A 40,955-nucleotide genomic window follows, 5' to 3' on the forward strand; every position below is an offset into this window, starting at 1 on the left:
TGCGTTTCCGACTCTATCAGACCGTTTCCCGATCCGATTTCCTCGGTGCTTTCCAGGTTCCCGCTTTCGCGTTTCCCTTTCCGGCGACTCCGACTCTATCAGATCCTTTCGGGCCTGACTCCCAGTCAGAAGGGGCTGTCCTCCCGGCCGTTGGGCCGTTCCGACGTCTCAAACCTTAGCGGATCCCTTCGGCAGTTCCTAATCGAGCTACCGGGTCCGAATCGAATTGAATTCGGGCACGCCGAAATCAATCCCATTGGGAGATCGTTCTGATGGTTTGAGGGTGCCGCTCATGCGGCGGAGGTGCTGTCGCAGAACCGTTACGGCTCTGTGGCAACCCGAAGAACTCTACGGATCCGGGAGGGGGCTGTCAAGCACCCTCTGTCAAGATCTTTTACGGCGGCCTCAGTCCAGGTCGGTGAGGCGTCCCCCCGCGTCCGGCTGGGCGTGTTCCACCCTGCGCAGGAGGCGGGTGAGGACGTCCCCCAGTCTAGTGCGCTCGTCCGGGGACAGGTCCTGGAGGAGGTCCTCCTCGAAGACCGTCGCGAGGCGCATCGCCTCGAGCCACTTCTCGCGGCCCTCCGCGGTCAGCTCCACGATCACCCGGACGCGGTTGGACTCGTCGCGCTCCCGGGTCACCAGACCCTCGGCCACCATGCGGTCGATCCGGTGGGTCATCGCGGCCGGTGTCAGCCCCAGGCGCTTGGCGAGATCGCTCGGGCCCAGACGGTAGGGGGCGCCGGAGAGGACGAGGGCCTTGAGGACCTCCCACTCGGCGTTGCTGATGCCGAGGGCGGAGGTCTGGCGGCCGTAGGCGACGTGCATGCGGCGGTTCAGGCGGGAGAGGGCCGAGACGATCTTTTCGACCTGGGGGTCGAGGTCCCGGAACTCGCGCTGATAGGCGGCGATCTGCTCATCGAGTGTCGGCTCGCCGAGGGTGCCGGGGGTGTCGCCCATGGGCGAAGTATGGCACGGGCGTGCTTGGCGTTGAAGTTCTTCTAGGTGTACTGTTTAGCTTCGAAGTTTAGGTTCGAAGTCTTCACACTTAACTACTGAGAGAGGTGAACGTGACCAGGGCGATGGGCGCAGCGATGCGCCGGATCCACGTGGGTAACGCACTCAGCGCGTTCGGGCTCGGCTTCACCGTCCCCTACCTGTACGTCTATGTGGCGCAGGTGCGGGGGCTGGGGGCCATGACGGCGGGGCTCGTGCTCGCTGTCTTCGCTGTGGCCGCGCTGATCGTGCTGCCGTTCGCCGGGCGGGCCATCGTCCGGCGCGGTCCCCGGCCGGTCCTGCTCGCCGCCCTGGTCACTGCCGCCGTGGGGGCGCTGAGCCTGGGGCTGGCCGGCAGCAGCACCGCCGTGCTGTTGTCGGCGGCCGCGCTCGGGGCCGGGCAGGCCGTGATGCAGCCGGCGCTCGCGACGATGATCGTGGACTGCTCCACGGCGGACACGCGCTCGCGCGCCTTTGCCATGCAGTTCTTCCTGCAGAACCTGGGGCTCGGTGTCGGCGGGCTCATCGGCGGCCATCTCGTTGACTCTACGCGCGTCGACTCCTTCACCCTGCTGTTCTCGATCGAGGCCGCGGTGTTCGTGCTGCTCGCGGTCGTGATGGCCACCGTGCGGATGCCGCACTCTCCGCGCATCGAGGACGCGCCCGCACAGTCCGCGAAGGGCAGCTGGAAGCAGCTGCTCGGCAACCGGGCCATGGTGCAGCTGTCCGTGCTGGGCTTTGTGCTGTTCTTCGCCTGCTACGGGCAGTTCGAGTCGGGGCTGAGCGCGTACGGGGTCGAGGCCGCGGGCATCTCGACGTCCGCGCTGGGGACGGCGCTGGCCGCCAACACCCTGATGATCGTCGTCGCGCAGTTCGCCGTGCTGAGGTTCGTCGAGCGCCGGCGCCGGTCCCGGGTGATCGCCGGTGTCGGGCTGATCTGGGCCGTGGCGTGGGTCCTGGCGGGGTACGCCGGGCTCGGGCACGGCAGCCAGGAGATGGCGACGGCCGCGTTCGTGTCGACGTACGCCTTGTTCGGGCTGGGTGAGGCGATGCTGTCGCCGACCGTCGCACCGCTGGTCGCCGATCTCGCGCCGACGGGGATGGCGGGGCAGTACAACTCCGCCTTCGCCCTGGTGAAGCAGCTCGCGCTGGCCGTCGGGCCGGCCGTGGGCGGGCCGCTGGGGGCCTCGCTGCCCGCGCCGTACATCGTGACGTTCCTGCTGTTCTCGCTGGGGATCACCTTCCTCGCGCTGCGGCTGGGGCGGCAGCTCACCGCCGTACAGGACCAGCCGTGGCTCGGGAAGAGCCGGGTGGTCGCCCGGGGTGGGGCTGCTGCGGAGCCGGTGGTCGCGGAGGCCTGAGCGGGGTCAGGTCGAGCCCTTGGGGAGGACGAACTCGCACCAGACCGCCTTGCCTCCGCCCGGTGTACGCCGTGAGCCCCAGTTCGAGGCGATCGTCGCGACGATGGCGATGCCCCGGCCCGACTCGTCGCCGGGTTCCGCCCGGCGGCGGCGCGGGAGGTGGTCGTCGCCGTCGGTGACCTCGATGATCAGGCGGCGGTCGGTACGGCGCAGGCGCAGGCGCATGGGTGGTGTGCCGTGCTGGAGGGAGTTGGCGACCAGTTCGCTCGCTGCCAGGACCCCGAGGTCGTGGAGTTCGGTCGGGAAGCGCCAGCTCGTCAGGACGCCGGAGGCGAAGGCACGCGCGCGTGGGGCGGCTTCGATGCCGCCGAGGAGTTCGAGGGCCGCGTTGCGGAAGAGGTCGCTGTCCGGGCCCGTGCGGGCCGGGTGCTGGAGGACCAGGACGGCGACGTCGTCGTCGTGGTCCGCCGTCACGCCCGCCGAGCGGACCAGGCGGTCGCAGACGACCTGGGGGGTGCCCGTGGCGCCGGCCAGGGCGCGCTCCAGGGCCGCGATGCCCTCGTCGAGGTCCTCGTTCCTGCGTTCGACCAGGCCGTCCGTGTAGAGGACGGCCGTGGAGCCGGGGCCCAGGGGGATCGAGCCCGACGCGTGCATCCAGCCGCCCGTGCCGAGGGGCGGGCCGGTCGGTTCGTCGGCGCGCAGGACGACTCCGCTCTCGTCGCGGACGAGGATCGGGAGGTGGCCGGCGGAGGCGTACACCAGCCGGCCCTCGTTCGGGTCGTGGATGGCGTAGACGCAGGTCGCGATCTGGTTGGCGTCGATCTCCGTGGCGAGGCCGTCGAGGAGCTGCAGGACCTCGTGCGGGGGGAGGTCGAGGCGGGCGTACGCGCGGACCGCGGTACGGAGCTGGCCCATGACGGCCGCGGCTCGTACGCCACGGCCCATCACGTCGCCGATGACCAGGGCCGTGCGGCCGCCGCCCAGGGTGATGACGTCGTACCAGTCGCCGCCGACCGCCGCCTCGGTGCCGCCGGGCTGGTAGGTGGCGGCGATGCGCAGGTCGTCGGGTTCTTCGAGTTCCTGCGGCAGCAGTGAGCGCTGGAGGGTGACGGCTGTCTCGCGCTGGCGGCGTTCGCTGGCGCGGAGGCGTTCGGCGGCCTCTGCGTGGTCGGTGACGTCGGTGGCGAAGACCAGTACGCCCGCGTTCTCGCCTTCCGTCACCGGGGTGCAGGTGAAGGTGTAGGAGCGGCCGTCGGGGGCCTTGCGGGACTTGAGGGTTCGGGGCTTGCGGCTGCGCAGGACCTGGTCGAGGAGCGGGAGCAGGCCCAGTTCGTCGAGTTCGGGGAGGGATTCGCGGGTGGGCTCGCCGAGCGGCCGTACACCGAAGGCCGTCACATAGGCGTCGTTGATGTAGGCGACGCGGTGGTCGGGGCCGTGGACGAGGGCGACCAGGGCGGGGACCCGGTCGAGGACCTCGCGGACGGGGAGTTCGTCGACGCCCGGTACGGGTGCGTGCTCGTCGGTGAGTTGTTCGGCGCGGGCCGCGGGCACGGCGTTCGGGGGCTCGGCCTGCCCGTCGGGGGCGGCCGTGTGATCGGTCCGCGCTGCGGCGCGGCGCTGCGTTCCGGGGAGCCGGGCGCTCCAGCGCGTGAAGTTCACGAATCCTTGCCTCGTGTCGTCGTCTTCGGCCGGCTCCGGACCCGTCCGGAGGGCTGGGGGGTGACACCCCCGGGATGCAGCACGGTGGAGAGAGCCTCTTGGGGTCGAAGGGCGGGCATCTGCTCGCCCTGGGGCGGGGATCAGTCTGGCAGTGTGGCCTACCGGGGCGACATCCGTGAGACGCCCACCCGGTCGGTGGAGTTCCTCGGTCCGGTCAGGACGACCCCTTCGGGTCGTTCATCGGGTCGGTAGGAGGCTTTCCACCGGCCGCGAGTTCGAACTCCGCTCGGGGATGTTCGAGCGAACCCAGTGAGACGATCTCCCGCTTGAAGAGGCCCGAAAGGGTCCATTCCGCCAGGACCCGGGCCTTGCGATTGAAGGTGGGCACCCTGCTGAGGTGATAGACGCGGTGCATGAACCAGGCAGGGTAGCCCTTCAGCTTGCGCCCGTAGACGTGGGCGACGCCCTTGTGGAGGCCCAGGGAGGCGACCGAGCCGACGTACCTGTGGGAGTACGTCTCAAGGGGTTCGTCGCGCAGGGAGTGCGCGATGTTGTCGCCGAGGAGCTTGGCCTGGCGGACCGCGTGCTGGGCGTTGGGTGCGGTCTCCGTGCCGGGTTCGGCGGCGGTGACGTCGGGGACGGCGGCCGCGTCTCCCGCGGCCCACGCGTGCGTGACGCCCTCGATCGTCAGCTGGGGGGTGCATTTCAGCCGGCCGCGTTCGGTGCGGGGCAGGTCGGTGGCGGCGAGCAGCGGGCTGGGCTTCACGCCGGCCGTCCAGACGACGGTGCGGGTCGGGAAGCGGGCGCCGTCGCTGAGCACGGCGACGCGGTCGGCGCAGGACTCCAGGCGGGTGTGCAGGCGTACGTCGATGTTGCGGCGGCGCAGTTCGGTGACCGTGTAGCGGCCCATCTCCTCGCCGACCTCGGGCAGGATGCGGTCCGAGGCCTCCACGAGGATCCACTTCATGTCCTCGGGCCGGATGTTGTGGTAGTAGCGGGCGGCGTAGCGGGCCATGTCCTCGAGTTCGCCGAGCGCCTCGACCCCGGCGAAGCCGCCGCCGACGAAGACGAAGGTGAGGGCCGCGTCGCGGATCGCGGGGTCGCGGGTGGAGGAGGCGATGTCCATCTGCTCGATGACGTGGTTGCGCAGGCCGATGGCCTCCTCGACCGACTTGAAACCGATGCCGTGGTCGGCGAGGCCGGGGACGGGCAGCGTGCGCGAGATCGAGCCGGGCGCGAGGACGAGTTCGTCGTACGTCATGTGCTCGGGGCCCGCGCCCTCCTCCTCCGTGGCGAGGGTGGTGAGCGTGGCCGTGCGTTTGGCGTGATCGATGGACCGGACCTCGCCGACGACGACATGGCACTGATCGAGGACTCGGCGCAGCGGTACGACGACATGCCGGGGGGAAATGGCACCGGCGGCCGCTTCGGGAAGGAATGGCTGATAGGTCATGTACGGGTCTGGAGTGACGACGGTGATCTCGGCCTCGCCCCGCCTGAGTTCCCGTTTCAGCTTCTGCTGGAGGCGCAGGGCCGTGTACATCCCGACGTAGCCACCGCCGACAACGAGAATGCGCGCACGTTCCTTCACCATCCCATGACGCACCCGGCGCTTGAGTTTGTCCACAGCCCCGACAATTTGTGTGACGCGGGGCCGGGGACGCCCAGGGTTGGCCGAATTGCCCGAGTACCCGGAAGGAGTGCAGGTCAGCGGGTGTGCGCCGGATGGCCTTGGGGGGCGCAATAGGGACGTATACGACCCGTACTCCGATCGGGGGGCGCTCCGTGCGGAACCTGCCCCTTCTGAATTGACTCCCTCTCAACTATGTTCGTGTCTCGACGGGGTGTAGGGGGATGCGCTCATCGTTCGCCGGGTCCGCGACGGGCGGGCCGGTGAGCCGCGCTTGTTCCCGCGCCCTGGCAACCAATGAATGGCGGGGAGAGTCTCCGGGGGGAGACGTCATTACCGGGGGAACGCTTATGCATGTTCAGGACTCTCATTGGTCGTCCGCGTCTGCACTGACATCGGGCGGCATCGTGAGCGCGGCGACGGGCAACGGACGCGGGGACACCTCGCGCACGACGCCGCTGCGCGTGGACGCACAGCGCAATCTGGAACACGTACTGCGCGCGGCGCGCGAGGTCTTCGGCGAGCTGGGGTACGGCGCGCCGATGGAGGACGTGGCGCGGCGGGCGCGGGTGGGTGTGGGGACCGTGTACCGGCGGTTCCCGAGCAAGGACGTCCTGGTGCGGCGGATAGCCGAGGAGGAGACCTCCCGGCTGACCGACCAGGCCCGGGCGGCGCTCGGCCAGGAGGACGAGCCGTGGTCGGCGCTCTCGCGCTTCCTGCGGACCTCGGTGGCCTCGGGCGCCGGGCGGCTGCTGCCGCCGCAGGTGCTGCGGGTCTCGGTCGCCGACGAGGGGTCCGACGGCACGGTCTTCGACGAGGCCCGGGTGCCGCAGCAGCGGACCCAGCCGGGTTCCGGGGAGCTGCGGCTCGTTCCCGAAGAGGCCCCGAGGGTCCCGGCGGAGGACGACACGGGTGCGGCGGCGCTGCTCGAGGTCGTGGGCCGGCTCGTGGAGCGGGCGCGCGCGGCGGGTGAGCTGCGGCCCGACGTGTCGGTCTCGGACGTACTGCTGGTCATCGCGACGGCGGCACCCTCGCTGCCGGACGCGGCCCAGCAGGCGGCCGCTTCGGCACGGCTGCTCGACATCCTGCTGGAGGGGCTGCGGTCGCGGCCGGCCTGAGGGGGCGGCCGGTCGGCGGGACGGGGCCGTGTCAGCGTCTCCAGCGGCCCGTAACTCGAACGGTCCGTCACTCGAAGAGGTGACGGGGGGCGTGGGCACTGCGCGGCCCGCGCGCCCGGCGTGAGCTGGAAATAAGCGGGATATTTCCGGCATACCACTCAACTGCCGCTCAACTTCCGCCTGTCGGGCGTCAATTGAGCCTTCCCCGAATGAGTGACGGCTAGTACTACGGCACGACAAGTCCCCACGGACGGGTGGATGGTCCGCTCGGATGGGTCCTGAACAAAAGCCAATATGGCACTCTGACCCGGTGTTCGGGACTGGTTGGGCAGGCGTCGGGGGCTTTCCGCGATGAGCGTTGACGGGCGGGACGAGCCACTGGGTGACGGTGACCCGGAGGCCGGTGGTTCGCCGCAGGTGCCGAGTCAGGGCGGGCCGGGCGGACGGGCGGGTGTCCCGCGCGGCGGCGGCCGCCCGGAGACCGTCATCCCGCCGCAGGGCGGCGAGCCGGTCGAGCCCGTGGAGGGCAGTGTCCCGGCGCAGCGCGACCGGCGGGAGGACGGTGTGCTGCCGCCGCCCAGGGACCAGCCGCCCGCCGACGCCGATCTGATCGGCCGGATGCGCTCGGGCGACGACACCGCGTACGAGGAGCTGTACCGGCGCCACGCGGACGCGGTGCGCCGCTACGCCCGCACCTGCTGCCGGGACGCCCACACCGCGGACGACCTCACCGCCGAGGTCTTCGCCCGCATGCTCCAGGCGGTGCGCGGCGGACACGGCCCCGAGCACGCCGTACGCGCGTATCTGCTCACCACCGTCCGGCGCGTGGCCGCGAACTGGACGAAGTCCGCGAAGCGGGAGCAACTGGTCGACGACTTCGCGGTGTTCGCGGCGCAGGCCGCGCGCTCCTCGGAGGTCTCCGACGACGACACCCTGGATCTCGGCGCCGATGTGCGCGCGATGCACGAGGCCGAGCAGTCCATGGCCATGCAGGCCTTCCGCTCGCTGCCCGAGCGCTGGCAGGCCGTGCTGTGGCACACCGAGGTCGAGGACGAGTCGCCGAGCGAGGTCGCCACGCTCTTCGGTCTTGACGCCAACGGCACGCGGGTGCTCGCCAGCCGCGCCCGCGAGGGCCTCAAGCAGGCCTACCTCCAGGCCCACGTCAGCGCCAGCCTCGCCGGCGACGAGGAGTGCGCCCGCTACGCCGACCGGCTCGGCGCCTACGCCCGCGGCGGACTGCGTACGCGCGCCGAGCGAGGGCTGCGCAAGCACCTGGAGGAGTGCGCCAAGTGCCGGCTGGCCGCGGGCCAGATCAAGGAAGTCGCCAGCGGCATCCCGGGCGTCGTGCCGGTCGCGGTCATCGGCTGGTTCGGTGCCGCCGGGTACGCCAAGGTGGCCGCGCTCATCGCGGGCGGTACCGGAGTCGGTGCGGCGGGCGCCGCGGGTGCGGCCGCGGCGGCGAGCGGCGGCTCGTCCGGCGGGGCGGGCGTCGGTGGTGCGGCGGCCTCCGAGGGGCTGGGTGCGCCCGCGAAGATCGGCATCGCCGCCGGTGTCCTCGCCGCGGCGGGTGTGGCAGTGGCCCTCGCGATGTCCGGGAGCGGCACCCCGGTCAGGAAGCCGGACGCGAAGCCACCCGCCTCCGCGCCGGCCGTCCGGCCCGGGTCGCCCGAGCCGGCGCCACCGAAGAAGAAGCCCGAGCCGAAGCCGCCGGTGATCGTGCGCGCGGCGGCTCCCACGAAGGCTCCGACCCCGGCTCCCCGGCCCAAGGCCACCCCGAGCCCCACCCTCACCCCCACCCACAAGCCGAAACCGACACCGAAGCCCACGCCGACGCCGACACCCACCCCGACTCCGCCGGTTCCGGCCGTCTACCAGTGGAGCGGACTGTCGTACGACCTCACCGGCGACGGCACCAAGCCCGAGATGCGGATCGGCCAGAGCAGCTGGGTGTGGCAGCGGTACGGCATGACGGTCGCCGGCAAGCAGTACCCGCAGGGCGTGACCGTGCACGGCGAGTCCTCCGTCACCGTCGACCTCAACCGCACCTGCTCCGCCTACGACGCCCTGGTCGGCGTCGACGACATGACCCTCGGGCTCGGCAAGGTCTACTTCTCCGTCTACGCCGACGGCGTCCGGCTGTGGCAGTCCGGGCTGATCCAGGCCGGCTACCCGACCGTCCCGGTCCATGTGAACCTCGCCGGGCACCGGACCGTACGGCTGGTCGTCCAGCCGCAGAGCAGCTTCGACACCCTGACGCTCGCGGACTGGGCCGAGTCGAAGTTCACCTGCTCGTAGCGGTGTACGGCTGCGGTTTCGGCTACGGGAGCTGCTCGGCAGGGTGCTTGTGCAGGGCCTCGCCGAGTTCCGCGAGGACGTCGTCGGCGGTGAGGGCGGCGCCCCGGGCGCGCTCCGCCTCGTACTCCTCGGCGCACAGCGCGGCGCGGGCTGCGGTCTCGGCCCGCTCGGCCTCGGCGCGCTCCGGCATGGGGCGCGGTTGGCCGCGCCGCAGCCGCTCGGCGGCGGCGAACAGGCCGACCGCGCGCGAATGGTCTCCCAGATCGGAGAGCAGGACGGCCGCGCCGTCCACGAGAGTCGCCGTGACCACGTCGGCGCAGCGCCGCTCCACCGCCTCGCGGACGGTGTCGGCCAGCTTCGGCAGTCCCTGCGCCGGGCCCGATTCGGCGACCGTCACCAGGGCTTCGATCGCGTTCAGCATCACCGTGAACTGGGGCGGGGGTGTGCCCCGCCCGATCTCCGCGCGAGCCGCCTCGTGCAGCGCGCGGGCACCGGCGGTGTCCTTCTCGTCCAGCGCGAGCTGGGCGCGCATCAGCAGCACGAACGCCCTGGAATCCGGTACGCCGTAGCGGTCGGCGGCGGCCGTCGCCTCGTCCAGCCCGCCGGCCGCGGCCGCACGGTCGCCGTCCCGGTAGGCGATCTCGGCAAGCCGGGCCAGCAGGAACGGTGTCTCGGCGTACGCGCCCACCTCGTAGGCGAGCCGCAGTGCCTCCTCGTACTCGCCCCGGGCCTCCTCCAGGCGGCTCCGGGCCATCGCCGCCTCGCCGGCGGCGCTGCACACCTGGGCCCGCATCCAGCGGTCGCCGACGCGCCGGCTCAGCGCCCTGAGCTCCGCGAGGTCCTCGTCCACGCCCTCCATGCCGCCGGGTGAGTCGACGGCCATGTGCGTACGGAACATCAGGGCGACGCCGACCGCCCAGTCGTCGCCGTGGGCACGGCAGTTGGCGACGGAGACGTCAAGGGCGGCACGGACGTCCTGCGGGTTGTCCAGGATGAAGGTGGTGAACGGCCAGACGAGGCCCGGCATACGGGCCGCCTGCGGACCGCCCCGCTCGAAGAACTTCCGCAGCCGGTCGGCGTATTGACGCAGCCGGTCGTCCAGCAGCGCGTCCATCGGCCGGGTGTCCGACTGCATGAAGAGGTGCAGCATCCGGACGTTCATCCGGAGGGTGTGGTGGGGGTGGTGCGCTTCGGCGTCGGGGGCGGAGAGGTAGGCGTCTATGGGATCTATTGGGTCTATTGGGTCTATTGGGTTTACGGGATCTGTGGGGCTCATGGGGGCTTGCGGGGCCGGGGCGGAGGTCGGCGAGGGGGTGGTGGTGTCCAGGGCGACGCCCAGACGGAGGATCTGGTCGAGCCAGGACTCGGCCTCGTGGCGGTAGTTGCGCAGCCACCAGAACCAGCCCATGGACAGGGCGAGGGCGGCGGCCTCCGGCTCGGCGCCCGCGGTGAGGGCACGGCGGAGGGCGGCACGGATGTTGTCCAGCTCGGTCTCCAGGCGGGAGATCCATGGGAGTTGGCCTGCGGAGCGCAGGAGGGGGTCCGCCTCCTCCACGAGCGCGCGCACCCACGCGCTGTGCCGGCGCTCGGCCGCGGCGCGCAGTTCGGGGACCTCGGCGGCGCGCTCGGCGGCGTACTCGTGGATGGTCTCCAGCATGCGGTAGCGCATGCCGCCGGAGCCGGTCTCGTCGTACGAGGTCTCCGCCGGGGTGGCCACGATGAGGGACTTGTCGACGAGCGCCCCGACGAGATCGGTCGCGGGGGCGGTGCACACGGCCTCCGCCGCCGCGAGGTCCCAGCCGCCGGCGAACACGGAGACCTCGCACAGCACCCTGCGCTCCCGCTCGTCCAGCAGTTCCCAGGACCAGTCGACGACCGCGCGGAGGGTCTGCTGGCGGGGCAGGACCGTACGGCTTCCGGAGGTGAGGAGGCGGAAGCGGTCGTCGAGGCGGTCGGCGATCTGGCGGGGCGTGAGCAGCCGGAGCCGGGCCGCGGCCAGTTCGATGGCGAGCGGCAGGCCGTCCAGGCGGCGGCAGATCTCCTCCACCGCCTCGCGGTCGCGGAGCACGGCGGCCGCGTCGGGACGGACGGCGGAGGCGCGCTCCTCGAAGAGACGGTGCGCCTGGTCGAGGACGAGGGGTTCGACGGGGCGCACGGACTCGCCGGGGACGCCCAGGGGTTCACGGCTGGTGGCGAGGATCGTGAGCCCGGGGCAGCGGGTGAGCAGCGTCTCGGCGAGGGCGGCCGCTGCTCCTATGACATGTTCGCAGTTGTCAAGGATCAGGAGTTGGCTGCGCGGGGCGCAGTACTCGACGAGCAGGGCGAGGGGGTCGTCCTGCGGGGCCGCCAGCTCGGTGGTCATCAGCACGGTCTCGCGCAGACCGAGCGCGCTGACCACCGCGCCGGGCACCGCCTCCGGGCGGTCCAGCGGTGCCAGTTCGACCAGCCAGGCCTGGGGGAGCCCGGCGGCGGCCTCCTCAGCGAGGCGGGTCTTTCCGGAGCCGCCCGGACCCGTGAGGGTGACGAGCCTTGCCCTGTGCAATTCGGAACGGATGGCGTCGAGTTCTGGTTCCCGGCCCACGAAGGAGGTAAGGCGGGGACGGATGTTGCCGGTGCGGGTGGGGGGTTCGGGTGGGACGGGCGTAGGGGTGGGACGTGGTGTTGTCGCCGGGGTGAGCAGTTCCCTGTGCAGGGCGCGCAGTTGGGGGCCCGGGTCGGTGCCCAGGCCTTCGGCGAGGGCTCGGCGGGCGGTCTCGTAGGCGGCGAGGGCGTCGGCCGAGCGGCCCGTGTCGCGCAGGGCGCGGATGAGGAGGGCGTGCAGCGGTTCGTCGTACGGGTGCGCCGCGGTCAGTTCCTTCAGGTGCGGTACGGCGGCGTGGGCGCGGCCGAGGTGCAGGTCCGCGTCGATGCGGGCCCTTGTCGCCTCGCGGTGGAGCGCGTCGGGGCGGGTGGCGGCGAGGCGGTCCGGGAGGTCGGCGAGGGCGGGGCCGCGGTACAGGGCGAGGGCCTGGTCCAGTGTGTGTGCGGCGGTGTGCGGGTCGCCGTGGTCGAGGGCCGTCGTGCCCTGGCGTACGAGCCGCTCGAAGACGAACAGGTCCACGTCGTCCTGGGTGGCCTCCAGGCGGTAGCCGCCGGGGGCGGAGGTGATGCTCTGTCTGCCCAGGATGCGGCGGAGGCGGGCGATGAGGGCCTGGAGCGCGGCGGGGGCGTCCTGGGGTGGGGTGTCCGACCAGACCTCGTCGATGAGGGTGTCGGGAGTGGTGACTCGGCCCGGGCGCAGGGCGAGGGCGGTGAGGAGGGTGCGGAGGCGTGGGCCGGGGATGGGTAGGGCGGTGCCGTGGTCGTCCTCGGCCTGGGTGACGCCCAGGATTCTGTACCGCACCGGGTCATTGTCGCCGGGGGGCGGCGGTGGGGCACGTGGTTTGTGGGGGGCGGGGTTTCGGGGGGCCGGTGCGGCTGAGGAGCGCCGGGATGTTTTTCGCCCCCGCCGCCCCTACCCGTCCCGTCCCCAGGGGCTGCCGCCCCTTCGACCCCACCAGGGGCTCCGCCCCTGAACCCGGGCGGGGACTGCGTCCCCTGCACCCCTATCAGGGGCTCCCCCGGCACCCCGGCGGGGACTGCGCCCCCTGCACCCCTCCCAGGGCTCCACCCCGAACCCCGGTGAGGGTTCCGACCCGAACCCCGGTGACGGTTCCGACCCGAACACCGGTGACGGTTCCGACCCGAACACCGGTGACGTTTCCGACCCGAACCCGGCGGGGACCGCGTCCCCTGCACCTCTCCCGGGGCTCCGCCCGGACCCCGATCGGCCTGAACGGCCTCGTCCTCAAACTCCGGACGGGCTGAAGGGCACTGACCGGCGCCAGGACGGCTGCGCCCCGCGGGCTGGTGAGGGCCGGGCGGGGGTTTCCCAAGGAGGCTGGCTCACGCCACCCCCGCTCCCCCGCCGGAAGCCAGCGCCCCCCTTCGGGGGGTGATTCCCGCCGGTACTGCTCGCTGGCGGGCGGGGGTGCCTGTCCAGCAGGTTCCTCGGCGGGAGAGCAGACGGCGCAGCCAGAGTTCGAGGGAGACCAGGTCCGCCAGGCCGTCCAGGGGGAGGGGTTCGCCTGCTGCCGCCGCGCGGAGGGCCTTGCGGACGACTCGGGCCTCCACCAGGCCCGCCTCCGCCAGCAATGGGGTGGCGAAGAGGGCCATCAGGGAGTCGGCGGCCACCCTCAGCCCGGTGCGGGCCGCCACCGCCGCCGAGGCGTGGGAAGGGGCGCCCCAGCCGGGTGGGAGGTCGCTCACTCCGGCGCCTTCCAGGACCGTACGGAGGATCGCGGCACGTGCGCCCGGCTGTACGCGCAGTGCCTCGGGCAGGACGCGGCAGGCGCGGACCACCTGGTTGTCGAGGAACGGTGCGTGCAGGCGCTGGGAGCGGATCTCGGCGGCTTGTTCCAGGATGCGCAGGTCCGCCGCGTGCCGGGCCAGGGCTGCGCGTGCGCGGTAGTCGCCCGGACGTTGGGCCGCGCCTACGTTCGCGCGGCTCGTCGACGCCTGCAGGCGAACCGATACTTCAGCCAGGGCCTCGCCGGTCAGCCAGCGTGCCGCGGGGCCCGGTCTGGCCCAGGTGAGGGCGGCGAGGGACGCTCCGACAGCGCCGCCCGGTTCGTCGAAACGGCGTTGCAGGAGGCGTTCGGCGAGGAGGTCCAGGCCCGCCCGGTACGGGGTCCTCGCCAGCTTCCGGGCCGCGCCGTACACGCGCGCGGGGACCATCACCGAGCCGTCCGCCTTCGCGAGCGCCGCGACGGGGCGGACCAGGTGGCGGCGCTTGCGGTCCATCAGGAGGTCGGCCAGGCGGGCCGGGTGCGCGTCCAGGACCTGGCGGGCGCCGTAGCCCGTGAAGTGGTCCGCGCTGCCGGAGGCCAGGCGGGTGCGGTGGCGGGCCGCCGTCACCAGGGACTGCCCCGGTTCGTCCGTCAGAGGGCCGTCCAGGTCGGCGTAGGGGAGCGCCTCTTCGCCCCCGGTCACCACCACGTGGTGCAGGCGGGGGTTGGCCGCCAGCGATCCCGCCCGCTCCAGTTCCGCCTCGCGGCCGCCGACCGCCAGGTCGTTGAAGGTGACCGCCAGCAGGCGTTCGCCCGCGCCCGTGCCGTGGCCCAGGACCGTGCCGGGCATGCCCGGCAGGCCGGCCGCCAGCAGGGCGAGCGTCCCGGACGCCGGGCCGCCGGAGAGGTCCGCGCCGATGCCCGCCACCGGCATCCCGCGCGCGGCGCGGCGCTCCGCCGGGCCCATGCCGGGGACGGGACCCGGGTCTATGTCGGCTCCAGGGACATGTCTCGGCGCCGCCAGGCGCGTGCGTACCGCCTCCACCAGCGCGTCGCGCACCGCGTCGACCGCGCTGTCCGGGTCCGCCGAGGGCGCCGCCACCGCGAGCGAGGCGACCTGCTCGTAGCCGGCGATCTCCCGCGCCCCCGCGCGCAGGATCAGCGCATGCCCCGGCGGAATGCGCCGTACGCCGTCGTAGGGCGTGGAGTCGTGCAGCACGGCCGGTACGTCGGGGGCGGCGAGGAGCGCGGCGAGGTGGCCGAAGTCGAGGTTGGCCTCGATGAGGTCGGCGAGGGGGAGCGCGGCGGTCGCGTAGGCCGTACCGCCCGCCCACGGGGTGTAGAAGACGGGTCGGGCACCCGCCAGGTCGCCGCAGACGGTGACCCGGCGGCCGACCTGGACGATCGCCGTGTAGCTGCCCGGCCAGGCCGTGAGGTGGCGCAGTGCGCCTCCGCGGGCGGCGAAGAGACCGACCCGCAGCTCCTCGTCGGAGGCCCCGCACGTGCCCAGGACCGCGATCCGGTTCTGCGCGTCGGCCTTCACCACCCGCACCTCGTCGGGCCGCCAGTCGCCGACCGCCCAGAGCGGGTCCGGGTCGCCCCACAGGAGTTGGGAGCCCACCGGGTGCACGGTCTCGCCGTCCTGCCCGGTGGCCCCCGCGGAACCGATCTCCGAAGCCCCCGCGGCGGTGCTGCTCCACCCCACCAACCACCGCATGGACGCCTCCACAGGCTGTGGACAACCAGTGCACCGTACGAACTGGTTCCCCATGCTGCCATGAAGGGCGCACGCCGGAGGCGTGGTGGAGCCGCTTGCGATCCCCGGACGGCGCTTCGTCGCTCACCTGCCCGCAGCGCCGAACACCCGTACCCGGCAAGGCGACTGCGACGCGAATGCGCCCCCGGAATGCTCCCCGAAAACGCCCTTCGCGCCCTCAAGTTCCGTGGTGGGAGCGGCAATCAGCCGGGAAGTACGGGGGTGATTTTCAGCCAAATCGGTGATGGCGGGCCAGCCTTGAACACGCTCCGTACATGCTCTGAGCATCGCATCACCCGCGCGCAGCCCGGGAGACGGAGTTCGCCCCCCGGGCCCGTCCGCCGCCCGCGGGGATGAAGGCGGCGGTGTCCCCCAGCCCGCTGGATCCAGTACAGCGGGCCGACCCACGCACCACCCATGGAAGCGCTCCCCGCATGGCCGGAGAAGAGCGCACGGGCGGGCGCACGGCCACACAGCGGGAGCATGGCGCAACTGCGCGTATCGGACCCGTACTTCAGTGCGGACCACAATCCCGCCATCCGGAACAATGCCCCTTAACGCTTGGGATGCGGCGAACTACGCTGGGTTTACGAATGCCGCGTGGTTATGCCAGCGCGGCAGCCGTCTGTGTCGAGGGGTGGCGCATGTCCAGGGAGCAACGCGGGCCGAACGAAAAACTCGGCGCCGTTCTCGCCCTCGCGGGAATCAGCAACGCAGGACTCGCGCGTCGTGTCAACGATCTTGGCGCTCAACGCGGGTTGACTCTTCGCTACGACAAGACGTCGGTGGCGCGCTGGGTGTCGAAGGGCATGGTGCCGCAGGGTGCCGCGCCGCACCTCATCGCCGCCGCGATAGGGCAGAAGCTCGGCCGCCCGGTGCCGCTCCACGAGATCGGCCTGGCGGACGCGGATCCCGCACCCGAAGTGGGCCTCGCCTTCCCCAGGGACGTAGGACAGGCGGTGCGGTCGGCGACGGAGCTCTACCGTCTCGACCTCGCCGGGCGCCGGGCCGGCTCCGGTGGCATCTGGCAGTCGCTGGCCGGATCGTTCGCAGTAAGCGCATACGCAACGCCTGCCTCACGGTGGCTGATAACACCGGCCGACAGTTCGGTGGCGCGCGAGGCGAACTCCGCCGACGGCTCGGGCGCACCGCTCAAAGTCGGCCACAGCGATGTGCAGAAGCTGCGGGAGGCCGCCGAGGACGCCCGGCGCTGGGACTCCAAGTACGGCGGAGGCGACTGGCGTTCGTCGATGGTGCCCGAGTGCTTAAGGGTGGAGGCCGCTCCGCTGCTGCTCGGCGCGTACTCGGACGAGGTCGGGCGCGCCCTGTTCGGGGCGAGCGCCGAACTGACCCGGCTCGCGGGCTGGATGGCCTTCGACACCGGGCAGCAGGAGGCCGCGCAGCGGTACTACATCCAGGCGCTGCGACTGGCCCGGGCCGCGGCCGACGTGCCCCTCGGGGGGTATGTGCTGGCGTCCATGTCGCTGCAGGCGACGTATCGCGGCTTCGGCGACGAGGGCGTCGATCTCGCGCAGGCCGCCCTCGAGCGCAACCGGGGGCTGGCGACCGCCCGCACCATGAGTTTCTTCCGGCTCGTCGAGGCACGGGCGCACGCGCGCGCGGGTGACGCGCAGGCGGCGGGCGCGGCACTGCGGGCCGCCGAAGGGTGGCTGGAGCGGGCCCGCGACGGTGACAATGACCCGTCGTGGCTGGGTTTCTACTCGTACGACCGCTTTGCTGCGGACGCGGCGGAGTGCTACCGCGATCTGAAGGCGCCGCGTCAGGTGCGGCGGTTCACCGAGCAGGCGCTGTCGAAGCCGACGGAGGAGTTCGTGCGGTCGCACGGGCTGCGGCTGGTCGTCTCGGCGGTGGCCGAGCTGGAGTCGGGCAATCTCGATGCGGCGTGCGAGCAGGGGGTGCGCGCGGTGGAGGTGGCCGGGCGGATCTCGTCCGCGCGGACCACGGAGTATGTGAAGGATCTTCTGCACCGGCTGGAGCCGTACGGGGACGAGCCTCGGGTGGTGGAGCTGCGGGAGCGGGCCCGGCCCTTGCTGATGGCACCGGCCTGAACCGCGGAAGGCGCAGGAGGACCTCTTTCCTTCCACGTTTGAAGTGATTGTCAGTGGCGCAGTGCACTATCGGTAGCGGGAGGTGGTGCAGGTGCGGCCGGGGATCGCTTACGACTGTGATGTGCTGGTGGTGGGGGGTGGCATCGTCGGGCTGTCCACGGCGTACGCGATCACGCGTGTCGCGCCGGGGACGCGGGTGACCGTGCTGGAGAAGGAGCCGGGGCCGGCCCGGCACCAGACGGGGCGCAACAGCGGGGTGATCCACAGCGGGATCTACTACCGCCCGGGCTCCCTGAAGGCGCGGTACGCGGTGCGGGGCGCAGCCGAGATGGTGAAGTTCTGCGCGGAGTACGGAATCGCGCATGCCGTCACCGGCAAGCTGATCGTCGCGACCGAGAAGGACGAGCTGCCACGGCTGCACGCCCTGGTGCAGCGCGGCCGGGAGAACGGCATTCCGGTACGGGAACTGGGCGGCGCCCAGATCGAGGAGTACGAGCCGGAGGTGCGCGGGCTCGCCGCCATACACGTCGGGACGACCGGGATATGCGACTTCGTGGGGGTCGCCCGGCAGCTGGCCGAGGCGTCCGGGGCGGAGATCCGGTACGGGGCGCGGGTCGAGCGAATCGACCGGCGCCCGGAGCTCGGGGTGGCCGTCCGGACGACGAGCGGTGAGGTCGTCCGCGGGCGCGTGCTGGTGAACTGCGCCGGGCTGTACTGCGACGAGGTGGCCTGGCTGACCGGGGACGACCCCGAGATGCGGATCGTGCCGTTCCGGGGCGAGTACTACGAGCTGGCCCGCCCCGATCTGGTGCGCGGGCTGGTGTATCCGGTGCCGGACCCGGCGTTCCCGTTCCTCGGTGTGCACCTCACGCGCGGGATCGACGGCGGCGTGCACATCGGGCCGAACGCGGTGCCTGCGCTGGCGCGGGAGGGATATGACTGGGGGGTCGTACGGCCGCGGGAGGTGGCGCGGACCCTCGCCTGGCCTGGGGCGTGGCGGATGGCCCGGCACCACTGGCGGTACGGGGCCGGTGAGCTGGCGCGGTCGGTGTCCAAGGCGGCGTTCACCACGGCCGTGCGGCGGCTTTTGCCGGCGGTGACCGCGGATGATCTGGTACCGGCCGCGGCGGGGGTGCGGGCGCAGGCGGTGCTGCGGGACGGGGGGCTGGTGGACGACTTTCTGATCAAGGAGGGGGCTCGGGCCGTGCATGTGCTGAATGCGCCCTCGCCTGCGGCGACCGCTTCGCTGCCGATCGGGCGGGAGGTGGCTGGGCGGGCGCTGGCCATGCTGGCGGCGGTGTGAGGTTGCCCGGGGGCGGGCCGCCGTCCCTGGGGGCCGCCGCCCCCAGACCCCCGCTTCGGCCCTTGAGGGGCCTCGTCCTCAAACGCCGGACGGGCTGGCATTGCCGACCGGCGCCGAGAAGTGGCACCCCGGACTGAGAGGTGCCTGCGCCCCGTAAAATCGACCCCACTGTGTCTGACTCCCTCAACACCCCCGAAGCCCCCCGCCCCGGCGATCACGTGCCGCACATCCCCGGAGTGTCCGTCCGGCATACCCGGACCAAGGGGGAGCCACGGTTCCCGGACGGGCCGAAGGCTGATCCTGCCGGGTCGCACTTCGAGCGCCGGATCCGGAGTTTTCAGCCGCGGCGGAGCCGGGTGACCGCCGGGCAGGCCGATGCGCTGCAGCGACTGTGGCCCAAGTGGGGGCTGGACATCGACGGGCAGCGGACCCTCGATCTCGGCGAGCTGTTCGGGAACGGCAATCCCGTCGTGCTGGAGATCGGGTTCGGGATGGGTGAGGCCACCGCGCAGATGGCCGCCGCGGACCCGGAGACGAACATCCTCGCCGTGGACGTGCACACCCCGGGGCAGGGGAACCTGCTCAACCTCGCCGACCACGACGGGCTGTCCAACGTCCGCGTGGCCAACGGGGACGCGATCATCCTGCTGCGCGAGATGCTCACCCCGGATGCGCTGGACGGGCTGCGGGTCTACTTTCCCGACCCGTGGCCGAAGAAGCGGCATCACAAGCGGCGGCTGATCCAGCCGGAGTTCCTCGACCTCGCCGCGGCCCGGATCAGACCCGGCGGCATCGTGCACTGCGCGACCGACTGGGAGCCGTACGCCGAACAGATGCTCGAAGTGCTGACGGCGCATCCGGAGTTCGAGAACACGCAGCCGGAGGGCGGTTTTGCGCCCCGTCCCGACTTCCGGCCGCTGACCCGTTTCGAGGGCCAGGGACTGGACAAGGGACATGTCGTGAACGACCTGCTCTTCCGTCGCGTACAGCACCACAACCAGCCCCCCACCGGCGCCTGAAGCCCCACGGCCCTGCGGGCAATCCGAAGTACCGTCGCGGGCGGCGCCCTCCCTCGTTAGGGTCAATGCCGTGGCCACCTTTCCCCCGTACCCGACGCATCCGCCACACCCCGGCGGCCCGGCCGGCGGTGCGCTCGGGCACGCTCACTGGTGGCAGCGCAGAGCGGTCCGGTACGGCGCGCTCATCACCCTGCTCGCGCTCTCCGGGCTCGTCATCCTCGCCCTGGTGCGCGAACAGACCGGCACCGAAGGGTTCCTGGTGGGGCTCGGGCTGGCCGTGCTGCCCGTGCCGCTTCTCATAGCCGCGTTCCGCTGGCTGGACCGCGTCGCCCCCGGCCCCTGGCGCAACCTGCTGTTCGCCTTCGCCTGGGGGGCCTGTGCGGCGGCGCTGATAGCGATCGTCGCCAACAGCTTCGCCACGAAGTGGATAGCGACGGCGACCGCCGACCCGTCCAGCGCGGACACCCTCGGCGCGACCGTCATAGCGCCCATAGTCGAGGAGTCCTCGAAGGCGGCCGCCGTGCTGCTCGTCTTCCTCTTCCGCAGACGCGACTTCACCGGGATCGTCGACGGCGTCGTCATAGCCGGGGTCACCGCCACCGGCTTCGCGTTCACCGAGAACATCCTCTACCTGGGCACCGCCTTCGGCACCGACCAGCTCACCGGTGACCGCGGCATCGCCTCCGTCACCGCGGCGACGTTCTTCGTGCGCATCATCATGTCCCCGTTCGCGCATCCGCTGTTCACCGTGCTCACCGGCATCGGCTTCGGCATCGCCGCGCTCTCCGCGGAGCGCCAGCACCTGCGGCGCGTCCTCGTCCCGCTCTTCGGCCTGCTGCTCGCGATGAGCATGCACGCGATCTGGAACGGCTCCTCGGACTTCGGCGAGTACGGCTTCTTCGCGGTGTACGCGGCCTTCATGGTGCCCGCGTTCGGCCTGCTGACGTGGCTGGTGATCTGGACCCGCCAGCGCGAACTGCGCACCGTGCGCGAGGAACTGCCCGCCTACGCCGTCGCGGGCTGGCTCACCCCCGCGGAGCCCTATGCCCTCGGTTCGATGCGGGCACGCCGGCTGGCCCGCGAACACGCCGCCCGCCACTTCGGCAAGCCCGCCGCATGCGAGGTCGCCCGGTACGAGGCGTACGCGACCTCGCTGGCCTTCCTGCGGCACCGGGGGCGCCGTGGCCGCGCCGGCGCCGACTTCGTCGTCAGGGAACGCGAGTTGCTGGACGAGCTGTGGCGGCGCCGGGAGGTGGCACGCCCGGCGCTGGACCACGCGGCGCGGATGACGGCGCCCCCGGTGCCGGTGGCGGCGCCGCCCTGGCCGGTGTACGGGGCGTACGGGTACCCGGCGGTGCCGAATCCCGCGTACAACCCGTACCGGTCGTAGGACCTGAGGCCAGTCACAGGACCAGGGGGGTCAGGCCGACGCTTCCGTCAGGCGGGCGACCTCGGTGTCCGTGAGCGTCAGCTCGCCCACCGCGAGCAGTGCCGGGAGCTGCTCCACCGTCCGCGCGGAGGCGATCGGGGCGGCGACCGTCGGCTGGGCCGCGAGCCAGGCCAGGGCCACCGTGGCGACCGGGGCGTCGTGGGCCTGGGCGATCTCGTCGAGGGCGGTCAGGACCCGCTGCCCCCGCTCGGACTCCAGGTGCTTGGCCGCGCCGCCCGCCCGCGGGCTGTCGACCGTCGTGCCGGGCCGGTACTTGCCGGTGAGGAAGCCGGAGGCGAGGGAGAAGTACGGGACGGCGGCCAGACCGTAGCGCGCGGCCAGGTCCTGCAGCTCGCCCTCGTACGTGTCGCGCGAGACCAGGTTGTAGTGCGGCTGCAGGGCCACGTACTTGGCCAGGCCCTCGCGGTCGGAGAACTCCAGGGAGGCGCGGAGCCGGTCGGGCGAGATGTTGGACGCGGCGATGTGCCGGACCTTGCCGGCCTGCACCAGCTCGTCGAGGGCGCCGACGATCTCCTCGACCGGCACCTCGGGCTTGTCGAAGTGGGTGTAGTAGAGGTCGATGTAGTCGGTGCCGAGGCGGCGCAGGGAGGCCTCGGCCGCGGCCTTGATGTTGGCCGCGGACAGGCCCTGGAACTCGGGGTGCTGGCTGACCTTGGTGGCGATGACCACGTCGTCGCGGTTGCCGCGCGCCCTGACCCACTTGCCGATGATCGTCTCGGACTCACCGCCCTGGTTGCCCTCGGCCCACGACGAATAGGAGTCGGCGGTGTCGACGAAGTTGCCGCCGGCGGCCGTGTAGGCGTCGAGCACGGCGAAGGAGGTGGCCTCGTCGGCGGTCCAGCCGAAGACGTTGCCGCCGAGGGAGAGCGGGAAGACCTCGAGGCCGGAGGAGCCCAGCTTGCGCAGAGAAGGAGAAGTCATGCCAGACGTCAACGTCCGCCCCGGAGGCCGGTCTTCCGCAGCGGGCGCAAAGATCCCGTAAACAAGCGGACTACGGCACTCCGGGTACGGACGGAGAACGTACCGGTGTCAGGGGTTGAGGCCCTTGCTGCGCAGCCACGTCATCGGGTCGATGCCGGTGTCCTGGCCGTCGGGGTGGACCTCGAGGTGCAGGTGCGGGCCGGTCACGTTGCCGGTGGCGCCGATGCGGCCGATGACGTCACCCGTGCCGACCTTCTGGCCGACGCTGACGCTGATCGACGACTGGTGGCAGAACCAGAGCTCCGTGCCGTCGTCGAGGGTGAGGATCGTGCGGTAGCCGTACGAGCCCGCCCAGCCGGCCTGGGTGATGGTGCCGGAGTGGATGGCCTTGATGAGCGTGCCCGTGGGGGCGGCGAAGTCGAGGCCCGTGTGGTAGCCGGAGGACCACATGGAGCCGGCCTGACCGAAGGTGCCGGTGATCGTGTACGACACGACCGGCAGCTTGAACTGCTTGGCCAGCTCGGCGAGCTTCGCGGCCTCGGCGGCCTTCTTGGCGGCCGCCTCCGCCTTCTCCTTCGCGGCGGCGGCCTTGGCCGCGGCCTCCTTCTCGGCCTTGGCGGCGGCGTCGTCGACCTGCTGGGCGAGGGCCGCCTCGGTGGCCGCCTGGCTCTTGCTGTCGATCTGGACCTGCTGCGACTCGGCCTGCGCCATGATCCGGTCGCGCAGCGCCTCACCGGCGCCCTGCGCGGTGCCTGCGGACGTGGTGGCGACATCGCTGAGCGCGGTCGCGGAGCCCTTGGGGGCGTCGGAGCCGCCGTCGAAGACATGGCCCACGGAGGCGAGATCGGGCATGGAGATCGACACCGGCGGCTTGCCGGTGTTGGCGCTGGCCATGCCGCCCGCGCCGACGGCGGCTATGACGCCGACGCCGAGGACCGTGGAGCTGCGGGCGAGTCCCCCGCCGCGCTGCTTGGCGACGCGGTGCCGGCCGCGTACCGGGGCGAGGGAGTCCTCGGTGGGATTCCACTCCTCCCAGGGGCCCTCGTCGGTGCGTCGGACGGCGAAGCCGAAGGGCTCGGTGCTCGGCACGAACGGGGCTTGTGGGGCAGGCGGGTTGGACGCCACGTGGGCGTGCTCCTTTCCTTCCTTCTCGCCTACCGGGTTAGCTGACGGGTTCGGAGCAGGAAGGTCTCCTACGCGCGTATACCTGCCGTGCTGCCACGGCTGTATCAGCGCGATTCACCCCAGGGTGGTGGTTCCCCGGTTCCCTTGCGGGATTCGGCGCGTGCGCACGGAGCCGCCTCTTGTGACGGCTGGGACGACCGCGCTGCGTTATCGAACGTTAATAGACCCGGGGTGCCGATTCCAAGGTGTTCCGCTTGATCATTAACCTTTCCGACCTGGACGTACGGCGCATGAACGGCGAAAAACGGGCGAGTTGACCGCACCTCAGAAACCCCACAAGTATTGACCGTATGTCAGTTGTTATGCGGAGTGGGTTCACCTGATCACACCCGGTCACCTACGGGAAGGAAGTGTGAAGACGGTCAGGGCCGTCGTACGGCGAGCAGCGCCATGTCGTCCGCCATGGCCTCACCGGCGTATCTGCGCACCTCCCGCGCGAGGGTGACGAGCAGCGCCGCGGGGTCGTGGAAGACCCGGCCGGCGAGCCGTTCCGCGGGCTCGAAGAACACCCCCTGCTCGTCCCGCGCCTCCGACAGCCCGTCGGTGTACAGCAGCAGCGTGGCCCCACTGCGGAACGCGGTCTCCTCGGCGCGGTCGGGCCAACTCCCGAGCCCGCCCATGCCGAGCGGCAGGGCGGGCTCGCGGGCGTGCAGGGTGCGCACGGTGCCGTCCGGGCACAGCAGCAGCGGGGGCGGATGGCCGCGGGTGACGATGCGTACGACGCCTTCGCCGTGCGGGAGTTCGGCGAGCACGGCGGTCGTGAACCCCTCGAACAGCTCGATCCCCGCCCGCCGCGTCGCCTCGCGCTCCAGCGCCCGGTCCAGCCGCTGCGCGACCGCCTCCAGCGTGGCCTCCTGCTCGGCGGCCTCCCGGAAGGCCCCGATGACCACGGCCACGGCGGCCACCGCCCCCATTCCCTTTCCGCGTACGTCGCCCACGACCAGCCGTACGCCGTGCGGGCTGTCCTGCACGGCGTACAGGTCGCCGCCGATGGACGCGTCCGCCTGCGCGGCCTCGTACCGTGCCGCGATCGCGAACCCGCCGATCCGCTCGGCGGGCTCGGGCAGCACGGCGCGCTGGGCGGCCTCGGCGATCTCGCGCTGCGAGGCGAGCTCCTCGCGGCTGCGGCGGACGAGGAGGTTGATGAGGACGGCCAGCACGGAGACCGTCGACACGGTGGCCAGCTCGGTCACCGCCTCGACCTGGAGGAGGATGCCCACCTCGGCGTGGATCGCGGTGACGACCAGGACGGTCGCGACGCCGGTGAGGACCGTCCCCCGGCGCGAGTAGAGCGGGGCGGCGACCAGGGGTGCGGCCGTGAAGAGGGGGCCCGCCGTGAACCGCGACGGGGTGAGGTAGTCGTAGCAGGTCCCGCCGACGATCAGCAGCGCCGGGAGCAGCCGCACGAAGGTGCGTGCGTATGAGATCGGCCCCTCGTGCTCCACCCCTCAAGGTTTCCCGGGACGGCGGCGCGGGGCGAGCCGGATGGCCCGACCGGGGGAAACACTCAGGGCCGGAGTCCAGTGACTGGACTCCGGCCCTGAGCCTTGAGTAGCGGGGACAGGATTTGAACCTGCGACCTCTGGGTTATGAGCCCAGCGAGCTACCGAGCTGCTCCACCCCGCGTCGTTGTGTAACCAGCATACGCCATCCGCGGGGCTGTCTGCGCCAGGGTTTACGTCCGCCCTGGTTCACCTGTGTTTTTTGGGGTGCGCGGGGCCTGCGTCAGGCGGCCGGGTTGTCCGCGTGGGTGAGCGTCTCCCAGGAGACGAAGAGGTCGTCGGTGCCGGCCGGGCGGGTCTGCTCGACCAGCTTGTGGGCGGCCGGGACGGGGGTGCCGAGCCGGTTCTCCAGATGGTTGAGGACGACCTCCAGGTCGGGACCCATGTTCCCGACGACCCTGCCGCCGCACAGCCACCGCGGGGGCTTCTCCCCCATCTCGTAGCGGGCGTGGAAGTCGAGGGCCGCCTTCAGCCGGTCCTTGACGTCGTCGTACAGGTCCACGCCCTGGTGCCAGGCGGTCTCGGCGATGTGCGCGGTGGCGGCGAGGGAGTAGCCGACGTGCTTGAAGTTGCGGCAGGTCTCCTGCGCGATCCCGTCCTCGAACTTCGTCTCCTTGAACCAGTACGTCTCCAGCTTCTGCACGGTGTTGGCGTCGGAGCCGGCCGGGGTGAGCGGGATCTTGCCGTCCTTGCGCAGGTAGAAGTAGTCGGGCACCAGGCCGCGGAAGCGTTTGACGGCGGCGTCGAAGGTCTTGTGGTCGTCGGTGAAGACGGCGATCCCGATGGCGGCGTCGGTCATCGCGAGGTCCCAGTTGCCGTTGTAGTCGGGGAGGTCCCTGGTGACCTCGGGAAGGTAGGCGGTGCGCAGCATGGCCGCGAACCGCCGTACGCGGTCGGCGGGCCAGCCGGCGCCCGGTGCGTACCGGACGATCTCCGCGGCCCGCGCCCAGGTCGACCCGGCCCAGGAGGACTGCAGCTGGGCGTCCTGCGCCGTGTGCCGCTTCAGCTGCGCCGACCAGGCGTCCATGATCTCCCGCGCCTTGAGGGCGTGCTGTCGCTCGCCGGTGACGCTGTACAGGAGGGCCTGCGTGTAGGCGGCGATGGCGTCCTGCCGCTCCTCCAGACAGCCCTTCGCGCCCTTGCCGCCCCAGGGACAGTTGACGACCGCGGTCGGCTGGGCCGTGTACTTGTACGAGCCGTACTTGCTGTCCCGCATGTCGAGGAACGCCTGGAGCCAGGGCTGCTTGCCCGCGATGACGTTCTTGCGTACGACGTCCAGCTGGGCCTGGCTGACGAGGACACCGGGGTGGGTGAACGATGTGCCCGGGGGCAGCGCCCTCGCCATGGTGCGGGTGCCCGGGTCGGTGCCGCAGGAGGCGACGAGCGCCGTCAGCAGGAGGACGAGGAGAACTGCCGCCGCACGTCTGGGAACTGACCTCACTGGCTCTACCTCCGCGATCGCCTCCGGCCGGTACGGTCAGGGTCGCCCTCCCGGAGGTCGGGCGCAGGATCTGTTGGGCCGATCGGCCGGTGCGCGGTGGTTGTGGCGGGCGGTGCTGGGGGCTGCCGCCCCCAGACCCCCGCTCTGCGGCCTGAACGGCCTCGTCCTCACACGCCGGACGGGCTGGAAGATGCCGACCGGCGGCGAAATGTCACCCCAACAAATGATCGTTCGGCGCCTTTGCCCGCCCCGCGTGCTCCTCCAGTACGACCACCTCGACCCCCCGCCCCGCCAGCAGCCCGCTCCCGTCCGCCCCCGCGACGAACGTGTCCGGCTCGCGCCAGGCCGTGACCACCCGGCGTACCCCCGCGTCGAGGATCAGCCGTGCGCAGGGCTTGGGGCGGGAGGCGCGGTGGGCGCAGGGTTCCAGGCTGCTGTAGACCGTCGCCGTCGCCAGCCTCGGGTCGGCCGGGTCCAGCTTGGCCAGGGCCGCCTCCTCGGCGTGGACGACCGGGTCGTCTCCCTCGCGGGAGTGACCGCGGGCGAGTTCCGTGCCGTCGGCGGCGACGATCACCGCGCCGACGCTGAAGGCCGTGCGCGAGGGCGGGCACTCGGCCGCAAGCTCGCAGGCGAGGGCCAGCCAGTGGTGGTCGGCGGCGGTGGGGAGCGGGCCGGTGCCGGGGGCCGTGGGCTCGTAGCGCATGAGGACCACGTCCTCGATACGGCGGGTTTCCGTGAGGCGCAGGCGGCCGGACTGGTAGGCGCCGGGGCCGAAGAGGCGGGGCGCGTCCGGGTCGCCCACGAAGAGGGGGGCCAGGACCAGCTGGAGTTCGTCGGCGAGGCCCTGCTGGAGGAGCTGGGTGTGGATCGTGCCGCCGCCCTCGACCATCAGGCGCCGCACACCGCGTACCGCGTGCAGATGCTCCAGGAGGCGGCGCCAGTCGAGGTCGGCGCCGAGCGGGACGACGTCGGCGGCGATGCCCAGGGCGCGGGCGCGCTCGGCGCCCTTGTCGGTCGTGAAGACGAGCTTTTCGCCGCCCGTGTGCCAGAAATGGGCGTCCGGGTCCAGGTCGCCGGAGCCGCTGACCGTGACCTTGAGCGGGTACTCCGGCTGTCCGGCGGCCACGCGGGCGGCACGGCGCTCGGGCGAGTTGACCAGCAGACGGGGGTTGTCGGCGCGGATCGTGCCGGCGCCGACGAGGATCGCGTCGACGGAGGCACGGACCTCGTCCACGCGGTCGAAGTCCGCCGGGCTGGAGAGCAGGAGGCGCTCGGGGCCGGTGTCGTCGAGGTAGCCGTCGAGGGAGACGGCGGCGGACAGCAGGACGTACGGGTACGGCATCGGACGTTCTCACTCTCGGCGGCGGACGGGCTGGGACGACGGCTGCGATCGGGACGCTTGGTTAAAGTTTGAAACAAACCTACACTGGTCACATGACGACTCGCTGGCTCACGGAGAAGGAGCAGCGCGCCTGGCGCGCGTACATCGCGGCGACGCACCTCCTGGAGGACGCCATCGACCGGCAGCTCCAGCAGGACGCCGGCATGCCGCATCTGTACTACTCCATCCTGGCCAACCTCTCCGAGGCGCCCGACGGCAGGCTGCGCATGACCGATCTCGCGGAGCGGGCGAAGATCACACGCAGCCGGCTGACGTATGCCGTGACCCGGCTGGAGAAGGACGGTCTGATCCGGCGCGAGGACTGCCAGTGGGACAAGCGCAGCAGCTTCGCCATGCTCACCGACGAGGGGATGGCCGTGCTGGAGCGGACGGCGCCCGGACATGTGGAGACCGTGCGTTCGCTGCTCTTCGACCAGCTGACCCCGCAGCAGGTCGAGCAGGTGGAGGAGATCTTCTCGGGAGTGGTGCAGGCGCTGGAGCGGGAGGAGGAGCGCCCGACCTCGGATGAGGTTCCCTGGCGCCGCCGCTCCTCCGGTCCGTGTTCCTGAGACGGCCCGGAAACCCGACGTATCCCGAAAAGCTGTTGCTTCAAATTTAAAGCATGGGGTAGGGTTCCCGACCATGCAGCTGCTTCAAAACTGAAGCAGATATGGACGACACCGGAGACCCGCATGCCCGACTTCCCCGCCGCCACCCCGCGCTCCCGCGTCCGGGTCCCGCTGCGCTTCCAGGACGGCTACAGCGTCGACGCCGAACTGGTCACCTTCCACGGTCTGGCCGACGGCCAGGAGCACGTGGCCGTCGTCCTGGGCGACCCGGCTCCCGGTACAACGCCGCTGGTCCGCCTGCATTCCGAGTGCCTGACCGGCGACGTGTTCGGCTCGGCCCGCTGCGACTGCGGTCCGCAGCTGCGGGAGGCGGTCGAGCGGATCGCGGACCGCGGCGGTGTGCTGCTCTACCTGCGCCAGGAGGGGCGCGGCATCGGCCTGTACAACAAGCTGGACGCCTACGCCCTCCAGGACCAGGGCCTCGACACGTACGAGGCGAACGCGGCCCTGGGGCTGCCCGAGGACGACCGCGACTACACGGCGGCGGCGCAGATGCTGGGGGCCCTGGGCATCGACAGCCTGGACCTGCTGTCCAACAACCCCGACAAGGCCGGTCAGCTCCGCGATCTGGGCATCGATGTCCACGACCGCGTCCCCACGGGCGTCTTCACCACCGCCCACAACGTCCGCTACCTGCGTGCGAAGGTCCTCCAGACCCAGCACACGCTGCCGCTCGCGGAGCTGAGCGCGGGCTGACCCGGCCCGGCTCGGGTCGGTTCAGGCCGGTTCGGGCCAATGACGGCCGCGCTCCCGTCGCCCTACGCAGCCCCGGCCGCCCGAGCCGTCAACAGCCGCAGCACCTCGGCGAGTTGGTGGCGCACCTCCGGATCGGCGGCGACCCCGTCCGCGCCGACCGCCTCCCGAGTCACCGGGATCCGCACGCAGGCCGGCTCCACGATGTCGGCGCCGGTGTAGCCGAGCACCGTCCGCAGCGTGGCCTCCGCGCCCCGGCCACGCCCCGGCGCGGCCGGGGCGCGGAGGCCACCGGCTTGTCGCAGATCTCGGTGCCGCCGACCGTCCAGTCGAGCAGGTTCTTGAACGCCCCCGGCAGGGTCCCCGCGTACTCCGGAGTGCAGACCAGCACCCCGGCCGCCCCCTCGATCGCCGCCCGCAGCCCGGCCACCGCCTCCGGCAACGGGTCCACGTCGTCATCGGGGTTGAAGTGCGGAAGGCCCGCCAGACCGTCGTAGAGCACGGCCCGCACCGGCACCGACGGCGCCACGGCCCGCGCGGTGCGCAACACGGCCTCGTTGGTGGAGCCCACCCGCAGACTCCCGGACAGCAACAGGATCACCGGCACCGTGGACATCGGCCCAACTTACTGCGGGCCGCGCCCTCTTCCGGCGCGCCACAACCGCTTCTCCGCCCTCTCACCCCTATCTTCAACCCCAACATGTTGTGGCCGACGGCGAGTTGGTGCCCACAGATTGTGTACAAGGGCGTAACCCGCCGGAATTGAGCCACGCAGGTCCGGGACAGCGCAGAGCGACGACGAGTGAGGGCGTTCATGACGGAGCGATTCGGGGACCGTACGACACGGGCGGCAGGCGAGACGCGGGCGGCGGCCCGGCCCGCCGTACCGCGCCCCGCGAGGCGTATGCGGTCGACGACCCGGTCATTCAGCGTCGGCGAGGGCAAGGGGTACCTCACCGTCGCGCACGCGCCCGACGGCCGCGTGGCCGGGGTGATGGTCCGCATGGCCAAGCAGGGCTCCACACTCGCGGGCATGATGGACGCCTTCTCCTCGACCGTCACCCGGGGGCTGCAGCACGGCGTCCCGCTCGACATCCTCGTGGCGGACTACGTCGGGACCCGCTTCGAACCCTCCGGCCTCACCAACGACCCGGACATCAAGCAGGCCGGCTCCGTCATGGACTACGTCGGCCGCCGCCTCGCCCTCGACCACCTGCCCTACGAGATCCGGGCCGGCCTCGGCATCCTCACCGCCGCGGAACGCACCGCGAAACAGACCCTCGACGGTGTCGGCGACGCCGTGTGGACCGATCTCGTGGGCCTGTCCATGTCCGCACCGATGGTGGGGCGGCCGCGCCGCGGCTGAGGACCGTACGAAAAAACGACACGGCGCGCGGACAACCGCAAGATCCCAAATGACTACTATCAGTGCATATATTGTCACAATACGTAGTCAGCCAGGGCGTCGCGCCCGGGTAAGAAAGGGTCTAACCATGCGCAAGTTCCAGCGCGTTGCCGTCGTAGCCGCAGCGATCGCGGGCCTGTCCGCCTTCGGCGCCGGTGTCAGCTTCGCCCACGACCACGGCCACGAGGACGAGGGGGTCACCGCCGTCGCCAACTCCCAGTCCAACGCCGTGGCCTACGACGACGACAGCCACAGCGGGCGCCACGGCAGCCCGGACGCAGCCCCCGCCTTCACGACGGGGAGTGACTTCAGCCTCGGGAACGTCACTCCGCCGGCAGCCAAGTAACGAACCCCCGCCCAGCAGGCCACGGTGAACGGCCACGGCCTGCTGGGCGCTCACCCAGCAGGCCGTTCATCCGGCAGCAGCCGGCCGCGGCTTACTTGCCGAAGGCGTTGCTGCAGCCCATGTCCGAACCCTCGGTGGTGCTCTGCGCCCCCGTGTTGCCCTCGCCGTTGAGCGCGTTGCCCAACAGGCCGTTGATGAGGCCGACCTCACCGAGGACGCTGATGTTCAGGTCGTGCGACCTGCAGGTGGTGCTCTGCTGGACACCGACGCCACCGTCGGCGTGGGCGCCGCCGGCGCTCAGAAGCCCGACAGTCCCGAGGGCGGCGACCAGGACGGCGGCCTTGCGAAGCTTGTGCATGTCATCTCCGGTGGAGCGAAGTGGATGCGACCTGTGACAGATCAACTCCTTGTTGCCACCGGAGATTAGTGGTAAATACCCCAAAACGGACGGCAGCGCGCCAGGTGTCGTGATCTCGCATGTGTTCTCGCGGCGAAAACCCCGCGGCCGGCGTCAGACGACCCGGAGAGTCGCCCGTGGTCGGAGGGGCCGCCGAGGTGCGCCCGACCTTGATCCCGAACGTGCCCGGCTCGACGACCATGCGCAGTTCACCGTCCACCAGCGTGAGGTCCCGGCTCGGCGTGACGCCGAAGGAGACGGTGACCCGCTGCCTGGCTCCCCATGGACCCTTCGCACACCGCGCAGCCGGAGGTACGGCAGCGACACCGACGTCTGGTGGTCCGTCACGCACAGCTGCGCCACCTCCGTGCCGGCCCGCTGTCCCGTGTTGGTGATGTCGACGCGCACCCGGGTGGTGGCGCCGGCCCCGATGGCGTCGTCGGTCAGCCGGATCCGGTCGCAGCGGAACGTGGTGTGTCGCCCCGTCCGCTCACGCATGAAGATTCGTAGGCAAGGCATGCAAATCCCCGTGGGAGTCCGTCATGTACAGCCAGTCATTGGTACAGGCCGGGGCCCCTTGGCGGTCAGAGCTCAGAAGCACGTCGTAAGAGCGGAGCTTTCGGCCGACGGGGAGTTTCCAAGCTGTCAGCGTCGCCGCACGGTCAGCAGTGAAGAGAGTGTCGCCTACCGCGAACGGCCGGGTGAGAACACGCCCTTTGGTCTTCCGATCCCATAGCTGGGCACCACTCTTTGCATCTAGGGCCACAAGCCGGTTCTCCACGTCACCGAACACCACCAACCCGCCCAACGCAGCCGGAGCGACAGCTAGGTCGGCTGCTGCCTCGAACCGCCACAGCGGTTCACCGGTAGCCGGGTCGACGGCCACGATGCTCTGGCGAGAGAGATCGACCCGTTGCACCAAGTAGATGCCGGAGTCGGTGACAGCCCCTTCTCCGGAAAGCGGCCCTTCGGCCCGGTAAGACCAGATTGGTTGGCCTGTGACTTCCAGGAATGCCTGGACGCGCTTCTCCGCCAGGTCCGTAGCGTCACCCGGAGGCCGGGGCTCCTCGGTGATGACGATCACCCTGCCTGCGGCCACTTCAGGAGGACAGACAGCTGGTTGCCCCAACACTTGTGACCAGCGAACGCCTTCGGACCGGACATCGATTGAGTGCAGGAAGCCGTCCGGACTCGTTGCGTACAGAGTTTCTCCAGAGACGCTCAGAAGGCCGTCGCAGACCTGCAGCCGGGCAGACCGCCGAGGTTTCCCCGTTCGCAGATCGACGGTCCGCAGCAAGCTCCCTGGGCCTGGAAAGTAGGCAGTGCCACTGTGGAAGACGGCGCCGCCGGGGTAGTTCGTCTGAATCAGGGGGTATCGGCGGCGGGACTCGGCGTCGAACACATGCAAGCTGTACTTTTCGTGTACTACCAAGGTGCCGCCGGAAAGGACCGGCTGACGAGCGGAGCCGGAAGCGGCCGAGATCCGCCAGGGCACTTCAACGCGACGGATCGGGGACGTGCTGGCAGCCCGGCCGCTCGGCGTCGTCTTGGCAGTACGAGAAGACCGCTGCCGACGCTTCTTCTTCACCCTGGCCAGCGCTATGTCGTACTGAATCTCGCCGCCCATCCGCGGCGTCTGTTCGACCCCCTCCAGGTGGAGCCGCTCAGAGGTGTACTTGAACAATTCCTGAAGGGTGACAAAACCATCGCCATTGAGATCGGCGTCACCACTGCGCAAGCCTTCGACAATCGCTGAGGTAAAGCGCGAGAGTGCGGGTGTCTCCGCGTCGGAGTGATCCCCTTCCCAGGCTCGCTGCATCCGGGTGCCGGCCGTGATGATGACACGGCCGTGGCCGGCAGCGAGTACCTCCTCGAAGCCTGCCGATTCGCTCCCCTTGGCGCCCGGAATGAACAATCCGCTGTAGCAGCAGTCCACCACGACAACAACGCTGCGGGCACGGCACTCGTCCATCATGTCGTGGACGAAACTCGCGGAGATCGCCGAGTGCGCTGGGCGCTCTGGATCGGTGTTCCGAACGGCGAAGTAAAGCTTGTCGCTTCGGTTCCTGACCCCGTGGCACGAGAAGTAGAGCAGACAGACGTCATCCCGTCGGGCAGTGAGGAAGAACTCCTCGATCGCCCGCTCCAGCGTGGGCCGGTCGGCATCGACCAGTGTTTGGACCTCGAACTGACCAATCTCCGGATCGCGCAGGACCTCGGTCAATCCAGCGCAGTCCGCCTCTGGAGACAGCAGCTTGGAGAGTTCAGGGCGGTCGTATGTTCCGGTGCCGATGAGCAAGGCCCTGCGGTGGCCTTCGCCCAATGCCGGGGCAGTCACGAGGTGGAGGACTGCGGTTGCACAGGGCCCGTCTCATCTTCCTCAGGCGCCCCGCCCTGTGCCACGAAGGCGTCGATCAACCGTTCCCGCTCAATATCCGAAGCGTCGCTCAACTCGATGGTGCGGCCGTCCAACTCCACCTTGATGCCGCGAACCGGACGGTTCTGCAGCCAAATCCCGGCGAGGTTGAGCACTTGACGCAGGACGAAGGGGGCGGCGGTGACAACAACCGTTCCGGCAGCGATCAGTTCACCGCTCTTCGCCCCTGCCGCGACACCAACGGGAGAGCGCGCCAACTGTGCGTCTGCCACATCCAGTTCGAGGAGAGAGCGACGCAGTTGGCTGCTAAAGCTGAGGAGTTCGTCCTCATCGGAGTCCGAAAGCCCCATCAACTCCAGCCGTACGGTCTTACTCATTCCCACGCCCCGCGATCTCTGCTTTGTGTCCAGAGCACCTTACTTGCAGTGACCGTCCAGCGGTGGGCCTCCAGCGAATCAACCGTCGCCGCATGGCCTCGCGCTGCCGCCCATGTCTTGGCCGTTGATGAGTTGAGGACGCCAACTCGGCCCGAGCGAGGTCATCACAGGCCCGTGCGTTCCGCCACAAGTTGCCGATGGGGTCAGCCTCCGCGTCACCGCAGCCTGGATCTGCGAGACCACAGGGCCCGACACTGAGCCAGACGAGACAGCGTCCACCGACACCCCGGGCACGGGCGCCATGGCTGACATCGTCCAGGTCGAGCAGGCGCTTCGCTATCCACCTTGTCGCTCGCAAGAAGAGCGGGTCCGGCGCTGGCGCGAGACGGGCGAGATCCCCGGCCCGGTCATGGTGTGGACCCCACAGCAGTTCGGCACCTTCCTCGACGCCGCAGAGGGTGACCGTCTGTACGCGGCCTTCCACCTGATGGGCACCCGCGGCCTCCGCCGCGGCGAGGCGGTCGGCCAGGACTGGCACGAGATCGACCTCGACGCTGGCCTCATTACCCCCGCCAAGGAGATCGTGGTGGACGGCTGGGACCTCTACGAGTCCGAGCCGAAGACGGATGGCAGTGCAACACGATCGCGCTGGACAGCATGAACATCGCCGTACTGCGCGACCACAAGGCCCGCCAGGACAAGGAGCGGGCCAAGTGGAACGCCGCTTGGCAGAACACGGGCAAGGTCTTCACCAAGGAGGACGGCTCCTGGCTCCACCCCGAGACGGTCTCCGAGACCTTCCGCCGCATCCTCGCCACGACCGACCTGCCGCCCATCACCCTCCGGGACCTACGCCACGTCGCCGCGACGCTCACGCACGGAGGCGGCGGCGACATCCACACGGTGAAGGAAACCCTGCGGCACTCCACCATCACGCTGACCTCGGACACGTACACGAGCCTGCTCCCTGAGCTGGACCGTGAAATCGCCGAGAAGGCAGCGAAGCTGATCCCCAGGTCGCGTCCGGCTGATTCGTCCGCCCAAGCGGCCCCCGAGGCCACGAGCGCATCCGCTCACGCATCGCTCACGCAGTGGCTCGAAAGCGAAGCAGCGCCCGAGCCGACCGAAGGCGCCCCGGACGCTGCGTAGCAGGTCAGAGGGCGTGTCCCCCGCCTACAACCCGTAGGCCCTGTGAGACTCGAAGCCACTGGTTGGGCGGTGCCTGGTTGGTTGCCGCCCAGTCGATTTCACCGGTCCGGCAGGAGGAAGCCACGTCGTTCGCGCTCGGTGAGTTGCCGGAAAACGCGAGAACGACCTGCCTCGAGAAGGGCGTCGAGGTCTGCGGCCGGATCCCAGATTCTGACCGTGCGGTCGCGGGAGGCCGTGGCCAGCCGCGAGCCGTCGGGGTGCCAGGCCAGGCCGTTGACCTGATCGTCATGGACTCCGATCACCTTCAGCTCCCGGCCGTCGGCCGGATCCCACAGCCGGACGGTGCCGTCCCAGGACACGGTCGCGAGTCGTCCACCGTCGGGGGACCAAGCGACTCCCTGGACCCGCTCCCGGTGGCCGGCCAGCAAGCGCAGTTCAGTGCCCGCCAAGGGGTCCCAGATTCGTACGGTGTTGTCCCGCGAGCCTGTGGCGAGTCGCTGTCCGTCGGGGGCCCAGGAGATGCTCCACGCATAGTCCCTGTGTCCGTGGAGCGTTGCCGCGACGGTTCCTTCCTCGGTGTCCCAGACGCAGAGTGCCTTGTCCGTCAGCGAAGTGGCGAGATGACTGCCGTCGGGAGACCACGCGGCGCCACCGAGCCAGTGGTCGCGGCCCTGGAGCACCTTGAGTTCGGCGCCGTCGGACGCGTTCCACAGGCGTGCGGTGCGATCGCGCGAGGTCGTGGCGATCCGTGTGCCGTCAGGTGACCAGGACACGCTCGTGATCTCGTCAGCGTGACCGCGGAGTGCGAAGAGTTCGGTCCGGTCACCGACCTGCCAAACGGTGGCGACACCTCCGCGTGACACCGTGGCCAGCCGTGAGCTGTCGGGCGACCACACCGCCTGGGACACGTCCCCCGCGTGCCTGAGTGATCCCACCGCGTCGCCTCGGCCCTCGTCCCAGATCACGGCCGTACCGTCCTGGGAGGCTGTGGCGAGACGAGTGCCGTTGGGAGACCACGAGACACTCGTCACCGATCCCTTGTGGCCGAGCAGGGTGCGGCTCTGGCCGCCGGGTGCGGTTACATCCCACACGGCGACCGTCCTGTCCCGGGAGACAGTGGCTATCCGGGAGCCGTGCCAGGCGATGCCGTTGACGCTGTCGGTGTGGCCGGACAGCAGTGTTGCCTCACCCGTGTCCAGGTCCCAGACGCGAGCCGTACGGACTTCGTCGCCCACAGCGAGGCGTCGGCTGTCAGGAGACCATGCGACGCAGCTCAGCTTCTCCCCGCAGTCCAGCTGCTTCAACAGCGCCCCCGTACCGGCCGTCCCGGCATCGGCGTCCACTTCGGCAACGGCCGAGACGAAGACATTTCGGTCCTCCGACACCGATGCGAGCAACTGTCCGTCGGGCGACCAGGCCACGGCCGAGACACCGGCCCGGTGCCCGGCCACTGCGGCGACTTCCCGGCCGGTGGCCATGGACCAGACACGCACCGTGCCGTCGTCCGATGCACTGGCGACCCTCCGCCCGTCGGGAGACCACGACACATCCCATACCGGCCGTTCATGGCCGGTGAACCGGGTCAACTCCACAAGGTTCATCGCGTCCCAGGTCCGTACGGTCCGGTCGCTGCTCGCCGTGGCCAGCCGCTCCCCGTCCGGTGCCCACGCGACGCCCTCGATCGCCTCGCCATGTCCGGTTAGCACACCGGCTTCGGCGCCTGTCTCGACGTCCCAGATGGTGGCGGTGCTGTCCCGAGAACCGCCGACCACGTGCTTTCCGTTGGGCGACCAGGCCAGCGACTGCACACGACTGCCGCCGCCATCGGGAGCGAGAACGACGGGATCAGCGGGCTGCTCGCTGTTCCAGACCCGGATCGTGCCGTCATCGGAAGCCGTCGCCAGTCGGGCTCCATCGGGCGACCAGGCCACGGCGTTGATGTCCTCCCCGTGACCGCGGAAAACAGCCCGTAGCCGAGAGGCGTTGAAGGCGGTGTGCAGCGCCTGCTGGGCCGCCGAGGTAGGGGCACATTCCTCAAGCGCGGCGAGAGCCCCGAGGATCGCCAGCTGTGGATCACTCGTGGCGATCTCCACCACACGAGCTGCCACCGCGTCGGCGAGGCGCTCCAGGGACGCTCGGTCCAGACGTGCGGAGCACTCCAGGAACTCCGCCACGAGCGGCACACCGGTCAGAGAACCGTCCGCCTCGTCGACCCACTGGCGCGCGACGCGCAGCCGCTCGCCGTTCAGGAGATACGCCTCCTGGCGGCCCGAGTGCTCCCAGTCCCGAGCCCAACGTTCCAGCTCCGTACGGTGGCGAAGCTCCTCCGTCCGTGCGGCTACCGCCTGGCGCAGTGGTGGCCACTGCCGGAACAGCGCCTCGTGAGCGACATCCAGGACCCCATCGGCGCTGGTGAGCAGCCGACCCGCGACAAACGCCTCGGCCACGGCATTTTCCTGCTCCGTGAGTTCTCCGCGATCGACACGGCGACGGGTCGGCTCGCCGTGCTCCAGGGTGACGAACCTCAACAATGTCGCGAGGACCGGAGCCTCCTCGTCCGACGCCCGCAGCTCCACGCTGATCCGGTCCGCCTGGTCGGAGAGTGTCCCGGCGACGCCGCCCAGCTGTCGGTAGTCCTCCTCCGTCACGGTTCCGCCGGGACCGACCCGGAGATACAGCTCCTGGAGGGTGTATGCGAGCAGCGGCAGCGCGTCGCCACCGCCGGTCTCGTCCACCATCAGAGCGGTGACCATTGGCGCGAAGGCCAGGCCGGCGCACTCGGCCGGTTTCTCGATCACCTGGAACAGCTCCGGACGGCCAAGCACTCCCACGAGCGTCGGTTGCCGCACCAACTCGGCCTGCCCGTTCTCCAGGAAAGCCGTGAGGAAATCCGATCGCAACGTGGCCACCACCCACAGCAGAGGATCCGCAGCGAGCGCCTCCCTGATCAGGGAAAGGAAGACTTCCCTCTCCCGCTCCCCGCTGAGCGTGAAGAGCTCCTCGAACTGGTCGACCACAAGCAGCAACGGCACAGTCCGTCCGCCTCGCACGGAACGCACCCGGTCCGCACACCGTCTCAGGCCCTCAGCACCCCCCGCCAGCTCCGCCCGCACCTGATCGACGGTCATGTCCCTCCCCACCGCGGCCAGACTCGATGCCAGACTGGTCAGCGGATCAGCACCCGGTGTGCAGGGAGATGCAATCGCCCAACGCCCGCGCCGCTGGCGTAGGGCAGGCAGCAGCCCGGCCAGCACCAGCGAGGACTTCCCGCTGCCCGAAGGGCCGATCACGGCAACGAACCGGTGGGCACGACTCGGCATGGAGGGGTGCAGCCTGCCGACGAGGTCCCTGATCTCCCGGTCCCGGCCGAAGAACACACCGGCGTCGCCCTCGGTGAACGGTTCCAGCCCCGGATACGGCGGCTGCGTGGAATTCCAATTCCGCTTGATCGCGGCAGGCCGCTCCAGGAGATGCAGCCACACCTGCCCCGCGACCAGAAGCACGAGCGCGACCCCGACCAGCGGCACCGACCACTCCCGCAGTACCCGCAGTGGCCAGGGCACGTGGTCCGCCTCGCCGGTGGCGTAGTTGGTCGCGATGCCCAACAGAGCGCCGACCAACATGACCAACACGTCCACGACGAGCTTTGCCGGACGACGATCCACCCTTGCCCCCGCGTCGACAGATCACCAATGTGCCGCCGACTCTATGCGCGCCCGCTCACCGTCAACCAGCCGATCCGTAGGCCACGAGCACATCCGCTCACGCATCGCTCACGCACAGCCCCGAAAACGAAGCAGCGCCCGACCCGACCGAAGCCGACTCAGGCGCTGCGTAGCAGGTCAGAGGCTGTTTCCCTCCCCCACCACCGGTAGGCCCTGTGGGACTCGAACCCACAACCAATGGATTAAAAGTCCACTGCTCTGCCAATTGAGCTAAGGGCCCCTGGCGATGTTGCCTCCCCGAGCATAGCCGGACACGGCCGCGTCTCCGATCGGGTATCGGGGACACGGCCGTGTCCGGAGGCGAAGATCCGGCCGGAGTGTCAGGGATCGACCTTTTCGGGGGCTCCCGCGGAAGCATCCCCGGAGGCCGCCACGCGGGACGCCTCCCTGGCGCGCGTGCGTTCGTGGCCCGGGTTGAGGAACCAGTGCCGGGCCGACGCGCCCCACCACGCGGCCGCGAAGCCCAGGACGGCCAGGACGGCGACCGGGGCGTAGTTGAAGCTCTCCCAGGTGACCGGTGAGACCTGGGGCAGCATGAAGAGGACCGTGATCACGCCCACCCAGGCCACCGAGACGATGCCGACCGGACGCGACCAGCGGCCCAGGTGCCACGGCCCCCGCACGAAGTCGTCGCCCTTGCGCACCCGCAGCAGCGTCGGGATGACGTACGCGATGTACAGGCCGATGACGGCGATCGACGTCACCGCCGCGTACGCCGTCACATTGATCAGATACGGCAGGCCGAGGAGCAGCGCTCCGACCGCCGCCAGCCACACCGCTGCCACGGGCGTCCGGGTCCGCGGGCTCACCGTGTGCCACACGCGCGAGAAGGGCAGCGCGCCGTCGCGGGAAAAGGCGTAGATCATGCGGCTGTTGGCCGTCACCGAGGCCATCCCGCAGAACAGCTGCGCGCCGATGACGACCAGGAGCAGCAGCTTGCCCGCCGTGGCGCCCAGGGCGTCCAGCAGAATCTGGGCGGGCGGCGCGCCGGTGGGCGAGGCGAGCTCCTTGTCGTAGGACTGGATGGCGAAGGTGAAGCCCAGCAGCAGCACGAAGCCGGCTATCCAGGATGTCCAGATGGACTGGACGATGCCCTTCGGGCCGGCCGTCGACGCGTCGTGTGTCTCCTCCGTCATATGGGCGGAGGCGTCGTAGCCGGTGAAGGTGTACTGCGCCATCAGCAGGCCCAGGAGCACCACGTACACACCGCTGCCCCAGCCCGTGTTGTTCACGAACTTCGTGAACACGAAGGACGCGGACTGGTGGTGGTCCGGTACGAAGGCCAGCGCGCCGACGATGACGCCGACGCCGAGCACGTGCCACCACACGCTGATGTCGTTGAGGAGCGCGACGATCTTCACGCCGAAGGTGTTCAGGAGGCCGTGCAGCAGCAGGATCGCCGCGAAGAGCAGGACGGTACGGCCCGGTGTGACCTTGAAGTCGAACTGCAGGTTCAGATACGCGCCCAGGAAGGACGCGGCGCCGAAGTCGATGCCCGCGGTCACGGCCACCTGGCCCAGCACGTTGAACCAGCCCGTGAACCACGCCCAGGCGGCGGCCGAACGCGGGGGCGCCAGGCGGTGGGCCCAGAAGTACAGGCCCGCCGAGGTCGGGTACGCCGAACAGATCTCGGCCATCGACAGGCCGACGAACAAGGTCATCAGGCCTACGGCGACCCAGCCCCAGGTGATCACCGAGGGGCCGCCCGTGTTCATGCCGAACAGATAGAGGGTGAGACAGCCGGAGAGGACCGAGATGATCGTGAAGGAGACCGCGTAGTTGGAGAACGCCGACATGCGGCGGGCAAGGACCTGCGTGTAGCCGAGCTGGGCAAGCCGTTCTTCGTCGGACAACCCCGAGTCGGAGGGTCCCGACTTCCCGCTCGCTATGGCGTCATCTGTCATGCCCCCAGCGATTCCCTCGCCAGAGGCGTGACATGCATCACAGCATGGCCAAAAAATGCCCCTGCCGGCCTGCCCGGCGCCATCGGTCCGCACCCGCCCGCCGCAGGAACCATTGCCCCCGCCGCCGTTGTGCTGAAGGCGCCCCGCGCTGCCCCGTGCGACCAGCCCGTTCTTCCCGTCACCGGCGCTCTCGCCGACGCCGGTGACCGCCTGGTGCACCGCTTCCCGGCCGCCGCAGACCTTTGCGCGGGCCTCCGGCGTCCTGGACATCCGGCGGGACATGCGAAGGGCCCGTACGACCGAAGTCGTACGGGCCCTCGCTCAGTTCACCCGGTGTCAGCCGTTGCGCTTCCAGCGCGGCTTGTCCTCGCGGCGGCCGAAGGAGGAGGAGCCGCCTGTGGTGCCGCGGTGGTCGTCACGGCGGCCGTAGGGGCGCTCGTGGCCGCCGGAGCGGAAGCCCGGGCGGTCGCCCTGACGGTCCCGGTTGAAGGGACGGTCGCTGCCGCGGTGCCCACCGCGCTCGTCACGGCGCTCGAAGGAACGGCCGGCCGGACGGTCGTCGC

28 protein-coding genes, 2 tRNA genes, 2 pseudogenes and 1 riboswitch are annotated in these 40,955 nt (G+C 70.8%); of the genes and pseudogenes, 12 read left to right on the top strand and 20 right to left on the bottom strand.

Annotated features, from left to right (window positions below; translation table 11 throughout):
* Nucleotides 1-405: 405 nt before the first annotated feature.
* Complete coding sequence (locus ACWC1K_RS38010; protein WP_450837473.1) at nucleotides 406-957, bottom strand: MarR family winged helix-turn-helix transcriptional regulator; 552 nt, start codon at nucleotides 955-957, stop codon at nucleotides 406-408.
* A gap of 134 nt (nucleotides 958-1,091) precedes the next feature.
* Here ACWC1K_RS38010 and ACWC1K_RS38015 point away from each other — a divergent pair, with 134 nt between their 5' ends.
* Nucleotides 1,092-2,354 (top strand): MFS transporter, encoded by a 1,263-nt coding sequence (locus ACWC1K_RS38015; RefSeq protein WP_450837564.1) that lies wholly within the window; start codon nucleotides 1,092-1,094, stop codon nucleotides 2,352-2,354.
* Nucleotides 2,355-2,360: 6 nt separating this feature from the next.
* On the opposite strand, the gene ACWC1K_RS38020 is transcribed toward ACWC1K_RS38015, so the two are convergent.
* On the bottom strand, nucleotides 2,361-4,013 hold the full coding sequence (locus tag ACWC1K_RS38020; protein WP_450837474.1) for an ATP-binding SpoIIE family protein phosphatase: 1,653 nt from the start codon (nucleotides 4,011-4,013) through the stop codon (nucleotides 2,361-2,363).
* 214 nt (nucleotides 4,014-4,227) lie between these two features.
* Nucleotides 4,228-5,607, bottom strand: coding sequence for an NAD(P)/FAD-dependent oxidoreductase (locus tag ACWC1K_RS38025; protein ID WP_450837475.1), 1,380 nt, complete (start codon nucleotides 5,605-5,607; stop codon nucleotides 4,228-4,230).
* A gap of 386 nt (nucleotides 5,608-5,993) precedes the next feature.
* Here ACWC1K_RS38025 and ACWC1K_RS38030 point away from each other — a divergent pair, with 386 nt between their 5' ends.
* Complete coding sequence (locus tag ACWC1K_RS38030; protein WP_450837477.1) at nucleotides 5,994-6,761, top strand: TetR/AcrR family transcriptional regulator; 768 nt, start codon at nucleotides 5,994-5,996, stop codon at nucleotides 6,759-6,761.
* 351 nt (nucleotides 6,762-7,112) lie between these two features.
* The gene (locus ACWC1K_RS38035; protein ID WP_450837479.1) at nucleotides 7,113-9,056 is read left to right on the top strand and encodes a sigma-70 family RNA polymerase sigma factor; all 1,944 of its coding nucleotides are present in this window, start codon (nucleotides 7,113-7,115) and stop codon (nucleotides 9,054-9,056) included.
* Nucleotides 9,057-9,078: 22 nt separating this feature from the next.
* On the opposite strand, the gene ACWC1K_RS38040 is transcribed toward ACWC1K_RS38035, so the two are convergent.
* Both ACWC1K_RS38040 and ACWC1K_RS38045 read right to left on the bottom strand, forming a co-directional pair.
* A complete protein-coding gene (locus ACWC1K_RS38040) occupies nucleotides 9,079-12,438 on the bottom strand; it encodes a BTAD domain-containing putative transcriptional regulator (protein WP_450837480.1) in 3,360 nt (1,119 codons plus the stop codon).
* 542 nt (nucleotides 12,439-12,980) lie between these two features.
* The gene (locus ACWC1K_RS38045; RefSeq protein WP_450837481.1) at nucleotides 12,981-15,080 is read right to left on the bottom strand and encodes an asparagine synthase-related protein; all 2,100 of its coding nucleotides are present in this window, start codon (nucleotides 15,078-15,080) and stop codon (nucleotides 12,981-12,983) included.
* 683 nt (nucleotides 15,081-15,763) lie between these two features.
* On the opposite strand from ACWC1K_RS38045, the gene ACWC1K_RS38050 reads away from it, so the two are divergent.
* From ACWC1K_RS38050 to ACWC1K_RS38065, 4 genes are all read left to right on the top strand, one after another.
* Nucleotides 15,764-17,188, top strand: a complete 1,425-nt coding sequence (locus tag ACWC1K_RS38050) for an MFS transporter (RefSeq protein WP_099929881.1) — start codon at nucleotides 15,764-15,766, stop codon at nucleotides 17,186-17,188.
* An 82-nt stretch (nucleotides 17,189-17,270) separates the two neighbouring features.
* On the top strand, nucleotides 17,271-18,491 hold the full coding sequence (lhgO, locus tag ACWC1K_RS38055; protein ID WP_450837483.1) for an L-2-hydroxyglutarate oxidase: 1,221 nt from the start codon (nucleotides 17,271-17,273) through the stop codon (nucleotides 18,489-18,491).
* A gap of 170 nt (nucleotides 18,492-18,661) precedes the next feature.
* Nucleotides 18,662-19,510, top strand: a complete 849-nt coding sequence (gene trmB, locus ACWC1K_RS38060) for a tRNA (guanosine(46)-N7)-methyltransferase TrmB (RefSeq protein ID WP_450837484.1) — start codon at nucleotides 18,662-18,664, stop codon at nucleotides 19,508-19,510.
* A 70-nt stretch (nucleotides 19,511-19,580) separates the two neighbouring features.
* Entirely contained in the window at nucleotides 19,581-20,900 is a 1,320-nt protein-coding gene (locus tag ACWC1K_RS38065; RefSeq protein WP_450837486.1) for a PrsW family intramembrane metalloprotease, read from the top strand.
* 30 nt (nucleotides 20,901-20,930) lie between these two features.
* Here the strand turns inward: ACWC1K_RS38065 and ACWC1K_RS38070 are convergent, their stop codons facing one another.
* The 6 genes from ACWC1K_RS38070 to ACWC1K_RS38095 form a co-directional block, all read right to left on the bottom strand.
* Nucleotides 20,931-21,881, bottom strand: coding sequence for an aldo/keto reductase (locus tag ACWC1K_RS38070; RefSeq protein WP_450837487.1), 951 nt, complete (start codon nucleotides 21,879-21,881; stop codon nucleotides 20,931-20,933).
* A gap of 108 nt (nucleotides 21,882-21,989) precedes the next feature.
* A complete protein-coding gene (locus ACWC1K_RS38075; protein ID WP_450837488.1) occupies nucleotides 21,990-23,006 on the bottom strand; it encodes a M23 family metallopeptidase in 1,017 nt (338 codons plus the stop codon).
* 11 nt (nucleotides 23,007-23,017) lie between these two features.
* Nucleotides 23,018-23,175: riboswitch (cyclic di-AMP (ydaO/yuaA leader) on the bottom strand.
* A 253-nt stretch (nucleotides 23,176-23,428) separates the two neighbouring features.
* On the bottom strand, nucleotides 23,429-24,511 hold the full coding sequence (locus ACWC1K_RS38080; RefSeq protein WP_450837489.1) for a PP2C family protein-serine/threonine phosphatase: 1,083 nt from the start codon (nucleotides 24,509-24,511) through the stop codon (nucleotides 23,429-23,431).
* A 107-nt stretch (nucleotides 24,512-24,618) separates the two neighbouring features.
* Nucleotides 24,619-24,692 (bottom strand) — tRNA-Met (locus ACWC1K_RS38085).
* A gap of 99 nt (nucleotides 24,693-24,791) precedes the next feature.
* Complete coding sequence (locus ACWC1K_RS38090) at nucleotides 24,792-25,913, bottom strand: alginate lyase family protein (RefSeq protein WP_450837566.1); 1,122 nt, start codon at nucleotides 25,911-25,913, stop codon at nucleotides 24,792-24,794.
* Nucleotides 25,914-26,220: 307 nt separating this feature from the next.
* Nucleotides 26,221-27,351: a dihydrofolate reductase family protein gene (locus tag ACWC1K_RS38095; protein WP_450837490.1), complete on the bottom strand. Its 1,131-nt coding sequence runs from the start codon at nucleotides 27,349-27,351 to the stop codon at nucleotides 26,221-26,223.
* 92 nt (nucleotides 27,352-27,443) lie between these two features.
* Here ACWC1K_RS38095 and ACWC1K_RS38100 point away from each other — a divergent pair, with 92 nt between their 5' ends.
* Entirely contained in the window at nucleotides 27,444-27,959 is a 516-nt protein-coding gene (locus ACWC1K_RS38100) for a MarR family winged helix-turn-helix transcriptional regulator (RefSeq protein ID WP_450837491.1), read from the top strand.
* A 123-nt stretch (nucleotides 27,960-28,082) separates the two neighbouring features.
* Nucleotides 28,083-28,715, top strand: coding sequence for a GTP cyclohydrolase II (locus tag ACWC1K_RS38105; protein ID WP_450837492.1), 633 nt, complete (start codon nucleotides 28,083-28,085; stop codon nucleotides 28,713-28,715).
* Between the two features lie 62 nt (nucleotides 28,716-28,777).
* Here the strand turns inward: ACWC1K_RS38105 and ACWC1K_RS38110 are convergent, their stop codons facing one another.
* Nucleotides 28,778-28,900, bottom strand: coding sequence for a hypothetical protein (locus ACWC1K_RS38110; protein ID WP_450837494.1), 123 nt, complete (start codon nucleotides 28,898-28,900; stop codon nucleotides 28,778-28,780).
* Nucleotides 28,885-29,328, bottom strand: a complete 444-nt coding sequence (locus ACWC1K_RS38115) for an NADPH-dependent FMN reductase (RefSeq protein WP_450837495.1) — start codon at nucleotides 29,326-29,328, stop codon at nucleotides 28,885-28,887. The genes ACWC1K_RS38110 and ACWC1K_RS38115 overlap by 16 nt, the downstream gene beginning before the upstream one ends.
* A 198-nt stretch (nucleotides 29,329-29,526) precedes the next feature.
* On the opposite strand from ACWC1K_RS38115, the gene ACWC1K_RS38120 reads away from it, so the two are divergent.
* The gene (locus tag ACWC1K_RS38120) at nucleotides 29,527-30,078 is read left to right on the top strand and encodes a TSCPD domain-containing protein (RefSeq protein WP_450837496.1); all 552 of its coding nucleotides are present in this window, start codon (nucleotides 29,527-29,529) and stop codon (nucleotides 30,076-30,078) included.
* 127 nt (nucleotides 30,079-30,205) lie between these two features.
* Nucleotides 30,206-30,463, top strand: coding sequence for a hypothetical protein (locus ACWC1K_RS38125; RefSeq protein ID WP_450837498.1), 258 nt, complete (start codon nucleotides 30,206-30,208; stop codon nucleotides 30,461-30,463).
* A 91-nt stretch (nucleotides 30,464-30,554) separates the two neighbouring features.
* Here the strand turns inward: ACWC1K_RS38125 and ACWC1K_RS38130 are convergent, their stop codons facing one another.
* From ACWC1K_RS38130 to ACWC1K_RS38140, 3 genes are all read right to left on the bottom strand, one after another.
* Complete coding sequence (locus tag ACWC1K_RS38130; RefSeq protein ID WP_450837500.1) at nucleotides 30,555-30,821, bottom strand: hypothetical protein; 267 nt, start codon at nucleotides 30,819-30,821, stop codon at nucleotides 30,555-30,557.
* Between the two features lie 529 nt (nucleotides 30,822-31,350).
* A complete protein-coding gene (locus ACWC1K_RS38135; RefSeq protein ID WP_450837501.1) occupies nucleotides 31,351-33,159 on the bottom strand; it encodes a caspase, EACC1-associated type in 1,809 nt (602 codons plus the stop codon).
* Nucleotides 33,160-33,194: 35 nt separating this feature from the next.
* Entirely contained in the window at nucleotides 33,195-33,614 is a 420-nt protein-coding gene (locus ACWC1K_RS38140; protein ID WP_450837502.1) for a hypothetical protein, read from the bottom strand.
* A 358-nt stretch (nucleotides 33,615-33,972) separates the two neighbouring features.
* Between ACWC1K_RS38140 and ACWC1K_RS38145 the strand changes: the two are divergent.
* Nucleotides 33,973-34,763: pseudogene (locus ACWC1K_RS38145) on the top strand (site-specific integrase); the annotation flags it as partial.
* Between the two features lie 98 nt (nucleotides 34,764-34,861).
* On the opposite strand, the gene ACWC1K_RS38150 reads toward ACWC1K_RS38145, so the two are convergent.
* From ACWC1K_RS38150 to ACWC1K_RS38165, 4 genes and pseudogenes are all read right to left on the bottom strand, one after another.
* A complete protein-coding gene (locus ACWC1K_RS38150; protein ID WP_450837504.1) occupies nucleotides 34,862-38,386 on the bottom strand; it encodes an NACHT and WD repeat domain-containing protein in 3,525 nt (1,174 codons plus the stop codon).
* Nucleotides 38,387-38,635: 249 nt separating this feature from the next.
* Nucleotides 38,636-38,708, bottom strand: a tRNA-Lys gene (locus ACWC1K_RS38155).
* A gap of 100 nt (nucleotides 38,709-38,808) precedes the next feature.
* Entirely contained in the window at nucleotides 38,809-40,392 is a 1,584-nt protein-coding gene (locus tag ACWC1K_RS38160) for an amino acid permease (RefSeq protein WP_450837505.1), read from the bottom strand.
* Nucleotides 40,393-40,728: 336 nt separating this feature from the next.
* Nucleotides 40,729-40,955: pseudogene (locus ACWC1K_RS38165) on the bottom strand (DEAD/DEAH box helicase); the annotation flags it as partial.

The organism is Streptomyces sp. NPDC001492, assembly GCF_053597275.1.

Excerpts from the sequence above, each read along its gene's own strand:
- ACWC1K_RS38050 (WP_099929881.1), top strand. The coding sequence starts at position 15,764 with ATGTCCAGGGAGCAACGCGGGCCGAACGAAAAACTCGGCGCCGTTCTC.
- ACWC1K_RS38045 (WP_450837481.1), bottom strand. The coding sequence starts at position 15,080 with ATGCGGTGGTTGGTGGGGTGGAGCAGCACCGCCGCGGGGGCTTCGGAG.
- ACWC1K_RS38115 (WP_450837495.1), bottom strand. The coding sequence starts at position 29,328 with ATGTCCACGGTGCCGGTGATCCTGTTGCTGTCCGGGAGTCTGCGGGTG.
- ACWC1K_RS38035 (WP_450837479.1), top strand. The coding sequence starts at position 7,113 with ATGAGCGTTGACGGGCGGGACGAGCCACTGGGTGACGGTGACCCGGAG.
- ACWC1K_RS38030 (WP_450837477.1), top strand. The coding sequence starts at position 5,994 with ATGCATGTTCAGGACTCTCATTGGTCGTCCGCGTCTGCACTGACATCG.
- ACWC1K_RS38125 (WP_450837498.1), top strand. The coding sequence starts at position 30,206 with ATGCGCAAGTTCCAGCGCGTTGCCGTCGTAGCCGCAGCGATCGCGGGC.
- ACWC1K_RS38095 (WP_450837490.1), bottom strand. The coding sequence starts at position 27,351 with ATGCCGTACCCGTACGTCCTGCTGTCCGCCGCCGTCTCCCTCGACGGC.
- ACWC1K_RS38105 (WP_450837492.1), top strand. The coding sequence starts at position 28,083 with ATGCCCGACTTCCCCGCCGCCACCCCGCGCTCCCGCGTCCGGGTCCCG.
- ACWC1K_RS38070 (WP_450837487.1), bottom strand. The coding sequence starts at position 21,881 with ATGACTTCTCCTTCTCTGCGCAAGCTGGGCTCCTCCGGCCTCGAGGTC.
- ACWC1K_RS38025 (WP_450837475.1), bottom strand. The coding sequence starts at position 5,607 with ATGGTGAAGGAACGTGCGCGCATTCTCGTTGTCGGCGGTGGCTACGTC.
- ACWC1K_RS38140 (WP_450837502.1), bottom strand. The coding sequence starts at position 33,614 with ATGAGTAAGACCGTACGGCTGGAGTTGATGGGGCTTTCGGACTCCGAT.
- ACWC1K_RS38010 (WP_450837473.1), bottom strand. The coding sequence starts at position 957 with ATGGGCGACACCCCCGGCACCCTCGGCGAGCCGACACTCGATGAGCAG.
- ACWC1K_RS38090 (WP_450837566.1), bottom strand. The coding sequence starts at position 25,913 with ATGGCGAGGGCGCTGCCCCCGGGCACATCGTTCACCCACCCCGGTGTC.
- ACWC1K_RS38100 (WP_450837491.1), top strand. The coding sequence starts at position 27,444 with ATGACGACTCGCTGGCTCACGGAGAAGGAGCAGCGCGCCTGGCGCGCG.
- ACWC1K_RS38150 (WP_450837504.1), bottom strand. The coding sequence starts at position 38,386 with ATGTTGGTCGGCGCTCTGTTGGGCATCGCGACCAACTACGCCACCGGC.
- ACWC1K_RS38130 (WP_450837500.1), bottom strand. The coding sequence starts at position 30,821 with ATGCACAAGCTTCGCAAGGCCGCCGTCCTGGTCGCCGCCCTCGGGACT.
- ACWC1K_RS38015 (WP_450837564.1), top strand. The coding sequence starts at position 1,092 with ATGCGCCGGATCCACGTGGGTAACGCACTCAGCGCGTTCGGGCTCGGC.
- ACWC1K_RS38160 (WP_450837505.1), bottom strand. The coding sequence starts at position 40,392 with ATGACAGATGACGCCATAGCGAGCGGGAAGTCGGGACCCTCCGACTCG.
- ACWC1K_RS38120 (WP_450837496.1), top strand. The coding sequence starts at position 29,527 with ATGACGGAGCGATTCGGGGACCGTACGACACGGGCGGCAGGCGAGACG.